54 protein-coding genes and 2 pseudogenes (2 of these 56 running past the window's edge) are annotated in these 55,477 nt (G+C 73.5%); 29 read left to right on the forward strand and 27 right to left on the reverse strand.

Annotation, left to right across the window (positions count from 1 at the left end; translation table 11 throughout):
* On the reverse strand, positions 1-853 hold the 5' portion of the coding sequence (selA, locus tag AQJ11_RS15205; protein ID WP_059263399.1) for an L-seryl-tRNA(Sec) selenium transferase. Its footprint begins 551 nt before the window's first position; the window shows 853 of its 1,404 coding nt (coding positions 1-853); its start codon is at positions 851-853; the stop codon falls past the left edge of the window.
* A gap of 132 nt (positions 854-985) precedes the next feature.
* Between selA and AQJ11_RS15210 the strand changes: the two genes are divergently transcribed.
* A complete protein-coding gene (locus AQJ11_RS15210; RefSeq protein ID WP_059263400.1) occupies positions 986-1,336 on the forward strand; it encodes a hypothetical protein in 351 nt (116 codons plus the stop codon).
* 52 nt (positions 1,337-1,388) lie between these two features.
* Here the strand turns inward: AQJ11_RS15210 and AQJ11_RS15215 are convergent, their stop codons facing one another.
* The 3 genes from AQJ11_RS15215 to AQJ11_RS15225 all read right to left on the reverse strand — a co-directional run bounded on the left by AQJ11_RS15215 (position 1,389) and on the right by AQJ11_RS15225 (position 3,801).
* Positions 1,389-2,402, reverse strand: coding sequence for an MASE1 domain-containing protein (locus AQJ11_RS15215; protein WP_059263401.1), 1,014 nt, complete (start codon positions 2,400-2,402; stop codon positions 1,389-1,391).
* Between the two features lie 94 nt (positions 2,403-2,496).
* Positions 2,497-3,327 (reverse strand): PP2C family protein-serine/threonine phosphatase, encoded by an 831-nt coding sequence (locus AQJ11_RS15220; protein ID WP_058079218.1) that lies wholly within the window; start codon positions 3,325-3,327, stop codon positions 2,497-2,499.
* A 153-nt stretch (positions 3,328-3,480) separates the two neighbouring features.
* Entirely contained in the window at positions 3,481-3,801 is a 321-nt protein-coding gene (locus AQJ11_RS15225) for a hypothetical protein (RefSeq protein ID WP_059263402.1), read from the reverse strand.
* 325 nt (positions 3,802-4,126) lie between these two features.
* Between AQJ11_RS15225 and AQJ11_RS15230 the strand changes: the two genes are divergently transcribed.
* The gene (locus AQJ11_RS15230) at positions 4,127-4,462 is read left to right on the forward strand and encodes a hypothetical protein (RefSeq protein ID WP_244218249.1); all 336 of its coding nucleotides are present in this window, start codon (positions 4,127-4,129) and stop codon (positions 4,460-4,462) included.
* Positions 4,463-4,494: 32 nt separating this feature from the next.
* Here AQJ11_RS15230 and AQJ11_RS15235 read toward each other — a convergent pair whose 3' ends face one another.
* Both AQJ11_RS15235 and AQJ11_RS15240 read right to left on the reverse strand, forming a co-directional pair.
* Positions 4,495-5,187 carry an alpha/beta fold hydrolase gene (locus tag AQJ11_RS15235; protein WP_079082318.1) on the reverse strand — a complete coding sequence of 231 codons (693 nt, stop codon included), beginning with the start codon at positions 5,185-5,187 and terminating at the stop codon, positions 4,495-4,497.
* A 216-nt stretch (positions 5,188-5,403) separates the two neighbouring features.
* Entirely contained in the window at positions 5,404-5,757 is a 354-nt protein-coding gene (locus tag AQJ11_RS15240; protein WP_041664948.1) for a helix-turn-helix transcriptional regulator, read from the reverse strand.
* Positions 5,758-5,888: 131 nt separating this feature from the next.
* On the opposite strand from AQJ11_RS15240, the gene AQJ11_RS15245 reads away from it, so the two are divergent.
* A complete protein-coding gene (locus AQJ11_RS15245; protein WP_059263404.1) occupies positions 5,889-6,422 on the forward strand; it encodes an STAS domain-containing protein in 534 nt (177 codons plus the stop codon).
* 290 nt (positions 6,423-6,712) lie between these two features.
* Here AQJ11_RS15245 and AQJ11_RS15250 read toward each other — a convergent pair whose 3' ends face one another.
* Positions 6,713-7,921 carry a hypothetical protein gene (locus tag AQJ11_RS15250; protein WP_244218250.1) on the reverse strand — a complete coding sequence of 403 codons (1,209 nt, stop codon included), beginning with the start codon at positions 7,919-7,921 and terminating at the stop codon, positions 6,713-6,715.
* 173 nt (positions 7,922-8,094) lie between these two features.
* Between AQJ11_RS15250 and AQJ11_RS15255 the strand changes: the two genes are divergently transcribed.
* Positions 8,095-9,540: a glyceraldehyde-3-phosphate dehydrogenase gene (locus AQJ11_RS15255; RefSeq protein WP_014670650.1), complete on the forward strand. Its 1,446-nt coding sequence runs from the start codon at positions 8,095-8,097 to the stop codon at positions 9,538-9,540.
* A gap of 213 nt (positions 9,541-9,753) precedes the next feature.
* Here the strand turns inward: AQJ11_RS15255 and AQJ11_RS15260 are convergent, their stop codons facing one another.
* Positions 9,754-10,707 carry a LysR family transcriptional regulator gene (locus AQJ11_RS15260; RefSeq protein WP_059263405.1) on the reverse strand — a complete coding sequence of 318 codons (954 nt, stop codon included), beginning with the start codon at positions 10,705-10,707 and terminating at the stop codon, positions 9,754-9,756.
* Between the two features lie 181 nt (positions 10,708-10,888).
* Here AQJ11_RS15260 and AQJ11_RS15265 point away from each other — a divergent pair, with 181 nt between their 5' ends.
* A complete protein-coding gene (locus AQJ11_RS15265; RefSeq protein WP_059263406.1) occupies positions 10,889-11,461 on the forward strand; it encodes a TetR/AcrR family transcriptional regulator in 573 nt (190 codons plus the stop codon).
* Positions 11,462-11,511: 50 nt separating this feature from the next.
* Positions 11,512-12,678, forward strand: a complete 1,167-nt coding sequence (locus AQJ11_RS15270) for a GDSL-type esterase/lipase family protein (protein WP_059263407.1) — start codon at positions 11,512-11,514, stop codon at positions 12,676-12,678.
* Positions 12,679-12,717: 39 nt separating this feature from the next.
* Here the strand turns inward: AQJ11_RS15270 and AQJ11_RS15275 are convergent, their stop codons facing one another.
* Positions 12,718-13,389, reverse strand: coding sequence for a class F sortase (locus AQJ11_RS15275; protein ID WP_014670654.1), 672 nt, complete (start codon positions 13,387-13,389; stop codon positions 12,718-12,720).
* A gap of 150 nt (positions 13,390-13,539) precedes the next feature.
* Positions 13,540-14,133 carry a hypothetical protein gene (locus AQJ11_RS15280; protein WP_059263408.1) on the reverse strand — a complete coding sequence of 198 codons (594 nt, stop codon included), beginning with the start codon at positions 14,131-14,133 and terminating at the stop codon, positions 13,540-13,542.
* 278 nt (positions 14,134-14,411) lie between these two features.
* On the opposite strand from AQJ11_RS15280, the gene AQJ11_RS15285 reads away from it, so the two are divergent.
* The 6 genes from AQJ11_RS15285 (at position 14,412) to AQJ11_RS15310 (ending at position 19,725) form a co-directional block, all read left to right on the forward strand.
* On the forward strand, positions 14,412-15,422 hold the full coding sequence (locus AQJ11_RS15285; protein ID WP_059263409.1) for a Vgb family protein: 1,011 nt from the start codon (positions 14,412-14,414) through the stop codon (positions 15,420-15,422).
* A 113-nt stretch (positions 15,423-15,535) separates the two neighbouring features.
* On the forward strand, positions 15,536-16,414 hold the full coding sequence (locus AQJ11_RS15290; protein ID WP_059263410.1) for an SCO6745 family protein: 879 nt from the start codon (positions 15,536-15,538) through the stop codon (positions 16,412-16,414).
* Positions 16,415-16,672: 258 nt separating this feature from the next.
* On the forward strand, positions 16,673-17,509 hold the full coding sequence (locus AQJ11_RS15295; protein WP_059263411.1) for a fructosamine kinase family protein: 837 nt from the start codon (positions 16,673-16,675) through the stop codon (positions 17,507-17,509).
* A gap of 100 nt (positions 17,510-17,609) precedes the next feature.
* Positions 17,610-17,801, forward strand: coding sequence for a putative ATP-grasp-modified RiPP (gene tgmA, locus AQJ11_RS15300; protein WP_014670659.1), 192 nt, complete (start codon positions 17,610-17,612; stop codon positions 17,799-17,801).
* 17 nt (positions 17,802-17,818) lie between these two features.
* Positions 17,819-18,802 carry an ATP-grasp ribosomal peptide maturase gene (gene tgmB / locus AQJ11_RS15305; RefSeq protein ID WP_059263412.1) on the forward strand — a complete coding sequence of 328 codons (984 nt, stop codon included), beginning with the start codon at positions 17,819-17,821 and terminating at the stop codon, positions 18,800-18,802.
* A gap of 35 nt (positions 18,803-18,837) precedes the next feature.
* A complete protein-coding gene (locus AQJ11_RS15310) occupies positions 18,838-19,725 on the forward strand; it encodes a Gfo/Idh/MocA family protein (protein WP_059263413.1) in 888 nt (295 codons plus the stop codon).
* Between the two features lie 69 nt (positions 19,726-19,794).
* Here the strand turns inward: AQJ11_RS15310 and AQJ11_RS15315 are convergent, their stop codons facing one another.
* Complete coding sequence (locus AQJ11_RS15315) at positions 19,795-20,703, reverse strand: GNAT family N-acetyltransferase (RefSeq protein WP_059263414.1); 909 nt, start codon at positions 20,701-20,703, stop codon at positions 19,795-19,797.
* A 262-nt stretch (positions 20,704-20,965) separates the two neighbouring features.
* Here AQJ11_RS15315 and AQJ11_RS15320 point away from each other — a divergent pair, with 262 nt between their 5' ends.
* Positions 20,966-22,072: a PP2C family protein-serine/threonine phosphatase gene (locus tag AQJ11_RS15320; RefSeq protein ID WP_059263415.1), complete on the forward strand. Its 1,107-nt coding sequence runs from the start codon at positions 20,966-20,968 to the stop codon at positions 22,070-22,072.
* A gap of 18 nt (positions 22,073-22,090) precedes the next feature.
* Here AQJ11_RS15320 and AQJ11_RS15325 read toward each other — a convergent pair whose 3' ends face one another.
* Both AQJ11_RS15325 and AQJ11_RS15330 read right to left on the reverse strand, forming a co-directional pair.
* Positions 22,091-22,531 (reverse strand): Lrp/AsnC family transcriptional regulator, encoded by a 441-nt coding sequence (locus AQJ11_RS15325; RefSeq protein WP_059263486.1) that lies wholly within the window; start codon positions 22,529-22,531, stop codon positions 22,091-22,093.
* Between the two features lie 27 nt (positions 22,532-22,558).
* Positions 22,559-23,908: a transaminase gene (locus AQJ11_RS15330; RefSeq protein ID WP_079082319.1), complete on the reverse strand. Its 1,350-nt coding sequence runs from the start codon at positions 23,906-23,908 to the stop codon at positions 22,559-22,561.
* Positions 23,909-24,249: 341 nt separating this feature from the next.
* Here AQJ11_RS15330 and AQJ11_RS15335 point away from each other — a divergent pair, with 341 nt between their 5' ends.
* On the forward strand, positions 24,250-24,723 hold the full coding sequence (locus AQJ11_RS15335) for a hypothetical protein (protein WP_014670666.1): 474 nt from the start codon (positions 24,250-24,252) through the stop codon (positions 24,721-24,723).
* A gap of 4 nt (positions 24,724-24,727) precedes the next feature.
* Here the strand turns inward: AQJ11_RS15335 and AQJ11_RS15340 are convergent, their stop codons facing one another.
* Complete coding sequence (locus tag AQJ11_RS15340) at positions 24,728-24,937, reverse strand: hypothetical protein (protein WP_229917704.1); 210 nt, start codon at positions 24,935-24,937, stop codon at positions 24,728-24,730.
* A gap of 247 nt (positions 24,938-25,184) precedes the next feature.
* Between AQJ11_RS15340 and AQJ11_RS15345 the strand changes: the two genes are divergently transcribed.
* On the forward strand, positions 25,185-26,414 hold the full coding sequence (locus AQJ11_RS15345; protein WP_059263417.1) for a serine hydrolase domain-containing protein: 1,230 nt from the start codon (positions 25,185-25,187) through the stop codon (positions 26,412-26,414).
* A gap of 285 nt (positions 26,415-26,699) precedes the next feature.
* Here the strand turns inward: AQJ11_RS15345 and AQJ11_RS15350 are convergent, their stop codons facing one another.
* Together AQJ11_RS15350 and AQJ11_RS15355 are read right to left on the reverse strand one after the other, a co-directional pair.
* Positions 26,700-28,310 (reverse strand): MFS transporter, encoded by a 1,611-nt coding sequence (locus AQJ11_RS15350; RefSeq protein WP_059263418.1) that lies wholly within the window; start codon positions 28,308-28,310, stop codon positions 26,700-26,702.
* Positions 28,311-28,427: 117 nt separating this feature from the next.
* Positions 28,428-28,901, reverse strand: a complete 474-nt coding sequence (locus tag AQJ11_RS15355; RefSeq protein WP_208616523.1) for a MarR family winged helix-turn-helix transcriptional regulator — start codon at positions 28,899-28,901, stop codon at positions 28,428-28,430.
* Between the two features lie 103 nt (positions 28,902-29,004).
* Here AQJ11_RS15355 and AQJ11_RS15360 point away from each other — a divergent pair, with 103 nt between their 5' ends.
* The 3 genes from AQJ11_RS15360 (at position 29,005) to AQJ11_RS15370 (ending at position 32,051) form a co-directional block, all read left to right on the forward strand.
* The gene (locus tag AQJ11_RS15360; RefSeq protein ID WP_059263420.1) at positions 29,005-29,625 is read left to right on the forward strand and encodes an L-threonylcarbamoyladenylate synthase; all 621 of its coding nucleotides are present in this window, start codon (positions 29,005-29,007) and stop codon (positions 29,623-29,625) included.
* 284 nt (positions 29,626-29,909) lie between these two features.
* Positions 29,910-30,665 (forward strand): dienelactone hydrolase family protein, encoded by a 756-nt coding sequence (locus AQJ11_RS15365; RefSeq protein WP_059263421.1) that lies wholly within the window; start codon positions 29,910-29,912, stop codon positions 30,663-30,665.
* A 171-nt stretch (positions 30,666-30,836) separates the two neighbouring features.
* A complete protein-coding gene (locus tag AQJ11_RS15370; protein WP_014670673.1) occupies positions 30,837-32,051 on the forward strand; it encodes a glycoside hydrolase family 64 protein in 1,215 nt (404 codons plus the stop codon).
* 59 nt (positions 32,052-32,110) lie between these two features.
* Here AQJ11_RS15370 and AQJ11_RS15375 read toward each other — a convergent pair whose 3' ends face one another.
* Positions 32,111-34,510, reverse strand: coding sequence for a M4 family metallopeptidase (locus tag AQJ11_RS15375; protein WP_059263422.1), 2,400 nt, complete (start codon positions 34,508-34,510; stop codon positions 32,111-32,113).
* A 291-nt stretch (positions 34,511-34,801) separates the two neighbouring features.
* Between AQJ11_RS15375 and AQJ11_RS15380 the strand changes: the two are divergent.
* Positions 34,802-35,413: pseudogene (locus AQJ11_RS15380) on the forward strand (SAM-dependent methyltransferase); the annotation flags it as partial.
* Positions 35,414-35,447: 34 nt separating this feature from the next.
* Here the strand turns inward: AQJ11_RS15380 and AQJ11_RS15385 are convergent.
* Positions 35,448-35,735 (reverse strand): DUF1905 domain-containing protein, encoded by a 288-nt coding sequence (locus AQJ11_RS15385; RefSeq protein ID WP_014670677.1) that lies wholly within the window; start codon positions 35,733-35,735, stop codon positions 35,448-35,450.
* Positions 35,736-35,873: 138 nt separating this feature from the next.
* Between AQJ11_RS15385 and AQJ11_RS15390 the strand changes: the two genes are divergently transcribed.
* Both AQJ11_RS15390 and AQJ11_RS15395 read left to right on the forward strand, forming a co-directional pair.
* A complete protein-coding gene (locus tag AQJ11_RS15390; protein WP_107120837.1) occupies positions 35,874-37,385 on the forward strand; it encodes a metallophosphoesterase family protein in 1,512 nt (503 codons plus the stop codon).
* Between the two features lie 88 nt (positions 37,386-37,473).
* Complete coding sequence (locus AQJ11_RS15395; protein WP_058079241.1) at positions 37,474-38,502, forward strand: LLM class flavin-dependent oxidoreductase; 1,029 nt, start codon at positions 37,474-37,476, stop codon at positions 38,500-38,502.
* 1 nt (position 38,503) lies between these two features.
* On the opposite strand, the gene AQJ11_RS15400 is transcribed toward AQJ11_RS15395, so the two are convergent.
* On the reverse strand, positions 38,504-39,478 hold the full coding sequence (locus AQJ11_RS15400) for a TauD/TfdA dioxygenase family protein (protein WP_059263425.1): 975 nt from the start codon (positions 39,476-39,478) through the stop codon (positions 38,504-38,506).
* Between the two features lie 27 nt (positions 39,479-39,505).
* Positions 39,506-41,086 carry a glycoside hydrolase family 32 protein gene (locus AQJ11_RS15405; RefSeq protein ID WP_059263426.1) on the reverse strand — a complete coding sequence of 527 codons (1,581 nt, stop codon included), beginning with the start codon at positions 41,084-41,086 and terminating at the stop codon, positions 39,506-39,508.
* Positions 41,087-41,240: 154 nt separating this feature from the next.
* Here AQJ11_RS15405 and AQJ11_RS15410 point away from each other — a divergent pair, with 154 nt between their 5' ends.
* From AQJ11_RS15410 to AQJ11_RS15425, 4 genes are read left to right on the forward strand one after another with little or no spacing between them, the layout of a single operon-like run.
* Complete coding sequence (locus AQJ11_RS15410) at positions 41,241-42,650, forward strand: extracellular solute-binding protein (RefSeq protein ID WP_059263427.1); 1,410 nt, start codon at positions 41,241-41,243, stop codon at positions 42,648-42,650.
* Positions 42,647-43,597 carry a carbohydrate ABC transporter permease gene (locus AQJ11_RS15415; protein ID WP_014670683.1) on the forward strand — a complete coding sequence of 317 codons (951 nt, stop codon included), beginning with the start codon at positions 42,647-42,649 and terminating at the stop codon, positions 43,595-43,597. Before AQJ11_RS15410 ends, AQJ11_RS15415 begins: the two co-directional genes overlap by 4 nt.
* A 14-nt stretch (positions 43,598-43,611) precedes the next feature.
* Positions 43,612-44,466 carry a carbohydrate ABC transporter permease gene (locus AQJ11_RS15420; RefSeq protein ID WP_058079245.1) on the forward strand — a complete coding sequence of 285 codons (855 nt, stop codon included), beginning with the start codon at positions 43,612-43,614 and terminating at the stop codon, positions 44,464-44,466.
* Positions 44,463-45,860: a glycoside hydrolase family 32 protein gene (locus AQJ11_RS15425; RefSeq protein WP_059263428.1), complete on the forward strand. Its 1,398-nt coding sequence runs from the start codon at positions 44,463-44,465 to the stop codon at positions 45,858-45,860. The genes AQJ11_RS15420 and AQJ11_RS15425 overlap by 4 nt, the downstream gene beginning before the upstream one ends.
* On the opposite strand, the gene AQJ11_RS15430 is transcribed toward AQJ11_RS15425, so the two are convergent.
* On the reverse strand, positions 45,823-46,887 hold the full coding sequence (locus AQJ11_RS15430) for a LacI family DNA-binding transcriptional regulator (protein ID WP_051009660.1): 1,065 nt from the start codon (positions 46,885-46,887) through the stop codon (positions 45,823-45,825). The genes AQJ11_RS15425 and AQJ11_RS15430 overlap by 38 nt on opposite strands.
* Before the next feature lie 103 nt (positions 46,888-46,990).
* Between AQJ11_RS15430 and AQJ11_RS15435 the strand changes: the two genes are divergently transcribed.
* Positions 46,991-47,821 (forward strand): aldo/keto reductase, encoded by an 831-nt coding sequence (locus AQJ11_RS15435; protein ID WP_059263429.1) that lies wholly within the window; start codon positions 46,991-46,993, stop codon positions 47,819-47,821.
* Between the two features lie 53 nt (positions 47,822-47,874).
* Here the strand turns inward: AQJ11_RS15435 and AQJ11_RS15440 are convergent, their stop codons facing one another.
* Positions 47,875-48,753, reverse strand: a complete 879-nt coding sequence (locus AQJ11_RS15440) for a helix-turn-helix domain-containing protein (RefSeq protein ID WP_058079249.1) — start codon at positions 48,751-48,753, stop codon at positions 47,875-47,877.
* A gap of 159 nt (positions 48,754-48,912) precedes the next feature.
* On the opposite strand from AQJ11_RS15440, the gene AQJ11_RS15445 reads away from it, so the two are divergent.
* From AQJ11_RS15445 to AQJ11_RS15455, 3 genes are all read left to right on the forward strand, one after another.
* The gene (locus AQJ11_RS15445) at positions 48,913-49,776 is read left to right on the forward strand and encodes an oxidoreductase (protein WP_059263430.1); all 864 of its coding nucleotides are present in this window, start codon (positions 48,913-48,915) and stop codon (positions 49,774-49,776) included.
* A gap of 66 nt (positions 49,777-49,842) precedes the next feature.
* Complete coding sequence (locus tag AQJ11_RS15450; RefSeq protein WP_059263431.1) at positions 49,843-50,454, forward strand: DNA polymerase ligase N-terminal domain-containing protein; 612 nt, start codon at positions 49,843-49,845, stop codon at positions 50,452-50,454.
* 143 nt (positions 50,455-50,597) lie between these two features.
* Positions 50,598-51,032, forward strand: a complete 435-nt coding sequence (locus AQJ11_RS15455; RefSeq protein ID WP_059263432.1) for a cupin domain-containing protein — start codon at positions 50,598-50,600, stop codon at positions 51,030-51,032.
* On the opposite strand, the gene AQJ11_RS15460 is transcribed toward AQJ11_RS15455, so the two are convergent.
* The 5 genes and pseudogenes from AQJ11_RS15460 to AQJ11_RS15480 all read right to left on the reverse strand — a co-directional run.
* Positions 51,033-53,363: an ATP-binding SpoIIE family protein phosphatase gene (locus AQJ11_RS15460; protein WP_059263433.1), complete on the reverse strand. Its 2,331-nt coding sequence runs from the start codon at positions 53,361-53,363 to the stop codon at positions 51,033-51,035.
* A 53-nt stretch (positions 53,364-53,416) separates the two neighbouring features.
* Positions 53,417-53,884: a peroxiredoxin gene (locus AQJ11_RS15465; RefSeq protein WP_059263434.1), complete on the reverse strand. Its 468-nt coding sequence runs from the start codon at positions 53,882-53,884 to the stop codon at positions 53,417-53,419.
* Positions 53,881-54,261 carry a DoxX family protein gene (locus AQJ11_RS15470; protein WP_014670694.1) on the reverse strand — a complete coding sequence of 127 codons (381 nt, stop codon included), beginning with the start codon at positions 54,259-54,261 and terminating at the stop codon, positions 53,881-53,883. Before AQJ11_RS15470 ends, AQJ11_RS15465 begins: the two co-directional genes overlap by 4 nt.
* Positions 54,262-54,488: 227 nt before the next feature.
* A pseudogene (locus AQJ11_RS52680) lies at positions 54,489-54,881 on the reverse strand (RraA family protein); the annotation flags it as partial.
* Between the two features lie 68 nt (positions 54,882-54,949).
* Positions 54,950-55,477, reverse strand: the 3' portion of a protein-coding gene (locus AQJ11_RS15480) for a LysR family transcriptional regulator (RefSeq protein ID WP_059263436.1). The gene runs 330 nt beyond the window's last position; the window shows 528 of its 858 coding nt (coding positions 331-858); the start codon falls outside the window, past its right edge; the stop codon is at positions 54,950-54,952.

Raw genomic sequence — 55,477 nt, forward strand, 5'->3', positions numbered from 1 at the left:
GCAGGGCCGGGTGGGGCGCGAGCAGCCCGGAGCCGATGTCGACGACGACCGGCACGCCCAGGCCGGTGAGGTCGGCGACCTCGGCGGACCGGGTGAAGCCGGTGATCCGGAAGTTGGCCGGGTGCACCTTCAGCACGAACCCGGTGTCCGGCCCGACGACGGCCGCGTAGTCGGCGGGGGCCGTGCGGTTGGTCGTACCGACCTCGCGGAGCCGTGCGCCGGTCGAGACGAGCAGGTCGGGCAGGCGGAAGCCGTCGCCGATCTCCACCATCTCCCCGCGGCTGACGACGATCTCCTTGCCGGCCGCGAGGGCGGTGGCGGCGAGGGCGAGCGCGGCGGCACCGTTGTTGACGACGTGCGCGGCGCCGGCGGCCGGCACCCCGGCGCGCAGGGCGGCGAGCGCGGAGCGTCCTCTGCGGGCCCGGACGCCGGTCGCCAGGTCGAGTTCGACGTCCGTGGGACCGGCCGCCTCCTGGACGGCCCGCCGGGCGGCGGCGGACAGCGGGGCCCGGCCGAGGTTGGTGTGCAGCAGCACCCCGGTGGCGTTGAGCACCGGGCGCAGGCCGCTCGCGGCGGCGGGCAGCAGGTCCAGGGCGGTCCGCGCGACGTGTTCCGGCGGGATGCCGCCCGCGCGGGCCCGCTCCTGCGCCTGCCGTACGGCGGCCTTCACCCGGTGCGCGCCGAGCCGTTCGACCGCCTCGGCGAGCCGGGGGTCGCGCAGGAGGGCGTCGGTGCGCGGGATGCGGCGGCGTGCGTCGTCGGCCGCGTCCCGCTGCCGGGGCGGGTCCGTGGTCACGGGCGCGCCGAGCGTGCCGTCCTCGGCTGCCCTTCCTCGTACCGGCCGCTGTTCCATGCCGCCCTGTCCTCCCGGTCCGGCCCTGTGCCCGTACGGACCCGGCCCATCGTCTCCCAGTGCCCCCGGCGGGCCGTCCGACACGCCGGGACGGACGTTGGCGGTGGCCACCGCCCGGGTACTCGGCGCCGCATGAACGACCACGAGCGCAAGCGACAGGACGAGAACGCGACGGCGGCCGAGCGGGCCGCGCGCCGGCAGCGCGAGGCGGACCGCGAGCGCGCCGGATCCGAGCCGTTCGACTACCCGTACCCGGAGCGCCGGGCGAATGTCCGGGCCCGGCGGCACATCAGCGAGGCACAGGCCGCCGCGGACACACCGCCGGGGATTCCCGGCGGCTACGGCACGACCGGCGGCGGTCAGCCCGGCGCCACCGGTGCCGCCCACCCGCCGTCCCGCGAGCACCGCGCCACGTCGGCGGGGACGCCGGCCGCGGAACCGGGCAGTGACGACGAGGGGCCGGTGAACCGCTCCGAGCGGTGACACGCCACGGCGACGAGCGGCCCGCGGAAGGCTCACCGGGGCCACGGGAGCCTCAGGGCGTCCCGGTGGGCCACGGCCGGTCGTCGATGTCGTCGGCCCCGGTCTGCGGCCGGGGCGGCGGCGCCTCGCCCGCGGTGAGGTGTTCCAGCACCTCCACCAGTTCCTGGCAGGCCTTCTCCACCGAGCTCCGGGTGTTGCGCTGCTCGATGATCACGGCGGACAGCAGTAGCGCGGTCAGGGCCATGGCCCCGTTGAACGCCTGGAGCTTCACCATGACCTCGATCCGGCTCATCCCGGCGAACGCGCCGACGCCGTCCGTGGCGGCGACGGTGGCCACCACGGAGGTCAGCAGCGCGCAGAGCACACCGCCGACGAGCTGGAACCGCAGGGCCGCCCAGATGATGAGCGGGTAGACGAGGAACAGCAGGCTGAGCGAGCTGTGCACGGCCAGCGGTACGAGGGCGCAGGCGACGACGGCCAGCGCGGTCGCCTCCTTCCAGCGGCGCAGGGGCAGCGGCCTGCGGACGCCGTGCAGCAACAGCAGCAGCGGGGTGACCAGCAGGACACCCATCGCATCGCCCACCCACCAGGCGAGCCAGACGGGCCAGAAGCTGTGCGGGGGCACGCTGCCCGTGAGGGCGAGGACGCCGACGCCGACGGACGCGCTGACCAGCATGGCGCCCAGCGCGCCCAGGAACACGAGGGCGAGGCCGTCGCGCAGCCGGCTGAGGTCGGTGCGGAAGCCGGCCCGGCGCAGCAGCAGCGCCGCGCACAGGGGTGCGGCGGTGTTCCCGAAGAGGATGCCGAGCACGTCGGGTCCGGGTGTGCTGAGGGAGAGGACGGCGAAGAAGGCGCCGAGCGTGATGCCGGGCCAGCAGCCCAGGCCGAGGATGAGCAGCGCGGCGAGGGCGACGCCGGTCGGCGGCCAGATGGGGGTGACGACGGCGCCCTCGACGGTCAGCTGGCGCAGCAGGCCGAGCCGGGCCGCCGCGTAGTAGCAGGCGGCGACGGCCAGCAGCTGGACCACCCGGCCGCCCGGCCGGCGCAGCTCCTCGAAACCCACCACAGCAGCCATCTCACACCGATGGCCGCCGGTCGGCGAGGCGAGGCGGTCCGCGGCCCGGCCCTATGGCTGACGGCGGCCGGGCGGAGAGCCCCTCTCAGGCCGGTGCGGCGGGGCCGTCCAGGCCCACCACCAGGACGGCGGCGTCGTCCTCGTGCCCGACGCTCTCGGCGCCCTTGATCACGGCCGCGGCGAGCGCGCGGGCCTCCAGACCGGCGACGGCGGCGATACCGGCGAGCCGTACCACCTGGTCGAGGCCGTCCTCGATGTCCAGCGACGGACCCTCCACGACACCGTCGGTGAGCAGGACGAAGACCCCGCCGGTGGTGAGCCGGTGCCGGGTGACCGGGAACTCGATGCCCTGTCCGATGCCGAGCGGCGGTCCGCCGGCGTCGTCGACGACGCCGGACTTCCCGTCCGCCGTGGCCCAGACGGAGGGGATGTGACCGGCCCGGGCGCTCTCCAGCACCCCGGTGGCCGGGTCCAGCCGCATGAAGGTGCAGGTGGCGAACAGATCGCCGCCCAGCGAGAGCAACAGGTCGTTGGTGCGGGCCAGCAGCTCCCCGGGATGGCCGGTGACCGAGGCGAGTGCCCGCAGTCCGGCCCTGACCTGGCCCATGAAGGCCGCGGCCTCGATGTTGTGGCCCTGTACGTCGCCGATGGACAGCCCGATCCGGCCGTCGGGCATGGTGAAGGCGTCGTACCAGTCGCCGCCCACGTTGAGACCGAGGTTGGCGGGCGCGTACCGCATCGCGAGATGGAGGCCGGGCGCGGCCGGCAGGTCCCGGGGGAGCATGCCGCGTTGCAGGGCGATGGCCAGCTCGACCTGGGTGCGTTGCAGCTCCGCGCGTCGGCGCGCCTGGGCGGTGAGCGAGCCGAGTCTGGCCAGCAGCTCGTCGCCTTCGTCCGTGGGGCGCTTGCGGGGCATCGATCACTTCCGGCGGGACGGGTGACCCTCGGGGGGCCGGTCGCCTGAATTCTCGGCAAACGTCTAGATTTTACCTAAATGGGATGATCGTGCCTCGGGGAGGGTCGGCCGGGCCGGGCTCCGGCGCGCCCGGTGTCCCGGCCGTGCTCGCGGTCAGCGGACCTCGGAGTCGATGCCGGTGATCACCGCGGGCCCGAGCGGTGCCGTCCGCTCGTCCAGTCCCGCCTGCTGGAGCGCGGAGTCCGCGAGCCTGCGGGCCTCCTCCTCGGCGTGCCGGCCGGTGTCCGCCTCCACGGTCAGGCGCAGGGTGAAGGTGTTGTCGTCGTTGACGCTGAGCGCGTCCAGGTCCTCGGCGCTGCCCATGTGCGTGCCGTGCGGATCGGCGGGCCGGAGCGCCCTGGCCAGCCGGGAGCGGGTGTCGGCCTCGATCCCGGTGGTGAAGGTGCCGGGGACGCTGATCACGTAGTTCGTCATGAGACGGGTCCTTTCCTCGGGCGTCCCCCGTCTACCCCGATTCGCGGGCTTCGCACCGCGGACAGCGGGGCGCCGTCCCGGTCCGGGCATCGTCCCCCGGACGGCGGACGTGCCCGTGTCGGCTCCGGGGCCCGGTGCGGCGGGGGTGGGAGATTACGGCTGCGGCCCCTCGGTTCGTCTCCCCCCCGCCCCGCCTCGCCCGACGAAGGACTCCCCCGTGCCGAAGGACTCATCCATGTCGAAGGGCTCCCCGATGCCGAAGGACTCACCCATGTCGAAGGGCTCACCCATGCCGAAGGACTCCCCTACGCCGAAGGGCTCACCCATGCCAAGGAAGGCCGCGCCCCTGCGCCTGCGGCGTCCGTTCGCCGCCGTACTCGGCGGTCTCGCCCTCGCTCTGACCACCACGGGTTCCGCGCTCGCCGCCGACGGGACGTTCGTCTGGATCGGGCCCCAGGGCAAGGCGTACGCCATCGACAACCCGCCGGACGGCAAGTGCCTCGCCATGGCCCAGGAGGCGCGCGGCGCCCGCAACAGGACGAAGAAGCCGCTCGTCGTCTACACGAAGAAGAGGTGCGCGGGGTCGGCGTTGCGGCTCGCCCCCGGCCGCTCGGCGCCCGCGAACGCCCGCTTCGCCAGCGTGGTCTTCAACCCGCGCTGACGCTCCCCACGGCGCCGGGGGCCTGAGCCCCCTCAGACCCAGCCGTCGAGCGCGCCCATGAAGCCGTCGAAGTCGTCACGGTAGACGCAGTGCCCGGCTCCCTCGACCGTCCGGACCTCGAAGCCCCGTCGGACCAACTCCTCGTCCAGACCGGGCCGTACGAGTTCACCGGCGCCGGCCAGCACCACCAGGGAGGGCACCACCGGGCGCGCCGGTGTGCGGCTGACCGCGTAGATGCCCGGCAGGACGCGGGCCGAGGCGGGGTCCCAGTCGGCGAGCGTGGCCAGTTCCACGTCCACGTCGGCTTCGTCCCAGCGCGGATTGAGGCTCTTGACCATCGCGCGGTTCGCGGACTTGAAGACGGCGAAGTACGCGGACGCCTCGACCAGTTTCCGGCGTATGTCCCAGGCGGGGTCGCAGTAGACGGCCCGCGCGGGCGCCAGCCGTTCGACGGCGCCGGCCAGGGCCATGGCCCCGAGCGAGTGACCGATGACCAGTTCCGGGCGTTCCGGGAGGGTTTCGACGAGGTCGTCCGCCCAGGTCTCGGGGCTGTACTCGCCCCGGCCGCTCGCTCCGTGCCCGCGCAGGTCCACGCCGATGACGCGGTAGCCCTTGCCGGCGAGGACCGGTGCGACCCGGTGCCAGGTGCGGTGGTCGGACATGATTCCGTGCACGAGGACGGCGATCCGGTCGCCGGTCCCCCACTCGTGCGTGTGCAGTCTCATCGGCAGCGCCTCCCCCGTCGTACTCCGCCTGATCATGTCATCACGGCCGACGCGGGATCCGCACCCGGCGGACGGCCGGCGTCCATCGTCCCGCGCGCGACGCGGAAATCCGGGCGGTACGCGCGCGTGTCGGCCGGCTTCGGGGACCGGTGATCCTCCACGAGGCCGGAACGCCACGCCCCCCAGACCGTCCTCAGACCGCCGTCAGACTGTCAATCACGGGGCTGTCATCACGCCGGTCGAATCGGGCTGCCCCGAACGTTGCGCCTCGTCCTGGACGAGCATCGACAGGAGCGAGGCCACCGTCAGGCCGATCCCCGCTTCGGCCGGATGCCGCAGGGTCCTGCTGGGATCGATCCGGTAGGTGTTGCCGCGCCCCTCCCGGGTGTGAGACAGGTAACCATCCTGCTCCAGGTCCACGATGATCTTCTGCACAGCGCGATCGGTGAGCCGGCAGCGCGCGGCGATGTCCCGGATGCGCGCATGTGGGTTGTCCGCGACGGCCGCGAGTACGCGGGCATGGTTCGTCAGGAAGGTCCACCCGCTGTGCGACTCAGGCACTCCATCCATGCCCCGGAGTCTACCGACTAGCCATTCACGCACTCAAATACACGTACCGAGATTCGTGTATTAGTTGACGTACATCCGGGTGAGGGTGCAGCGTTGAGTCAGACCCCTGCGCAGACATGCGGGAGAAAGCCATGTACCACCGCATCCACCAGGCCCAGCTCGCCGGCGGGCCCGGCCTGCCCTGCCCGGGAAGCCGGGAGAACCCGGACAGGCCCCTGCCGGCCGGCTTGGCGACTACCTCCTGCACACCGCGCGGGGGCCGGATCCGCGTCCAGGTACGGGGTGAGCTGGACCTCGACTCCGCGGACCGGCTCCGTCCCGGCCTGTACACAGCACTCGCCGCGTCGGAGCACGGCCTCGACCTGGACCTGGGCGGGCTCGAATTCTGCGACTGCGCCGGCCTGGGTGTGCTGATGGAGCTTCGGCAGCGAGCCGACAGCCAGGGCAAGACGGTCGTCATCCGCGTCGCCAGCCGCATGGTCGACCGGCTGCTCGGCCTCCTCGGAGCCAAGGAGCTGTTCACGCCGCCGGATCCGCCGCCCATCGAACTGCGTCACCCGGCCCCGGCCACCCCTTCCTCGCCGAAGGCAGGGACATCACCAGGCACCATGTCCTCCCGCACCCGCACGGACGGGACGGGTTGCCGCCAGGCCCCGCGCTGCTGAGACACGCCTCGGTCCGCCGGCGCCCCTTGCGGGTGCGGTACGGACCGAGCCCGGCAACGGCCCCGGCACCGACGGCCGGGTTCCGCGGCTGTTTTGCCGAACGGCCCCATTCCGTCAGGTCCAGCAACCGCGCGTGGGCCTGGTTCGACCAGTTCTCGGCATCGGTGGCGGCAACCACCTTCTGAGACGGCCGAATCCGCAAATCTCGTGTCTCCCCCATCCGAGGTCTCGCGCGCGGCCGTCCGCGTGCCATCGCGCTTCACCGCAAGCCGCACCAACGACGCGCACCGTCACAGCGGGGAGTGGGCCACCGCCGTCACATAGGCGCCGCACAGCAGGGAGACCAGGGTGAGGGCGCCGTAGACGACCATCGCCGCCGGCGGGCGCAGCCACCACGTGCGGGCGAGGGCGCGTGCCACCGGGACGAGCAGCGGGAAGGCCGGCAGCAGGAACCGCGGCTTGGAGGAGAAGGAGCCGGAGCCGCCGACCACGAGGAGGACCAGGAGGCCGGCGAAGACCACCAGGGCCGGCGGGGGGCGCTCCAGGCAGAGCAGGGCGAACAGCAGGACGCCCGACGCGACGACCAGGAGGGCCACCGGGTAGACGACGCCCCCGCCGTGCAGGAACAGGGACTTGAGGAAGCGCACCGAGCCGGCGCCGAAGTCGAAGCGGGAGTCCCAGGCGCGCTGGACGGTGAAGTAGCCGCCGAGGAGGTCTCCCGTACGGCTCCCCACCCACAGCACGTAGCCCAGCCAGCCCAGGGGGGCCAGCAGGGCTCCGGCCCACAGCCGCGCGGGAGCCCGGCCGCGCTGCCGCACCGCCTGGTGCCCGGCGGCCAGGATGACGGCCACCGCCACCGCGAATCCGCTGGGCCGCGCCAGGCCCGCCAGCGCGGCCAGGGTTCCGGCCCACAGCCAGCGGCCCCTGAGCACGCAGTACAGCGCCCACGCGGCGAGCGCGGCGAACAGCGACTCCGTGTAGGCGATGGTCAGTTCGACGGCGTGCGGCAGGGCGGCCCACAGGGCGACCAGTGCGGTGGCGACGCCCCGGCCGTACAGGTGGTGGCCGACGAGGTAGACGCCGTACGCGGCCACGCCCGCGGCCGTCCAGGCGATGAGCAGGGCGGACCGGCCCGGGGTGAGGGGCAGGACGGCGGTCAGTGCCCGGATGAGCGCCGGATAGAGGGGGAAGAACGCCCAGTCGGTCTGGACGGCGCCCTGCGGGGAGATCCAGAGGAGGTGGCCGTAGCCGTGGGTGGCGATGTGCAGGTACCAGCGGGAGTCCCAGCCGTGGGCCAGGTTCCTGACCAGCGGTTGTCCCCGGAGTTCGTTGGTGAGGATCACCGTGAGGATCCCGGCGAGCCGGACGGCCGCGAACAGGGCGAGCGCCGGCAGGGCGCCCTGCGGCCGGCCGGGCCCGGTCGGCCGGGGCAGCCGGGGACGCCTCAGCGGCCCGGAGGGGGCCGTCGGTTCGGGCCGGGGGACGGAGGAGGTGCTCACGGCGTCGACCTTGGGCACGCCGGTGGGCAGGTGCAACGCGCGACCCGGGTTTGCGCCGCCCCTCCCCCGGTTTTCACGCGTCCGGACGCGTCCCCGGCCCCGCTCGCCCCCTCAAAGGGGCCCAGAAGGGTGTGGTTATCATATGAGCGCTGCCTAGCTCGAAAGATGGATCTGTGACTGTCAACGACGACTCGTTCACCAACTGGAAGATCCGCGAGGAGATCGCGGAGTCGATGATCCCGCTCATCGGGAAGCTGCACCGCGAGCGGGACGTGACCGTCCTGCTGCACAGCCGCTCCCTGGTGAACAAGTCGGTGGTCAGCATCCTGAAGACGCACCGCTTCGCCCGGCAGATCGCCGGCGCCGAGCTGTCGGTCACCGAGACCATGCCGTTCCTCCAGGCCCTGACCGCCCTCGACCTCGGGCCGTCGCAGATCGACCTCGGCATGCTGGCCACCACCTACAAGGCCGACGACCGCGGCCTGAGCGTGGCGGAGTTCACCGCCGAGGCGGTCGCCGGCGCCACCGGGGCCGACAAGATCGAGCGCCGCGAGCCGCGTGACGTCGTGCTGTACGGCTTCGGCCGCATCGGCCGGCTCGTCGCCCGCCTGCTGATCGAGAAGGCCGGCTCCGGCAACGGCCTGAGGCTGCGCGCCATCGTGGTGCGCGGCGGCGGCGCCCAGGACATCGTCAAGCGCGCCTCGCTGCTGCGCCGCGACTCCATCCACGGCCAGTTCCAGGGCACGATCACCGTGGACGAGGACAGCAGCACGATCGTCGCCAACGGCAACGCCATCAAGGTGATCTACGCCGACGACCCGTCGCACGTGGACTACACCGAGTACGGCATCCGGGACGCCATCCTCATCGACAACACCGGCAAGTGGCGCGACCGCGAGGGCCTGTCGCAGCACCTGCGCCCCGGCATCGAGAAGGTCGTGCTGACCGCGCCGGGCAAGGGCGACGTCCCGAACATCGTGCACGGCGTCAACCACGACACCATCAAGCCGGACGAGCAGATCCTGTCCTGCGCCTCCTGCACCACCAACGCGATCGTGCCGCCGCTGAAGGCCATGGACGACGAGTACGGCGTGCTGCGCGGCCACGTCGAGACCGTCCACTCGTTCACCAACGACCAGAACCTGCTGGACAACTACCACAAGTCCGAGCGCCGGGGCCGCTCCGCGCCGCTCAACATGGTCATCACCGAGACCGGCGCCGCCTCCGCCGTCGCCAAGGCGCTGCCCGACCTCAAGGCGAAGATCAGCGGCAGCTCCATCCGCGTCCCGGTGCCGGACGTGTCGATCGCGATCCTCAACCTCCAGCTGGCCCGCGAGACCACCCGCGAGGAGGTCCACGACTACCTGCGCGAGGTGTCGCTGACCTCGCCGCTCAAGCGCCAGATCGACTTCATCACGGCGCCCGACGCGGTCTCCAGCGACTTCATCGGCTCGCGCCACGCCTCGATCGTGGACGCCGGCGCGCTGAAGGTGGACGGGGACAACGCGATCCTCTACCTCTGGTACGACAACGAGTTCGGCTACTCCTGCCAGGTCGTCCGGGTCGTCCAGCACGTGTCCGGCGTGGAGTACCCGACGTACCCGGCGCCGGCGGTCTGACCGCCCGGGTCGCGCGTACGCGTACGGCCGCCGACCGGGGTTCGCGGTCGGCGGCCGTTCCGCGGGGCGGGTGCGGTCAGGCCGGGGCGGGCCTGACCGCACCCGCCCGCGGCGGACGCCGTGAGCCACTGTGCGGTCGGCGAGACCGCCGGAAGTGCGTTCAGCACCTGGCGCCGGCCGCTCACGACACCGCGGCGCATCCGTGACCCGCCGCTACGCCCCGGCGACGCTCCAGGTGCGCGAGGCCCAGGTACGCAGGTGCGGGGCCTGGGCGACGAGGTCGCGGTACGCGTCCGTGGCGGACCGGAAGAGGGTCTCCACGGTGTCGTCGGTGACGGTCTCCGGCCGCCAGGCCAGCACATAGCGGCACCAGAGCGGGGAGCCCACCAGCGGTTTGACCGTGACGTGCGGGATCGGCCGCAGTGTCGGCTGCACCAGGGACACCCCGAGACCGTCGGCGATCATGCTCTGTAGCTGGGTCTGGTCGCCGAGCCACTCGTGGACGGTCACCGGTGTGAACCCGGCCGCGGCGCAGGCGTCGTAGAACACCCCCGGCCAGCCGGCGCCGTCGTCCGGGGTCACGAACCAGGCGTCCTCGGCGAGGTCGGCGAGCTGGACCTGGGCGCTCTGCCGGAGCCGGTGGCGGGCGGGCAGGGCGACGAAGGTGGGCTCGGTGACGATGCCGCGGTGCCGTACGGCGGTCGAGTGCCGTAGTTCCATGCCCGGGTAGTCGGCGGCGATGGCCGCGTCCACCGCGCCCTCCTCCAGCAGCTCGACGATCCGCGAGGACGCGTAGACGCTGGTGACCGAGAGGGAGAGTTCCGGCAGCCGCGCACGGACCCGGGAGACCGTGCCGGACAGCATGGGCGAGTTCGTCGCGGCCACGCGCAGGGTGCCTCGGGGGCGGGCGGCGGGCGGGCGGTGCCCGATCGCGGCGGCCCGCGCGAGGACGTCCCGGGCCTGTTCGACGACCTCGGCGCCGTACCGGGTCGGCCGGACCCCGCCGGGTCCGCGCTCGAAGAGGGGCTCGCCGAGGTGGCGTTCGATGCGCCGCAGCTGGGTGCTGACGGCCGGCTGCGAGTAGCCGAGCTGTGCGGCGGCACGGCCCACGCTGCCCGCGTCGGCGATTGCGCACAGCACCCGCAGGTGCCGCAACTCCAACTCCATCGCTCCACTCTCCGCCCGTTCCGGCCCCCGTACGCTCGCGCGCCGGAAGCGTTCCATTGTGCCCACAAGCCGAAGGTGCTCCGGAGTCCACGGGTAACCGAGTCGACCTAAGCAGGATGCCCGTTTGCCTAAAGGCTTTAGGAAACTGCACAATGGCTTTCGACAGACGGGAGAGACAGTGATGACGCGTGCGGGGCTGACCACCGAACGCCTGGTGCGGGCCGGCGCGGAGCTGGCCGACGAGGTCGGCTTCGACCACGTGACGGTGTCCGCGGTGGCCCGGCGGTTCGACGTCAAGGTCGCGAGCCTGTACTCGCACCTGCGGAACTCGCAGGACCTCAAGACCCGGATCGCCCTGCTCGCCCTCGCGGAGCTGGCCGACCGTGCCGCCGAGGCGCTGGCCGGCCGGTCCGGCAAGGACGCCCTGGGCGCCTTCGCGAACGTCTACCGCGACTACGCCCGCGCGCACCCCGGCCGCTACGCGGCGGCCCGCCACCCGCTGGACGCCGAGACGGCGGCCGGCAGCGCGGGAGTGCGGATCGCACAGCTCACCCGGGCGATCCTGCGCGGTTACGACCTGACCGAGCCGGACCAGACCCACGCGGTCCGCCTCCTCGGCAGCGTCTTCCACGGCTACGTCAGCCTGGAGACGGCCGGCGGCTTCAGCCACAGCGCTCCCGACTCGCAGGAGTCGTGGACCCGGATCCTGGACGCCCTCGACTCCCTGCTGCGCGACTGGCCGGCCCAGCCCTGAACCGCACGGCTCCCCCACGGCGATCCCCCCTCGAAACGCAGGCAGACACGATGCTCACCATCCCCCTCACCGCCGGCCTGATACGCGGTGCCCTCGAACTGGAGCGCACCGCGCACGGCCTGCTGCCGCACCGGCTGCCCGCCCGGGCCCGCGCCCAGTGCGCCGACCCGCAGCTGGCCCTGGCGGAGTCCCAGCCCTCCGGCGTACGGCTGGCCCTGCGCACCCGCGCCACCACCGTCGAGCTGGACACCCTGCCGACCAAGCGGGTCTACGTCGGCGCACCGCCGCGCCCGGACGGCGTGTACGACCTGCTCGTCGACGGACGCCCGGCCGGCAGCGCCTCCCTCGCCGAGGGCGACACCCTCACCATCGACCTGGGCACCGGCTCCGCCCGGCACCGGCCCGGCCCGGTGGGTACCGTGCGCTTCGCCGGCCTCCCGGACACCGTCAAGGACGTGGAGATCTGGCTGCCGCACAACGAGACGACCGAGCTGGTCGCGCTGCGCGCCGACGCCCCCGTCGAGCCCGTACCGGACCGGGGCCGCCGGGTGTGGCTGCACCACGGCAGCTCGATCAGCCACGGCTCGGACGCGGCGAGCCCCACCACCACCTGGCCGGCGCTCGCCGCGTCCCTGGGCGGGGTCGAGCTGATCAACCTGGGGCTGGGCGGCAGCGCGCTGCTCGACCCGTTCACCGCCCGGACGCTGCGTGACACGCCCGCCGACCTGATCAGCGTCAAACTGGGCATCAACCTGGTCAACACCGACCTGATGCGGCTGCGCGCCTTCGGCCCCGCCGTGCACGGATTCCTCGACACCGTCCGCGAGGGGCACCCCGACACCCCGCTGCTCGTCGTCTCGCCGGTCCTGTGCCCGCTGCACGAGGACACGCCCGGTCCCACCCTCATGGACCTGACCGCCCTGGGCGAGGGGCGCATGCGGTACCGGGCCGCCGGGGATCCGGCCGAGCGGGCGGCCGGGAAGCTCACCCTGGGGGTCGTCCGGGAGGAGCTGGCCCGGATCGTGCGCGAGCGGGCGGCCGAGGACCCGGCCCTGCACCACCTGGACGGCCGCGAGCTGTACGGGGAGGCCGACTTCGCCGAGCTGCCGCTGCCCGACGGCCTCCACCCGGACACCGCCGGACACCGCCGCATCGGCGAGCGGTTCGCGGCGCTGGCGTTCGCCGCGGACGGGCCCTTCGCTGAGCGCGCCGCCTGACCGGAGGGGAGCGGTGCCCCGGCTCGCGCCGGAACGCCCTCACACCAGGTGCGCGAAGACCACCAGGTTGTCGGTGTAGTCCCGCACCGTCCGGTCGTAGTCCCCGGCGCAGGTGATGAGCCGGACCTCGGGGCGCGAGGCGTCGGCGTACACCCGTTTGCTGGGGAAGTCGTCCTTGGCGAAGGTCTCGGCGCTGTCCACGACGAAGTCCGCCGTGCGCCCGTCGGCCCGCTGCACCGAGAACCGGTCGCCGGGCTCCAACTCGTCCAGGTTGGCGAAGACGGCCGGCGAGGTCACCGTGTCGACGTGTCCGGCGATGATCGCGGTGCCCCGCTCGCCGGGCGCGGCACCGTCGGCGTACCAGCCGACGAGATTGGTGTCGGCGGCGGGCGGCGGCTCCAACTGGCCCGTGTCGCCGAGCTCCAGGGAGGTGAAGGGGGCGTCCACGGAGATCTTCGGGATGCGCAGCCGGGTCGGTGCGGACCTCGGCAGCGCGTCGTCGGCCTGCCGGGAGTCGGTCGCCGGCGGGGCGCCGGTGCCCGAGGCCCGGTGCGCCTCCGGCTTGTCGTCCGGCTGCTGGTGACCGCCGAACATGCTGACGGCGAGGAAGACGGCCGCCACTCCCCACAGCGTCAGCCGCCCGCCGTAGCCGGCGCGCTGCTCGTCCGCTGCCGGTCCTGACGGGGTCGGGGAAGAGGGATCTGCTGCCATCGGACACCACCTCACTCGGGCACGGCAGCACGGGGATCAGGGCGGGGAAGACGGCGCCGGCACCGGCGTCCGGGGCGGGGCGCAGGGGGCGCGGGCCGCCGGCGCGGGGGCGCGCCGGCGGCGTCCGCAGCCCCTGGGACGTACGGCCCGTCAGGACGCCGGCTGGGCGGCCTTCTTGCGGCGCAGCGCGAAGGCGCCGGTGGCGCCTACGGCCAGGACGGCGAGGCCGCCCGCGGTGACACCGGGCGTGGCGAGCGCGCCGCCACCGGTGTGCATGCCACCGCGCGGCTTGTCGTGGTCGCCACCCCAGTCGCCCTTCTCGCCCTTCTCTCCCCGGTCGCCCTTGTCGCCCCGGTCGCCCTTCTCACCCCGGTCGCCCTTGTCGCCGTTGTCGCCCCCGCCCTCGTCCTTGTCGCGGTAGCTCTCGGGGTCGAACCGGCTGTCGCCGCTGGAACCCCAGTCCTCGCTGCGCACCGCGGCGAGCGCTCCGCCACCCGTGTGCATTCCGCCGCGCGGCCCGTCGTGTTCCCCACCGCCGCCGCGCTTGTTGCCGTAGTCCTTTTCCTGGTCGCCGTCGGATCCCTCGTCCTCGTCGGACTCGCTGTCCTGCTCCTTGCTGTACGAGGAGCCGCCCCGGCCGCCGCCGTCGTGCTCGGCCGCTGCGGCGAACGCGGCGCCGGGTGTGGCGAAGGATAGGGCGGCGGCGGCAGCCGCCGTTGCCAGGAGCATGCGGGCAGAGCGCATAGTGATGTCCTTCCGCCGTGACCGGGCAGCGGATACCTCATCAGCTGGATGGACCCGGCCCCGACATGAACCACCGTCAGTGAGGCCCCTGGCTCCCACCATCCGAGCCGCCCAGCCGGGTCACCACGCCACCCGTCTGCCCCAGCGCACCGGCTCCGGGACCCCTCGTCCGGGTCAATCGCCGACGCGGTCCACGCCTGCCGGGGTGAGCCCGTCGTACGGCAGCCGGGAACGCCCTCACCCCCTGCCTGCGCAGGGCCGCCCGAAGGAGGCACTCCATGCCGACGAACCCCCGGTGCGGGCGACGGGTCCGCTGGCCGGCCGCCGCAGCGGCCGGTGCTCTGCTCGCCGCGACCGCCGTCACCGCCGGCGCCGCTGCCGCCCGCGCGGGGGCGGACACCGTGACGGAGTATCCGGTGACCACGACGGCCGGTGCCGCACCCGTCGGCATCACCGCCGGTCCGGACGGCGCGCTGTGGTTCGCGGAGCACGGCGCCGGACGGATCGGGCGGATGGCGGTCGACGGCACGGTCACCGACATCCCCACCTCGGGCCCGGACACCGGCCCGGCCGAGATCGTCCAAGGGCCGGACCGGGCCCTGTGGTTCACCGAGACCACCGCCGGGCGGATCGGCCGCGTCACCCCCGCCGGGCTGCTCACCGAGTTCCCGCTGCCGGCGGCCGGCAGCGGCCCGGCCGGGATCGCCTCCGGCCCGGACGGGGCGCTGTGGTTCACCGAGGGGACCGGGAACCGGATCGGCCGCATCACGACCGCGGGGCGGATCACCGAGTACCAGGTGCCCACGCCGGACGCCTCCCCCCACTCCATCGCGGCGGGCGGCGACGGCGCGCTGTGGTTCACCGAGCTGAGCGGCGGCAAGGTCGGGCGGATCACCCCCGCCGGACAGCTCACCGAGTTCCCGCTGCCCGGCGGGGCCTCCGGCTTCCCGGGCGGCATCGTCGCCGGACCGGGCGGCATGTGGCTCACCGCGTCCGGCGGGCAAGCGGTGCTCCGCGTCGACCGCGCCGGGCACGTCACCCGGTTCCCGCTGCCCGGCCCGGACAGCCTGCCCGGCGGCATCACACGCGGGCCGGACGGGCAGGTCTGGTACGCCGACCAGGCCGGCCGCGTCGGCCGGATCACCGCGTCCGGCACCGTCACCGCCTTCCCGGTGCCGGACGGCGGCGAGAAGGTGCCGCTGCGGCTGACGGCCGGGCCCGGCGGAGCCGTGTGGTTCACCGAGCTGCTCGGCAACGCCATCGGCCGGATCCGGGTCCCCGCCCGGTGAGCCCTCCCGACCGCACTCCTCGCTCCCGGCCCGCCGCCCCCTTGTTATGACCGCTGTCATAACGCAGGCTGGTGCCGACAGCACGTCAAGGCCGACGGCGGTGGGAGGAAGCAGTGGCGGACGGGATGGCGCGGGCCCTGTGGGAGCGGTACGAGCCGGTGCACAGTCTCGTGTACTTCGCACCGGAGGCACGCCGGGCCGCGGAGGAGCTCGGGCTGCGCGGGTTCTGGATGGGCTACTTCGCGCTGCGCGCCGCGCCGCTCGGCGCCGTGGCCCCGGCCGTGGTGACGGGCTGCTTCTACGTCTTCCACCCGGTCCGGGTGACCCGGGCGCTGCCGGACGCCTGGTCGTACACCACCCCGGCAAAGGCGCTGACGGCCCGGCTGGAGGCGATGGACGCGGCGATGACCCGCCTGTTCGGGGCGGACACCGTCGGCTCCGGCGCGTTCGCGGAGGCCGCGGACCTGGCCTGGGAGGCCGCCGCGGGCGCGGACACCGCGGGCCGGGTGCTGGGCGCCGCCAACCAGGCGCTGGAACGGCCCGCCAAGCCGGCCGCCCGCCTGTGGCAGGCCCTGACGACCCTGCGCGAGCAGCGGGGCGACTCCCATGTGGCGGTGCTGGTCGGCCTGGGGCTCGGGCCGGTGGAGGCCATGGTGCTCAAGGCGGCGGCCGGCGAGTCCGACGGGGCCTTCCTGCGCGAGACCCGGAAGTGGCCGGAGGACGAGTGGGCGGCGGCGGTGGGCAGGCTGCGCGCGGACGGCCGGCTCACGGCGGACGGCACGCTGACGCCGGCGGGCGCGGCCCTGCGTGCGGAGGCCGAGACGCTCACCGACGCGGCGGTCGAGGGACCGTGGACCGCGCTGGGCGCCGAGCGGAGCGGGCGGCTGGCCACGCTGCTGGAGCCGCTGGCCCGCACGGTCGGGGACTCGGGCCTGCTGCCGGCCGGGAACCCGGTGGGGCTGACCCGGCTCACATACCCCATCGGCCGCTGAGGGGGCTCCGGGCGCCGGGCCGGGACGCGCCCCGGCAGCCGGGCAAGCGGGAACCGCACGGGTTCGGCGTCGGCGCCCGCGAGCCCCCGGCGCGGCGACGCGGCACCCCGCACACCGGCCGCACCGGATCAGCACGGCCGGCGACCGCCCGGGGTCCGCTGAGAACGGTCGTGTCAACGGTTGAAGCACCAGGTGAGCGGCCTGGATCGCGGGCCGTACGCTGGGGCCGTGGTCAACCGAGACGAGGATCCTGGACAGGTGGCGGCCCGGCTCACCGGGCGCCCGGTGAGCGGGGCCCGGCGGTCGTGGGGCTCGCCCGCCGAGGTGCTGCTGGACGGCGGGACCCCGGTGATGGTCAAGCGTGGCGACGGCCCCGGGGCGGTGCGCGCCGAGGTGGCGGGGCTGCGCTGGCTGGCCGCGGCGGACGCGGTCCGGGTGCCGGCGGTGCTCGGACACGACGAGCACTGGATGGTGACCGAGCGGGTGCCCACCGGCTCTCCGGATCCCGAGGCGGCGCTGCGTTTCGGCCAGTCCCTCGCCGCGCTGCACGCGGCCGGTGCGCCCCACTTCGGGGCACCGCCGCCCGACGGGCCCGAGGACGCCCGCATCGGCCTCGCCCCCATGCGCAACGCACCGGGTACCGACTGGCCCCGCTGGTACGCCGAGCACCGGGTGCTGCCGTATGTGCGCGGCGCGGTCGACCGCGGCACGCTCCGGCCGGGCGAGGCGGCGGTGTTCGAGCGGGTCTGCGCACGGCTGCCGGAGCTGGCGGGGCCGGCCGAGCCACCCGCCCGGCTGCACGGCGACCTGTGGAACGGCAATGTGCTGTGGGGCGCCGACGGCGAGGTCCGGCTGATCGACCCGGCCGCGCACGGCGGGCACCGGGAGACCGATCTGGCGATGCTCCAACTGTTCGGCTGTCCCCACCTGGACCGGGTGCTCGCCGGCTATCGGCGGGCGGCACCCCTGGCCGACGGCTGGCGGGACCGGGTCGGCCTGCACCAGCTCTTCCCGCTTATGGTGCACGCGGTGCTGTTCGGGCGGGGATACGCCGAACAGGCGCTGGCGGCGGCGCGCGGCGCGCTCGCGCGATGACTCCGGAACGAACCCCTCCGAAGGGATCTCACTCACCGTGAGGAAACCAATCACCCGTTCGACTCGTATAAGGACGTGAAAGCCGAATCAGGGAGAGACCATGCAACCGTTCACGCTCAACTACGCGCGGCCCGCGGTGCAGTTGGACGTCACCGCTCCGTATGCGTACGACTCCGGACTCCAGTTGAACGTCCTCCCGGACGGGCGGATCGCCGCCACCGACCACGCGACCCTCAGAGCACTCGGGACCACGACCTCGACCGCCGGTTCCAAGACGCACTTCGACGACTGAACCGCGGGCCTTTTCAGATGACCGTGCTCATCCTGACCAGTGAAGAGGACGTGACGGCGGACATGGTGGTCCTCCGGCTGGGCGAGGCGGGCGTGCCCGTCGTCCGGCTCGACCCCGCCGACCTCACCAACGGGGTGGCGCTGTCGGGCGAGTACGTGCGAGGCGCCTGCCGGGGACATCTGTCCGTCGGCGGGCGCCTGGTGAGCATGAACGGCCTGCGCTCCGTCTGGGTGCGCAGGCCGGGCGACCCGGCCGCCCGCGCCGCCCACCCGTCCGCCTGGCTGACCGAGGAGTCGTCGCAGGCGCTGTACGGCATGCTGCGCTGCACCGACGCCCGCTGGATGAACCACCCGGACGCCGCGCGCCGGGCCCGGCACAAGCCCTGGCAGCTGCGTCTGGCCCAGCGCAGCGGCCTCGCGGTGCCGGCCACGCTCATCACGACGTTCCCCCAGGCGGCGCGGGAGTTCGCGGAGCGCTTCCCGGACCTGGTGGTCAAGCCGGTCTCCGGGGCGCACCCGCAGGAGCCGCCCAGGGCGGTGCCGACCAGCCGGGTCGCGCCGGACGCCGACTTCACGGCGGTCGCCTTCGGCCCGACCCTGCTGCAACGGCGGATCGCCAAGCGGGCCGACATCCGGCTCACCGTCGTCGGCGAGGCGCTGCTGGCCGCGCGCAAGCCCGCCGACCCGGACGCCCATCCGGACGACGTGGACGTCCGCTTCGCCCCGTCGGTCTCCCCCTGGCTGCCCGCCGAGGTGCCGCCGCGGGTCGCCGAGGGCGTGCTGCGCTACATGGCGGGTGCGGAACTGGCGTACGGCGCCTTCGACTTCGCGGAGGGCGCCGACGGGATCTGGTGGTTCCTGGAGTGCAACCAGTCCGGCCAGTTCGGCTTCGTGGAGATGGACACCGGTCAGCCGATCGCCGCGACCATCGCCCAGTGGCTGGCCGAAGAAGGCGATGCCGGCCGCGGGTGTGCGGACGGCGACCGGAGCACGGCATCGTGAGGGTGCCGGGATCGGTTCGGAGAAAGGAACGCGACATGCGCATCGGACTGCTGGGAACGGGCCCGTGGGCCAAGGCGGCGTACGCCCCCGCCCTCGCCGGGCACACCGGCCTGGAGTTCGCCGGGGTGTGGGGGCGCCGGCCGGAGGCGGCCACGGAGCTCGCGGAGCAGTACGGCGTGGCCGCGTACGCCGACGTGGACGCGCTGCTGGCCGACGTGGACGCGGTGGCGGTGGCCCTGCCGCCGTCCGTGCAGGCCGAGTTGGCGGTGCGGGCGGCGCAGGCGGGCCGCCATCTGCTGCTGGACAAGCCGCTGGCGGTGACGGTCGCCGAGGGGCGGGCCGTCGTGCGGGCGGTGGAGAAGGCCGGGGTGGCGTCGGTGGTGTTCTTCACCGCGCGCTTCCAGAAGGAGCCGGAGGCCTGGATAGACGAACAGGCGGCCGTGGCGGGCTGGTTCACGGCGCGGGCACAGTGGCTGGGGGCGGTGTTCACGAGCGACAGCCCGTTCGCGGCCTCGCCCTGGCGGCGGGAGAAGGGCGCGCTGTGGGACGTCGGCCCGCACGCCCTGTCGGTGCTGCTGCCGGTCCTCGGCGACGTACGGCAGGTCGTGGCGGCGGCGCACGGCCCCGCGGACACGGTGCACCTGGTGCTCGACCACTCCACCGGCGCGTCGAGCACCCTCACGCTGAGCCTGACCGCCCCGCCGGCGGCGGCCGGGGCCGATGTGGAACTGCGCGGCGAGGCGGGCGTGACGCTCCTGCCGGGGAGTTCCGAGGGAGCGGTCCCCGCGCTCTCCCGGGCCGCCGACGCGCTGGTGCGGGCGGCCCGTACGGGCCGGCCGCACCCCTGCGACGCCGCGTTCGGCCTCCGGGTCACCGAGATCCTGGCCACGGCGGAGGCACGGCTGGCGGACGGCAGGGGATGACCGGCCGCGGCGCCGGGCAGGGGGCCGGTCCCGCTCCCCGGCGCCGCGGGTCACCGCGCCCTCAGCGCGTCACCCGGCCGTGGCCTCGTGGTCGGTCCAGTAGTTGACGCGTTCGCGTACGACGGGATAGCCGGCCCTGGTGAAGTGCGCGGCCATCGGGACGTTGCCCTGGTCGGTGGCGGCGGCGATGAACTCGGCGCCCTGTCCGACCAGGAAGTGGGTGCACTCGACGAGCAGGTCGTAGGCGTAGCCGTGGCCCCGGTGCTCCGGCACCACGCCGATGAAGGCCACGCACGGACCGCCGGGGTTGCGCGCCGGGATGTGGATGCCGACCGGGTCGCCCTGCGGGGTGCGCGCGATCTGCCACCATTCGCGCGGTGACGGGAACCAGCGCAGGATCTCCAGGTCCTCCCGGGCCGCCTGGTCCACGCCTCCCCGCTCGATGGCCCGGCGGGCGTGGGCGTCGAGCGTGCCGGCGTTGATGCGGCGCAGCAGGTCGAGGAACACGTCGTCGTCCGGTTCGGCGGTGAACAGGAGTCGTCCGGGCCGCTCGGGCAGTCCCCGGTCCGGGGTCCAGCGGTAGAGGAAGCGCTGCACCAGGGGCGTGTAGCCGGCCTGGCGGGCGGCACTCTCCCGGACGGCCACCGCGTCCCGTCGCAGCGGGTCGTCGCGCCAGCCGGTGGGCAGGTCGAGTTCGAGTTCGGGTGTTGTCCAGGGCGCCGTCCGCAGCAGCTCGGCACCCGCCTCCTCCTCGCCCTCGGCGACGTCGAACCAGTTGATCACGAGCGGCTCGGGGTCCTCGGGGCGGCCCCACCAGGCGGCGCGCGCCACGGTACGGCCGTCGCGCAGGGCGATGCGCTGCCAGTCGGGGCGGTAGTGGGTGCCGCGGTGCTTCTCGCTCAGCGCGAGCGGGTCGGGCATGGTGCGGAAAAGGTGGGCACTGCTCTCGTCGAGCGTGCGGATGACCACGTCGGTCAAGGAATCCTCCGGGATGCGTACGGTGTGCGCGCTCCCGGTCGGATCAGACGTGACACGCCCGCGGCACGGGGAGGGGGGAGCGCTGGATGGTGGTGGTCCACATGACACTCGCCTCCTTCGTCCGTCCGTCTCGGGCGTGATGATCACAGGCTAGGGGTTCGGCCGACCGGGGTCCACCCCTTTTCCGAGGGGCGTCCCCGCGCGGCATGCCGCGGGTTCCTCCGCGCGGCGCGGTCCGCCGGGAGCGGCGTAACTTGGGGATGTGGAGTCGGTGCGCGGCCGGTCGCCGCGCGGGGACCGGGAGGACCGGGGCTGGCTGCGGGGCGCGCCGCCGCCGTGGTGGATCCGCGTGCTGCCCGTGCTGCTGCTCGCGGCCGTCGGCTCGGCCACGCTGGTCACGTCGCACGCCCGCGATCTCGGCTTCCTGCTGGGCGCCATCCCGCCGCTGGCGGTCCTGTCCTACGGCCCGGTGACGACCGGTCTGCTCGGTGTGGGCGCGATCGTGGTGCTGAACGTCCCGGCCACCCATCTGAACCTCCCCGGCAGCACGGATGTGCTCACCATCGCGTTCGTGGCCGCGCTGAGCGTGTTCGTGTCCTATGTGCGCAGCCACCGGGACGCCCAGCTCGACACCGAGCGGGCGATCGGCGAGGCGGTGCAGCGGGCCGTGCTGCCGCCGCTGCCGGACCGGGTCGGGCGGGTCGGGTGCGCGTCCTTCTACCGGGCCGCGCAGGACGGGACGCTGGTGGGCGGCGACTTCTTCGACGTGCGGGAGGGGCCGTGCGGCGTGCGCGCGGTGATGGGTGACGTGCGGGGGCACGGGCTGGCCGCGGTCGCGACGGTGGTGTCGCTGCTGGGGGCGTTCCGGGAGGCCGCCCTGGACCAGCCGGACCTGGAGTCGGTGGCCGCCCGGCTGGACCGCCGGCTCGCGGCGGACACGGCGGACGCCCGGGACGGGGAGCTGTTCGCGACGGTCCTGCTGCTGGAGTTCGCGACGGACACGGCCGCGGTCCGGCTGGTGGCCTGCGGTCATCCGGTGCCGGTCCTGCTGCACGAGGGACGGGCCCGGGAGGTGACCGTCGCGCCCGGTCCGCCGCTGGGCATCGGGCTCCTGGGGGTCGATCCGCCGAAGGGGGCCACCGTGGCGCTCGGACCGGGCGACCGGCTGTTCCTGGCCTCCGACGGTGTGTGGGAGGCGCGGGACGGCACCGGCGCCTTCTATCCGCTGCCGCAGCGGCTGGCCGCCCTGTCCGGGACCCCGTCCGCCGAGCTGCCCGGCGCGGTGTGGGCGGACCTGGCCCGGCGGCGGTACGCGATCCGCGACGACGTCACCATGCTGGTGCTGACGCCTGGGCCGCCCGCCGGCTGACCCCGTCGTCCCCGCCGGTCAGCCCACGTCCCACAGGAAGCGGTGGGTGTGGATGCCGAAGTACGGGAAGGACCGGATCTCGCGGACGCCCTCGATGGGGCGCACCACGTCGTTGACGAAGTCGAGCAGCGCTTTCGGGCCGGGTGCGACCACCTCGGCGAAGAGGTCGAAACCGCCCGAGGTGAGCACCGAGTAGACGACCTCGGGGCGCTCGGCGAGGGTGTCGGCGACGCTCCGGGGGTCGCCGTCGACGCCGATGCCGAGCAGGGCCATGGCCTGTCCGCCCATGGCCATCGGGTCGGTGACGCCGACCACCTGGACCGTCTTGGAGTCCAGCAGCCGTTGCAGCCGCTGCCGGGCCGCCGAGGCGGACAGCCCGACCTTGGGGCCGAGGTCGGAGTAGGCGATACGGCCGTCGGTCTGGAGTTCGCGCAGGATGGCCCGGTCGATGTCGTCCATGTCCTTCATCCCGTCCGGCTCTCTTCCTCAGGCGGCCAGTTCGGCGAGCGCGGCGGCGAACACCTCGGTGTGGGTGTCGACGTCCCGCTCGGTGGTGTCCGGGCACATCAGCGCCATGTTGTGGAACGGGGTCAGCAGGATGCCCCGGTTGGCGAGGTAGAGGTGCAGGAAGTCCTCCAGCTCCGGGTCGGAGGCCGCCGCGGACTCGGTGCCGGTGCGGGGGGCCGGGGAGGTGAAGCGGTACTCGGTGCGGGCGCCGAGCCGGCTGACCGACCAGGGCAGCCGGTGCGCCTCGATCCCCGCCCGGACACCCGCCTCGAACCGCTCGGCCAGGGTCGCCATCCGGGCGAACGCCTCGTCGGTCAGCACGTGCTCCAGGGTGGCGCGGGTGGCCGCGACCGACAGCGCGTTGCCCGCGAGGGTGCCGCCGACGCCGCCCATGTCGACGAGATCCAGGTCGGTGCGGCCGAGCAGCCGGTCGGCGAGTTCGGCGGAGAGCCCGTAGGCGCCGGCCGGGATGCCGCCGCCGATCGCCTTGCCGATGGTGAGCAGGTCGGGTTCCAGGTCCCAGGCGGCCGTGCAGCCGCCGGGCCCGGCGGAGAAGGTGTGCGTCTCGTCGTTGATGAGCAGGGCGCCGTACCGCCGGGTCAGCTCGCGGACGCCGGTGAGGTAGCCGGGTTCGGGCAGCACGATGCCGATGTTGGTGAGGGCGGGCTCCATCAGTACGGCGGCGACGTCACCGTAGGCCAGTTCCCGCTCCAGCCCGGCGAGGTCGTTGAACTCGGCGACCCTGCTGGTCAGCGTCACGTCGCAGGGCGCGCCGACGTTGCCGGGGCGGGCGGTGCCGGTGCCGTCCGGGCCGGTGACGATCAGCGACTCGTCCACGCTGCCGTGGTAGCAGTAGCTGTTGACGAGGATCTTCGGCCGGCCGGTGACGGCCCGGGCGAGCCGGATCGCCCAGCGGTTGGCGTCGGTGGCGGTGAGGGAGAAGCTCCAGCGGGCCAGGCCGAAGCGCCGGGTCAGTTCGGCGCCGACCCACTCGGCGTCCTCGGTGGGCAGCATGGCGGTGGCCCCGCCCAGTTCGGCGTACCGGTGGTGCACCGCCTCGGTGACGGGGGCGGGTGAGTGGCCGGCCATCGCGCCGGTGTCGCCGAGGCAGAAGTCGATGTACGCGTGCCCGTCGATGTCGGTGACCCGGGCGCCGCGCGCTCCGGCCAGGTAGCGCGGAAAGGCACCGGCGGTCTTGTTCATCCAGGTCATCGGCACCCGGCCGAAGAGGTGGTCGGCGCGCGCGTACGCCGCCCGGGAGCGCGGGTTGCGGCGTTCGGCCTCGGCGCTCTCGCGGGCCAGAAGGGCGGGCAGACGCGTGCGGTCCATGGGACACCTCGACAGGGACGGGGAGGGAATGCCGCGAGCGTACGACGGAAACAATGCCGATCTCAAGGGCTGACACTCGATTCGATTGCCACCTTGCACGAATCGCGCGCGCCAGGTTCTCTCCCTACCCCGGACGGGTGACGCGTCCCCGTGCCTCGGCTGACGAACCGGCGCGCGGAATTCGAACGTCCCGCCTCAAACGCCAGGGCGCGCCACCCCTTCCGCCACATAGAAATATCTACAACCATGCATATGCCGGGTTGGCGTGCGAACGCACGAAGTGCCCGGTCGCGGTCGTTCCCTGCGCTCGGGCAGGCGAGCGAGGACATCCGGAGCAGTGCATGACGAACACGATGTGGACGCGGGGCGTGGAGTGGCTGGCGGCGGCGTCGGCCGACCCGCGCGCCTGCAAATGGGAATGGGACCACGGCGAGGGCGTCGCACTGCTGGAGGCAGGCCGCTTCTGGGACGTGCTGAGCGTCCCCGACCGGCTGGGACTGCTCACCCTGGACCTGCTGTGGCGGCCCGGCCTGCCGGTGCCGGGGCCGACGCTGGTGGACACGGCGGCGGGGCGGGTCGGGTTCTTCCTCCCCCCGGACCCGTCCGGCGGCTGGATCGGCGCCGGGCTGCGGTACGCGACCAAGGGCTCCTGGGTCACCGCACCGCCGCCCTACCGGCCCGCGCGCTCTCTGGAGTGGCTCGTGCCGCCCGACGGCACCGGCGCGCTGCACGCGCCCGGCGTCCTGGAGGAGGCGCTGCAACAGGCCAACGGCACGCTGGCGGTGCTCACGCCGCTGTGCGGGCAGTACCGGTAGCGGTTCAGAGGTGCCTGGCCTCGCGCCGGGCGCCGCGGGTGCGGCCGGAGAGGGCCGCCCACAGCGCGTCGGGCTCGGCGGGGACGGTCCGCCCCTGCGCCCGCCACTCCGCGACGAGCCCGGCGTAGATCGGCTCCCCGGTACGGTCCATCTGGCGCAGCCGGCGCATCCGGTCCATGCGCTCCATCCGGTCCATCCAGTCCAAGCGGTTCATGCCGGGGCAACGCCCGGGACCCGCCACCGGTACGCCTCCCGCCGCCCGCTCACCGGGTCGGGTGACTCCATCGCCCGAACGAGTCCTTCCACCCGTCGGACAAGCATGACGTCGGTCCGGGGCGTCCTGGGCCGGGGGCGCTTCGTCCGGCGCGCGCCGCGTGCCGGGCGCTCCTATGCTGAGGTGGTCCGGGCTCCGACGTCCGCCCCGCGCACGGTGTCGCCGTCCACGTGCTTGGAGTCAGCCCATGCCGCCCACGTCCGCACGCCTGCGCCGGGGAGCCGTGGTCGCCGTGCTGGCGGGAACGCTGTGCGCGCCGCTCACGGCAGGGCCCGTACCGGCCGCGTCCGTCGCCGTCCCGCCCGGCCCGTCGGCCTCGGAACCCGACGTCCGCGCCCTCTCCCCCGCCGTGACCCGCCAACTGGACACGACCGTACGGCGGGTGATGCGCGAGGCGCACGTGCCGGGCGTGACCGTCGGCATCTGGACGCCGGGCCGGGAGGGTTACGTCCGCTCGTTCGGCGTCGCCGACAAGGCGACCGGCCGGAGGATGACGCCGGACCTGTACACGCGCATCGGCAGCGAGACGAAGACGTTCACCGTGACAGCGCTGCTGCAACTCGTGGACCAGGGAAAGGTCGGCCTCGACGACACGATCGGCACGTACGTCGGCGGCGTGCCCGACGGCGACCGGATCACGCTGCGCCAGCTGGCCGGCATGCGCAGCGGGCTGTTCAACTACTCGGAGGACGACGACTTCATCAAGGCGCTGACCTCGGACCCCCGACGCCCCTTCACACCGCGGCAGTTGCTCGACTACGCCTTCAGGCATCCGGTGCTGTTCCCGCCGGGCGAGAAGTTCTTCTACAGCAACACGAATCTCATTCTGCTCGGCCTGGTCGTGGAGAAGGAGAGCGGTCAGCATCTCGGGGACTACATCCGGCGGCACATCCTCGGCCCGGCCGGCATGAGGCACACGCTCTTCCCGCGGGGCAGCGGGTTCCCCGCCCCGCACGCGCAGGGCTACACCGACCAGACGGCGAACGGGAAGGTCGCCGACGCGGCCGACTGGAACCCGTCCTGGGGCTGGGCCGCCGGGGCGATGATCTCCACACTGGACGACCTGCGCGTCTGGGCGCCCACGGTCGCCACCGGCGAACTGCCCGGCGGCGGACGCCTGATCAGCCCCGCCGCGCAGAAGCAGCGCCTGATCACCCCGGCGACCCCGATCCCGGGCACCGGATACGGGCTGGGCATCTTCGACGTACAGGGCTGGATCGGTCACAACGGCTCCCTGCCCGGCTACGAGTCGCTGACCGTCTACCTCCCGGCGACGCGCACGACCCTCGTCGTCCTCCTCAACACCGACATCAACCACCGCGGCCAGGAACCGAGCACACTGTTCGGCCGGGCGGTCACGCAGATCATCTCCCCGCGACACGTCTTCGACCTGCCGGCCGCACCGGCGGCCGGATAGGGCCGGGAGAGGCCCTGACCGGCCGGGCGGTGCGGCGGACATGGCTCCGCCGACGGCCTGGGGGGGGTGGCCGCCGGCGGAGACGCCGCGCCCGGGGCGGGGGGAAGGCCCTGGGCGACTCAGAGGTCGGATGCCCCGGAATCCGGGAAGTACGCAGCCGAACTCCGGCTGATTCCCAGGGCCGGTCCGGTCAGGCCCGGCACACCCCGACCCACCACCGGAACTCCCCCGGTGCCCGGCCGCCCGAGGCGCCCCCGTGCGCCCCCTTCGTCGCCGTACCGCCCCTCACTCCGCCCCGGCGGTCCCCCCGCGCCTCATCCCGGCCGCCGCCAGGGCCGCGCCCAGGACGCAGAGCGTGCCGGTGAGGACCGCGGCGGTGTGCAGGCCGTTCATGAAAGCCCGTGCGCTGCCCTCGGTCACGGCCGCCCGGAGGGGGTTCGGCATGGTGCCGGAGACGGGGGCCACCCCCATCGCCACCGCGTCCTTGGCCTCGGCCAGCTTTCCGGCCAGGGCCTGCGGCACGCCCGCGCCGGTCAGCTCGGTCCGCAGCGTGGCGCCGACGCGGGCGCTGATGACGGAGACCAGCACGGAGGTGCCGAGGGCACCGCCGATCTGGAGGGTGGTGGCCTGGAGTCCGCCGGCCACGCCGCCGTCCCGTACCGGCGCGTTGCCGACGATCGCGTCGGAGGAGGCGGAGAGCACCATGCCGACGCCGAGGCCGAGCGCGACGAACGGCGGCCACACGGTGGCGTACGAGGAGTCGCCGGACCAGCTGAGCATGGCGAAGCAGGCCGCCGCCTGGAGCAGCATGCCGAGCGGCATGCAGAGGCGGGCGCCGAAGCGCTCGGTCAGGGCGGCGCCGAGCGGGGAGGCGACGAGCGAGGCGAGGCTCAACGGGAGGGTGCGGACCCCGGCCTGTACCGGCGTCAGGCCGCGCACGTTCTGCAAGTAGAGCATGACGAAGAAGATCACGCCCAGCATGACGAAGAAGTTGAGGGCGGTGATGACCGTGCCGACCGTCAGGTCCCGGCTGCGGAAGAGCCGCATCGGCAGCAGCGGGTGCTGGATACGGGTCTCGTGGCGGCCGAAGACGACGAGGAGGAGCAGACCGGCGAGGATCGCGCCCCATGTGCCGGCCGACGCCCAGCCCCAGGTCTCGCCCTTGACGACACCGAAGACGACGCTCAGCAGGCCGAGGGCGAGCAGGACGACCCCGGTGACGTCGAAGCGGTGGTGTCCGGTCGGGTTCTTCGACTGCGGCAGCACGAACGCGCTGAAGGCGCAGGCGAGTACGCCGATGGGCAGGTTGATGTAGAACACCGACTCCCAGCTCACGTTCTCCACCAGCAGACCGCCGGCGATCGGGCCGAGGGCCGTGGAGACGGCCGAGACCATCGCCCAGATGCCCACCGCCATGCCGAACCTGCGCGGCGGGAACACCGCCCGCAGCAGGCCGAGGGTGTTGGGCATGAGCAGGCCGCCGAAGACTCCCTGGAGCGCGCGGAAGGCGACGACGCCCGTGATGGAGCCGGACAGGCCGATGGCGACGGAGGAGAGCGCGAACCCGGCGACGCCGGTGAGGTAGAAGGTGCGCCGGCCGAACCGGTCGCCGAGCTTGCCGCCGAGGATGAGGGTGGCGGCGAGGGCGAGCAGGTAGGCGTTGGTCACCCACTGCAACTGGGCGGTGGACGCGTGCAGTTCGCGGCCGATCTCGGGGTTGGCGATCGCGACGACGGAGCCGTCGAGCTGGACCATGAACAGGCCGAAGGCGACCGCGCAGAGGGTGAGCCAGGGGTTGGAGCGCCGCCGGGCGGCGGCGGTGTCCGGCGCCGTGGGCGGCGCGGAAGACGCCGGAGACGCGGGCACGGCGGAGTGATCCACGGAGGTGGACGGCATGGAGAAGCCTCGTCTGGTGCAGGGGTGTGGTGGTGACGGCGGAGAACACCCACGACGGCCCGCGCCCCGGGGGCGGCGACGGCACGCACAGGCACCGGCGCCGTAGGGGGCTACGGCTCAGTGGGCAGCGGAACGGAGCCCGCGCGTCAGTGAGTGCAGAGCGCCGAGGGCCGAGCCCAGGGCGTCCATCTCGCCCTCGGTCAGCGAGAGCAGTGCCTCCGTGAGATGGGAGACCTGGAGGGCGCGCACCTCACCGAGGCGGCGCCGGGCCACGGCCGTCGGATGCAGGCGGACGGCACGCTTGTCGGTGCTGTCCGGCCGGCGCTCCAGCAGCCCCTGCTCGGTGAGCTGGGAGACCAGCGCGCTGACGTTGTTGGGCTTCATCAGCAGGGCGTCGGCGGCCTCGCGGACCGTGGCGCCCTCGTGCTCGGCGACGTGGCGCAGCAGGTTGAGGTGGCCCTCGGGCGGCTTGGGGAGGGCGTAGTCGCGGGCGACCAGCCGGTCCAGGGCCCGGTGCAGCGCGGGCAGGGCGTCGGCGAGCGCCGGGGCGACGCGGTCGACGTCCCGCTGGGGAGCGCTGGATCCGGGCAGAGAGGACACGACCGCAACGATAGGTATGACTTCATACCCATGTCAAACAGGTATGAGGTCATAGGTATCCGCCGGGCGCCCCGGGACGGCATAAGCTCGGCAGATGGCGAAGTACTTCGACGTGCACCCCGAGAACCCGCAGCCGCGCAGCATCGGCCAGGTCGCCGACGCGGTCCGCTCGGGGGCGCTCATCGCATACCCGACCGACTCCTGCTACGCGCTCGGCTGCCGGCTGGGCAGCCGGGACGGCATCGACCGGATCCGCTCCATCCGCAGGCTGGACCACCGGCACCACTTCACCCTGATGTGCCGGGACTTCGCACAGCTCGGTCAGTTCGTCCGGGTGGACAACGACGTCTTCCGGGCCGTGAAGGCGTCCACGCCGGGCAGCTACACGTTCATCCTGCCGGCCACCCGCGAGGTGCCGCGGATGCTCCAGCACCCGAAGAAGAAGACCGTGGGCGTGCGCATCCCCGACCACGTGGTCACCCAGGCGCTGCTGGCGGAGCTGGGTGAGCCGCTGCTGTCCAGCACGCTGCTGCTGCCGGACGAGGAGGAGCCGCTGACCCAGGGCTGGGAGATCAAGGACCGGCTCGACCATGTGGTGGACGCCGTGGTCGACTCGGGTGACTGCGGTACCGAGCCGACGACGGTGGTCGACTTCTCGGGCGGCGAGGCGGAGATCGTCCGACGGGGCGCCGGGGACACCAGCCGCTTCGAGTGAGACCGGGGACACCGGTCGGAGCCGGGTGAGCGCCGGGCGTGCACGCAGCACCGCAGGCACCGCTCAAGCCACGTGAACACCAGCCGCCCACGCGAGCCCCGGGGACACCGTGCGGAGCCGTGCGACCTCCAGCCCCGACACCACACCAGCCGACACCGCCCCGCACGCGAGCACCCGGGGCACCGGGTGCGCCGGACCTGATCTTGCGTGGCAGCATGGCCGTAGCCGCGGCGCCGGGCGGGCACCCGCCGTCCGCGCCATCCCCGAGGGAGGGCCTTCTCACCATGACCGATGTCCAGGCGACCGCCGTCGACATCCCCACCGAGGACGGCGTCGCCGACGCCTACCTCGTCCATCCGGCCGACGGCCGCCCCCGTCCGGCCGTGCTCTTCTACCAGGACGCCTACGGTCTGCGGCCGTACCTGCGCTCGATGGCCGACCGGCTCGCCGGCGCCGGTTACACGGTGCTGGTGCCGAACGTGTTCTACCGCCTGGGCCGGGCGCCGGTCCTCCGGCTGCCCGAGTTCATCGACCCGGCCGCCGACCCGACCCTCTGGGAGCGGCTCGGTCCGATCGTGGCCGGGCTGACGCCGGACCAGGTCAGGCGAGACGCGGACGCCTACCTGCGGTGGCTGGCCGACAGCCCGGTGGCGGCCGACGGCCCGGCCGCGCTGACCGGCTACTGCATGGGCGCCCGGCTCGTGCTGTGGACCGCGGGCGCCCACCCGGACCGGGTCGCGGCGGGGGCCGGCTTCCACGGCGGGCGCCTCGCCACCGACGACCCGGACAGCCCGCACCTCCAGGCCCCGCACATCACCGCGGAGCTCTACTTCGGGCACGCCGACGAGGACCCGTCGCTGCCCCCGGAGCAGGTGGCGCGCTTCGAGGAGGCGTTGACCGCCGCCGGAGTGCGGCACACCTGCGAGGTGTACGCCGGTGCCCACCACGGCTACACCCAGGCGGACACCCCGGCCTACGACCAGGAGGCCGACGAGCGGCACTGGGCGGCGCTGCTCGGTCTGCTCAAGCGCACGTTCTGACGCTGTCCGCGCGCACGCTCCGACGCCGGGCCCGGCGTCGGAGCGGTGGCGGACGCCGGGCCGATCTTGTCCATGTCATTGACATGCACCCGTCTGAGCATGAGTCTGAGAGCGCTCTCAAAGAGGTACGGACCAAGTCCGTACGACCCCGACCCCACACGGAGGTGGAGAGTGCCTCACAGGCGCACCCGCCGCGCGCTTCCCCGGCGCGCGCTCCCCCTGGCCGCCGCCGCGGCGCTGCTCGGCGGACTGCTCGCCCTCGGCGCACCGGAGCGTGCCGACGCCGCCGTCCCCGACACCATCCCGCTGAAGATCACCAACAACTCGGGCCGTTCCGAGCCGCTGTACCTCTACGACCTCGGTACCCAGCTGTCCTCGGGACGGCAGGGCTGGGCCGACGCGAGCGGCGCCTTCCACGCCTGGCCGGCGGGCGGCAATCCGCCGACTCCCGCACCGGACGCGGCGATACCCGGCCCGGCCGCCGGGCAGTCCACGACCATCCGCATCCCCAAGTTCTCCGGCCGCATCTACTTCTCGTACGGCCAGAAGCTCGACTTCCGGCTCACCACCGGCGGCTTGGTGCAGCCGGCCGTCCAGAACCCCTCCGACCCCAACCGGAACATCCTCTTCAACTGGTCGGAGTACACGCTCAACGACTCCGGGCTGTGGCTCAACAGCACCCAGGTGGACATGTTCTCGGCGCCGTACGCGGTCGGGGTGCAGCGGGCCGACGGCAGCGTCAGCAGCACCGGGCACCTGAAGTCCGGCGGCTGGAACGGCTTCTTCAACGCGCTCCGCGCGCAGCCGGGGGGCTGGGCGGGGCTGATCCAGACCCGCTCCGACGGCACCGTGCTGCGCGCGCTGTCCCCGCTGTACGGCGTGGAGACCGGCGCGCTGCCGGCGAACGCGATGGACGACTACGTGAACCGGGTCTGGCAGAAGTACACGACCTCGACCCTGACCGTCACGCCGTTCGCGGACCAGCCGAACACCAAGTACTACGGCCGTGTCTCGGGCAACGTCATGAACTTCACCAACTCCTCCGGCGCGGTCGTCACCAGCTTCCAGAAGCCCGACGCGTCCAGCATCTTCGGTTGCCACAAGCTGCTCGACGCGCCCAACGACCAGGTCCGCGGCCCCATCTCCCGTACGCTGTGCGCCGGTTTCAACCGGTCGACCCTGCTGGTGAACCCCAGCCAGCCGGACACCACGACGGCGAACTTCTACCGGGACGCGGTGACCAACCACTACGCGCGCGCGATCCACGCGCAGATGGCCGACGGGAAGGCGTACGCGTTCGCCTTCGACGACGTCGGCAACCAGGAGTCCCTGGTGCACGACGGCAATCCGCAGCAGGCGTATCTGACGCTGGATCCGCTGAGCTGACACGCGAGCGGTCCCGCACCCGGACGGCCGGGTGCGGGACCGCTGTCAGCAGGGCCGGCTCAGCCGGTCGTCAGGGCCGTGTCGTCCACGACGAAGCTGGTCTGGAGGGAGGAGTCCTCCACGCCGTTGAACTTCAGCGTGACCGTGGAGCCCGCCAGCGAGGACAGGTCGAAGGTCTTCTGGGTGTAGCCGGAGGCCGCGTTCAGGTTCGAGTAGGTCGCGAGGGTCTTCGAACCGGCGGTCACCGTCAGCTTGTCGTAGGCGGTGCTGCCGGACTCCGCGGTGTCGACGTGCAGGTAGAAGGTCAGGGTCGCCTTGCAGCCCGCGGGGATCGTCACCGACTGGGAGACGCTGTCGGTGTGCGAGGAGCCGTACCCGTCCAGCCACGCCTTGTAGGAGCCGCTGTGGGCCGCCTCGCCGCTGTCGGTGGTGATGACGCCGCTCGTCGAGGTCCAGCCGGTGCTGCCCGACTCGAAGCCGGGGTTGCTCAGCAGCTGGGTGGAGGTGCAGCCGCCGCCGGTCGCGCTGACCGTCCAGCCGAAGGTGGCGGTGCCGGTCGCGCCGGTGGAGTCGGTCACCGTGACGGTGGTGCTGGAGGTGCCCGCCGTGGTGGGCGTCCCCGAGATCAGACCGGTCGAGCTGTTGATCGACAGGCCGGCGGGCAGACCGGAGGCGCTGTAGGTCAGCGCGCCGCTGTTGGTGCTGCTCGCCTGGATCTGGAGGTTCACGGCAGTGCCGACGGTGGCGGACTGGCTGCCCGGGTTGGTGACCGTCACCCCGCTGCTCGGCGGGTTGATGTGGCTGCCGACGTTGATGCCGGCGAACGCGTTGCCCACCCCGGCGTACTGCGTGGAGTTGGTGCCGTACAGCGCGGCTGCCGCGTTGAGGGCGGCGGTGCGGGCGCCGGCGTAGTTGGTGCTGGACGTCATGTACGTCGTCAGCGCCTTGTACCAGATCTTCAGCGCGGCGTCGCGGCCGATGCCGGTGACGGCGACGCCGTCGGAGGTCGGGCTGTTGTAGGTCACGCCGTTGATGACCTTGGTGCCGCTGCCCTCGGACAGCAGGTAGAACATGTGGTTCGCCGGGCCCGAGGAGTAGTGCACGTCCAGGTTGCCGACGCCGGAGTACCAGCTGTCCGCCGAACCGCCGTCCTTGCTCGGCTTGTCCATGTACCGCAGCGGCGAGCCGTCGCCGTTGATGTCGATCTTCTCGCCGATGAGGTAGTCGCCGACGTCCTTGGAGTTGTTCGCGTAGAACTCCACGCCGGTGCCGAAGATGTCGCTGGTCGCCTCGTTCAGGCCGCCCGACTCACCGCTGTACTCCAGGCCGGCGGTGTTGGAGGTGACGCCGTGGCTCATCTCGTGGCCGGCCACGTCCAGCGAGGTCAGGGCGTGGGTGTTGCCCGAGCCGTCGCCGTAGGTCATGCAGAAGCAGCTGTCGTCCCAGAAGGCGTTGACGTAGCCGCTGCTGTAGTGGACGCGGCTGTAGGCGGCGACGCCGTCGTTGCGGATGCCGCTGCGCCCGAAGGTGTTCTTGTAGAAGTCCCAGGTCTCCTGCGCGCCGTAGGCGGCGTCGGCGCCGGCGGTCTGGGTGTTGGAGCCGGTTCCGTCGCCCCAGACGTCGTCGGCGTCGGTCATCAGGGTGCCGGTGCCGGAGGTGCCCCGGTTGAGGTTGTACGTCTTGTGACCGCCGCGCGTGGTGTCGTACAGCTGGTACGTCGAGCCCGACAGCGTGGTGTTCAGGGTGACGGTGCCGCTGTACTGGGTGTTGCCGGTGCCGGTCTTGACCGCCTGGTACCGGTACAGCTCCTTGCCGGTGGTGGCGTCGGTGATGACGTGCAACTGGCTGGGCGTGCCGTCGTCCTGGAGTCCGCCGACCACGGTCTCCCAGGCGAGCTTCAGGGTGCCGCCACCGGCCCAGATCACCTTGCGGGCGCTGTCGGTGGTGGGCTTCTCGGCGCGCAGGGTCTTCGCGGCCTTCAGTGCCGTGGTCGCGGCGGCGGCCTTGCTGACGGTCGCGGTGGTGGAACGCACCTTGATCGTGCGCTTGTTGTTGAAGGTGGTGCTCACGGTCCCCTTGGCCAGCGAGGCGGGCGGGGTGTGCACGACGAGGTCGCCGCCGAGGACGGGTAGCCCGGCGTACGTGCGCTCGTACCGCGTGTGCAGGGTGCCGTCGTTGTCCTTGACGACGTCCCTGACGACCAGCTTCTCCTGGGCGCCGAGGCCGAGGGCGCGGGCGGTCGTGGTGGTCTGCTGCTGGGCGCTCTTGATCAGCGCCTGGTGCTGGGCCGGGCTGAGCTTGGCCTCCAGACCGCCGGCGCGCAGCGGGCTGGGGTGGACGGCGGCCGGTGCGGCGGTCGCCGGAACCGCCTGGAGGCCGACGGCGAGGAAGGCCGCGGTGGAGACCAGGGCGGCTCCGACCGTGGCCCGCTTGTGGGGAAGGGATCTGTGGGGTCTCACTCGTACTCCTCCTGCTGCGACCGCCGGTCGGCGGCCGGTGACAGACGGGCAGACGGGGCTGCTGCCCGGGGTGAGCTGAGCTGTGCGGGGCCGTGATCCAGAAACGGGTGGGGTGGATCGGCGTGCTGAGGGAGCTTGACAGCATTGACCGAGCCATGTCACCTCGTGGCGGGTCAATCGAGGGTTTTCCCTATCGGCCCGCGAGCGCGAACAGGGAGGTGGCACAGGGGCCTTGGGGCATGGGTCGGGGGCGGCGGAATCCATGCCCTGGCTGAAGCGAGGGGCACGATCCTGACCGATCCGGCCACGGCGCCCGCGTCGGCGGCGCACCCCCCGCACCCGGCCCGCGTCCGGAACCACTGGCTCGGCGGCACGGACACCTGCCCGGTCGACGCGCGGGCCGGCGACGCGTACGCCGCCGTCTTCCCCGGCATCGCCGCCATCGCCCGCGGCAGCCGCGCCGTCCTGCGCCGCACCATCACCCACCGGGTCCGCGAGGCGGGCGTCCGGCAGTTCCTGGACGTCGGCACCGGCCTGCCGACCGCCGGGAACACCCATGAGGTCGCCCAGCGGCTCGCACCCGAGTCACGGATTGTGTACGTCGGCGACGACCCGATGCTCCCGGCCCCCGCCCGGACGCTGCTGCGCTCCTCCCCGAGGGCTCGACCCGCCTGCGTCGACGCCGACGCCACCGACCCGGACCGCGTCCTCGCCGCCACCGCGAAGACGCTGGACCCGGCCCGGCCGACCGGGCTCGTCCCCGGCGACGTCCTGGGCCATGTCGCCGGCCACGACCAGGCCCGCTCCATCGTCGACCGGCTGATGGCCGCCCTGCCACCGGGCAGCCACCTCTGCGTCGACGCCGGGTCGTCGGGCATCGACCCGGCCTTCGAGCAGGCCCAGTGAGGTCTAGCCGTGCCCCCCGGCACCGGCGCTGTCACAGGCGCACGGTCAGCTCCACGGCCACCTCGTCGCCCACCGCGAGCCCTTCCGGCGTGCGCACCGCCTTCTTCAGCGGGAGCAGGTACGTGCCGTCCTTCGGGAAGAGCGAGGTGGCGAAGTCGGTTCCGCCGATCCTGGCCGTGACGGGGATCGCGCCCCAGCCGTAGGTGGCCTGGGCGGCCACCTCGCCGATGTCCGCGGATTCCTGGTCGGGCACGGCGACGAAGTAGTACGGCGACGGTCCCCGCCACTCGACGACCCGGCCGGCGAAGGAGAGTTCCATGCGATCCGTTTCCGTTCGAGAGGAGGGTGCGCGCCGTCGCGCAGAGCGTAGCGTGTCCCGAACCGGCCCAGGCGCCGGGCGTGTTGGGCAAGACCCCGGCATCCGGCCGCTGACCGGCACGTTGTTACCGTGCACCGCGTGTCTGACTCCTCACGCGATACCGCACAGGGCGCCGGCTGGGGCGCGGCCGAACCCGGCACCTACAAGCGGCTGATGCCCGACCACGTCGAGAAGCTGTCGTGGCTGGACCCCCGCGTCCTGTGGGCCGCCCGCAACGGCGTGCTGGCGTCCTGGTTCGGCGACCCGACCGGCCGTACCCGCAGCCGCTGGGTGGCCGCGCGGGCGATGGCGGGAGCGCCCGCGGACAAGGTGGTCCGGCGGGACGTACCGGAACGGTTCTCCTTCCTGGTCATCGGGGACACGGGCGAGGGGGGCGACTCGCAGTACGCCGTCGTGCCGGGGCTGCTGAAGGCGGGCCGGGACACCGACTTCGCGGTGATCGCCAGCGATGTCATCTATCCCGTCGGCAGCGCCGACGACTACGGCGACAAGTTCTTCCGGCCGTACCAGGACTACCCCGCGCCGATCTACGCGATCCCCGGCAACCACGACTGGTACGAGGACCTCGGCGCCTTCATGCGGGTCTTCTGCGCCGACACCCCGCCGCCCGGCCCGGAGCCCCGGCCCCGCCCCCTCACCCGCGCCTGGTGGCGCTCCCTGCTGTGGCACCGGGCGCGCCCCGCCGACGAGCAACGGCTGGCCGCGGCACGCGCGTTGCGCTCGGCACCGGGCCAACAGGCCGTACAGCCGGGCCCGTACTGGGCGATCGACGCGGGACCGGTGCGGATCGTCGGCATCGACACCGGTCTGCTGGGCACGGTCGACGCCGAACAGGGCGCCTGGCTGCGGGAGATATCGCGGGGGCCCCGGCCGAAGATCCTCGTCACCGGATCGCCGTTGTACGTCGACGGGGAGCACCACCCCTGCCCCATCGAGGGCGGCGGCACGGTGGACGAGATCGTCCGGGCTCCCGGGCACCGCTACGTGGCCGCGATCGGCGGTGACATCCACAACTACCAGCGGTATCCGGTCGACGTGGACGGCCGTACGATCCAGTACGTCGTCGCGGGCGGCGGCGGCGCGTTCATGCACGCCACGCACACCATCCCGCGCGTCTCGGTCGGTGGTGTCACCGAGGACGCGTTCCGCTGCTACCCGCTGCGCGGTGACTCGCTCGCCTTCTACAGCCGCCTGTACGGCCGCAGGCTCCGGCTGCGCCGCTTCTTCACCCTCACCGAGGCTCAGGCGACGGCCGTGGTCGCCGAACGGCTCGGCATCGAGCCGGCCCGCGCACCCGGCCCGGACGTCCGGGTCACCCGCCGTGCCCGCCTGGTCGCGAGCCTCCTCGGGGCCGGCCGCCGCCCCGGCCGGCCCGCCCGGTTCCGGCTGCCCGTCCGGAAGATCTACACCCAGCTGTTCTCACCGTCCTCCACCACCTACAGCCCGCCCTTCTTCAAGTGCTTCCTGCGGCTGGACGTCGGTCCGGACGCGGTCCGGCTGCGCTGCTTCGCCGCGACCGGCAACCGCCCGCAGGAGGTCGACCCGCCGGTCGAGGACGAGGTCGTCATCCCGCTGTCCCCGCCGGCGTGATCAAGGGGCCGGCCGAACTGATCACACGGTTGTCACACTCGCCTGCGAGAATCGGTGCGGAGCCGACGTACGACCGCTGGAGGAGCCCGTGCCGTCCACCCCTCGCCCGTTGCGCAAGCTGGGCTTCCTCACCATCGGCCTGTTCGACCCGGCCGACCCGGGCCGGGGCCACGAGTCCACCCTGGAGATCATCGAGCTGGGCGAGCGGCTCGGCTTCGACAGCGCCTGGGTCCGCCACCGGCACCTCCAGTACGGCATATCGTCCCCGGTCGCCGTGCTGGCCGCCGCCTCGCAGCGCACCCGCCGGATCGCGCTGGGCACCGCGGTGACACCGCTCGGCTGGGAGAACCCGCTGCGGCTCGCCGAGGACCTCGCGACGGTGGACGTGCTGTCCGGCGGCCGGCTGAACCCGGGCGTCAGCGTGGGCCCGCCCCTGCACTACGACCAGGTCAAGGACGCCCTCTACCCGGACACCGCCGACGCGGAGGACTTCTCCTACGAGCGCGTGCGGCGGCTGCTGGACCTGGTGCGCGGCAAGCCCGCCACCGACTTCAGCGGGGTGGAGGGGATCGAGGTCTTCAGCGATGTCGTCCAGCCGCACTCCCCCGGGCTCGGCCGGCGGATGTGGTACGGCGGCGGCAGCCTCGGCTCGGCGCGCTGGGCGGGCGAGCACGGCATGAACTTCCTGACGAGCAGCGTCGTCAAGGCGGAGAGCCCCGAGGCGCCGCTGGACTTCGCGGAGATCCAGCTCTCCCACATCCGCGCGTTCCGCGCCCACCACCCGGACGGGGAGGCGGCCCGCGTCTCCCAGGGTCTGGTGGTGATCCCCACCGACTCGGCGACACCGCGGCAGCGCGCCAAGTACGAGGCCTACGCCGCCGGGCGCCTGCCCCGCACGACCTCCCCGCAGGGCCCGGCGCGACTGCTGTTCGCGCCGGACCTGGTCGGCACCTCCGCGGAGCTGGCCGAACGGCTGCACGCGCACGCCGCGTTCCGCGAGGTCGACGAGGTGGCGTTCGCGCTGCCGTTCACGTTCGAGCACGAGGACTACGTGCAGATCCTCACCGACATGGCGACGCGGCTGGGTCCGGCGCTGGGGTGGCGGCCCGCCGGCTGAGTCACCAGCGGCCCGCTTCCGTGCCGGTGACCGGTTCGGAGGGCCGCCCGTCCACCCCGACCGGCACCTCGCCGTGGAGCATCACCCGGTGCATGACCCGCGGGGAGCCCACGTGCGCGTGGTCGCTGGGGGCCAGGTGCATGGTGGCCCGGTTGTCCCAGAAGGCGACGCTGCCGGGCTCCCAGCGGAAGCGGACCGTGTACTCGGGGCGCACGGCCTGCTCCACCAGCATCTGAAGCAGCGCCGCGCTCTCCGGCCGGGAGACGTCCGTGATCTGCTCGACGTAGTAGCCGTTCACGAACAGCACCCGCTCCCCGGTCTCCGGATGCACCCGGACCAGCGGGTGCACGGAGGCGACCTGGTGGTCCAGCAGATGGCGGACGTAGGCGTCGTCGCCGGGCCGGGGCTGGTAGCCGACGCCGAGCCGGTGCTCGGCGCGCAGGCCGTCGACGAAGGCGCGGACCGGGGCGGACAGTCCCGCGTAGGCGGCGGCCAGGTTGGCCCAGGTGGTGTCGCCGCCGTAGGGCGGGACGGCCTCGGCGCGCAGGATGGTCGCGGCCGGCGGATCGACGCGGGCCCCGTGGTCGCAGTGCCAGCCGCGCAGCAGGGTGTGCCGGCGCCGGCCCAGCCACTCGTCGTGGTCCATGCCGTACCGCCCGCCCAGTTCCAGCCGGTCGGCGGTGGTCTCGATCTCGGGGAAGCCGGGCGGCGAGTGCGGTCCGCGGCGCGGGAGCACGACGGGCTCGCCGAAGCGGCGCGCGAACGCGATGTGCCCGGCGTGGTCGAGCCGCTGGCCGCGGAAGAACACCACCTTCCAGCGCAGCACCGCGTCCCTGATGAGCGCGGTCACCGCGTCGTCCAGCGGCTCGGCGAGATCGACGCCGGTGATCTCGGCGCCGATGTGCCCGGCGACCGGCCGCACCTCCACGCCCGGGACGTGCCCCGTGCCGTCCGCGGTCGCCCTGTCCGTCGTCATGCGCCCTCCGGTGCTCGTCCGTATCCGCTACCGGGGAGATCGTGACACTCTCTGCCCCGGCACGGCGAACTCCCGTATCACCGTGTTCCGGAACACGGCCGTGCCGCCGACGCTGAACAGGGCCAGGCGGTCGTCGACCAGGTAGGGGAACACCTCGGCGGAGTGCACGTACCGGCCGTCGTCCACGAACATCTCGACGGACGTGCGGTCCACGAGGATCCGCAGCCGCACCCGGCCGGCGGACCGGTCGAACGGGGTGCGGCTCTCCTGCCGGGTACCGCCGGCGTCGGGGTTGACCGTGCCGCGCCGGTTGAGGAAGGCGTAGTCGCCGTACACCCCGGCGTCGATGTGTCGTACGCCGTCCGGGGAACGGCGCACCTGGACGCCGGCGCCCGTGAGTTCGGACCAGGTGATCTCGGTGGTCAGCTCGTACGAGATGCCGGTGTGGTCGAGCGTGCGGGTGCCGTCGACCGTCAGGTCGCCGAGGCGCACGGTCCGGGAGACGTAGGCGTCGAGCGCGGGGACCGGGCGGGAGGCGAGGTGGTAGCCGCCGGAGGCGGTCTTCCTCAGGGTGATCTCGCGGACGATCGAGTCGGTGCCGTTGAAGCCGTCCGCGTCGATGGTGGGTGCGGTGTGCGCGTAGGCCCAGTTGTTCAGCCAGCCGAGGGCGTGGCGGGTGGCCGGGTCCACCGTGCCGTCCGGGTTCCGCTTCTCGAAGGTGACGGCCGCGTACCAGTCCCAGCCGTGGTCGAGCCACTGCGGGTCGGCGGAGTCGGCGGTGAACGCCGCGCCGTCGAACGAACCGGTCCAGTAGGCGTAGGTGGCGGGCTGCCCGGAGCCGGTGCCGTCCGCGCTCACGCCCAGCACCCACTTCACGGCGCCGTCGTCGGCGGTGATGCGGAACAGGTCGGGGCATTCGAGGACGCCGAGGCCGTCCTTGACGAAAGCGCCCGCGTACGTCCAGGACCTGAGGTCCGCCGAATGGTAGAAGCCGACCTTGTTCCGTTCGGCGAGGGCCATCACCCAGCGGTCGCGGTCGTCGTCGCGGATCACCTTGGGGTCGCGGAAGTCGAGGACGCCCGGGTTGGCGAGAACGGGGTCGGTGCCGTGGTTCGTGAACGTGCGGCCGCCGTCCGTCGAGTAGTACAGGAACTGCTCCTGGTGGTCGGTGCCGCCGCCGGGTGACATCGTGACGACGGCGACGACCGCGCCCGCGCCGAAGCCGGCCGTGCCCGCGGTGTCGACCACCGCCGAGCCCGACCACACGTCGCCGTTGACGGTGGTGTCCTTGGGGACGGCGATGCCCCGGTCGGTGAAGGAGACGAGGTCGGTGCTGGTGGCCAGCCGCCACGCGGTGCCCTCCACACCGTCCAGGTAGTCGGCGTTGTAGAGGTAGTAGCAGTGGTACTCGCCGTCGATCCAGACCGGGCGCTGCGGGTCGTTCTTCCACTGGTCGGGCACGGTGAAGTGGTAGTCGGCGCGGTACCGCGCGCATCCGGCCGCCGGCCCGGGCCGCGGCCTCGCCCCGGCGGGCGCCGCGGGCAGCAGCGCCGCGCCGGCTCCGGCGGCCGTGGAGGCGAACAGGGCCCTTCTGCTCAGACCACGCATCTCTCGGTGTCCCCTTCCTGACGGGTCATCGGCTCAAGGGACTGTAGACCTAACTCGTTAAAGGTCAAGTGTTCCCGCGCCTTGACACGGATGTGACGCGCTTTTCATCATCGTGGGCATCACTCCTCGACTAACACGAGTTAGGCACGCTTGGATGACCGACTCGCTCTTCTCCCGCCGCGCCCTGCTGCGGTACGGCGCCTACGGCGCGGGAGCCGCCGCGCTCGCCGGCACCGCCGCGAGCTGGGACCGGCTCACCGGAGCCGACATCCCGGGCCGCGACGACGGCTCCCTGGTCGTCGCCACCCTGGGTTCCGCGTTCTCCCCGGCCGGGGTCCGCGCCCTGGTCGACGGCTTCCGCCGGCTGCACCCCGACATCAAGGTCCGCGTCAACGCGGTGCAGGCCGTGGACTGGTCGGACTTCTTCGCCAAGATCCTCACGCAGATCGCGGCGGGCACCGCGCCCGACCTGGTCTACGTGGCCACCGAGGGCGTGCAGTTGTTCGCCCGCCACCTGGGCGTGCCCCTGGACCGCTGGGTGCGGCGGGACGCGGCCGAACTGCGGGAGTACTTCGCCGACGTCCACCCCTCACTGGTGGAGTCGATGATGTACGAGGGCAGCCTGTACCAGCTCCCGATCGAGTTCAACGCCGCCGACATGTACCTCAACACCCAGGTGCTGCGGCGCGCCGGCGCGGAGTTCCCGGCCGGCGACTGGACGCGGGACGACTTCACCGCGCTGCTGCGCCGGATGAAGAAGGCGAGCGACTCCCACTTCACCCCGTACTTCTGGACCAACCGGCTGTGGGGCGGGGTGGTCCCCTGGCTGTTCGCGAACGGCACCAACCTGCTCGCCGAGTCCAAGGCGCCAGGCGGCTCCTGGCTGTGGGACGCCTTCTACCCGGCGGACCGGCGGCGGGGCCGCGGGGGCGGCTTCCGCTGGACGACCCCGCAGGTGACGGACGACCGGGTGGTGGAGGCGTACGACTACCTCGCCTCCCTGGTCCACGACGGGCTGTGCACCCGGCCCGAGGGCGGCAACGGCCAGAACCTCATCGGCGTGTTCTCCACCGGCCGGGTGGGGGTCACCCCGGCCGGCGGCTTCTGGGCGGGCGGTCTGCATCTGGCCGGGATGCGCGCCGACGGCTTCGACGTCCAGTACTTCCCGCGCCGGCACACCCAGCGCCACCAGTTCGGCGCGGCCGGCTACGCGCTGCTGCGCACCTCGAAGAAGCAGGACGCGGCCTGGGAGTTCATCAAGTACTCGGCCCGCCGCGACACCCTGAGCAAGCTGTTCACCACCAACCAGACCACCCCGGCCCGCCGTTCGATGCTGACCGCGGACCGCTACCGGGAGACCGGCCCGGCGCACTGGCGGGTCTTCTACGACACCCTCGACCGGTTCCCCGACACCGGGCCCATCCCGGCCCCGCCGCAGGTCGCCGAGGTGACCCAGGTGCTGCTGAAGCACACCGGGACGGCGCTGTCGAGCCCGGGTTCGGTCGAGCCGGCGCTGCGCCGGATGCAGGGCGATCTGGAGAAGGCCATGGAGCGTGACGTATGACGGACACCCGGATCTCCTCCGTGCGGCCGCGGGCCGCGAGCCCGGCCGCGCGGGCCGTGCGCCCGGGAGCGCGTGAGCGGGGGACGCGGCTGCTGGCGGCGGTGTTCCTGGCGCCGACCGTGGTCGGGATCGTGGTCTTCACGGTCGTACCGATCGTCGGTTCGGTCGTGCTGAGCCTCTTCCACTGGAACGTGATCGACTCGCCCGGTTTCGCCGGTACGGCCAACTACCGGGAGGTGTTCGGCGACACGACCGTTCTGGTGTCCTTCCGCAACACCCTCGTCTTCATGGTCTTCGCGGTCGCCGCGCAGCTCCTGATCGCGCTGGCGCTCGCGCTGACGCTGAACGGCCGGATGCCCACGTGGCTGCGGTCGGTGTTCCGCTCGGCGTTCTTCTTCCCGCTCGTGCTGTCCGCCGCGTCCATCTCGGTGGTGATGAAGTACCTGTTCAACCAGGACTTCGGAGTGGTCAACTGGCTGATCGGCCTGTTCGGGATCGCTCCCGTGCCCTGGCTGACCTCCGAGCACGGCGCGATGGCCACGGTGGTCATCGTGTACGTGTGGCAGCAGTTCGGGTTCTCCTTCCTGCTGTTCGTCGGCGGACTGAACAACATCCCCAAGGAGATCCACGAGGCCGCCGCGCTCGACGGCGCGACCGGCCCGCGCAAGCACCTCGCCATCACCCTGCCGCTGCTCTCCCCCACCCTGCTGGTGGCCTCGGTGGTCGGCATCATCAACGCGCTCCAGGTCTTCGAGCAGCCGTACGTCCTCACCGACGGCGGGCCCGGCGACTCCACCCGCACGGTCGTGATGGTCATCTACGAGAAGGCCTTCGAGCAACTGCGGTTCGGCGAGGCGTCCGCGGTGGGCGTGCTGCTGTTCGTGCTGATCATGGCGGTCACCGCCCTCCAGTTCCGGCTCAGCCGGCGTTTCGTCCACTACCAGTGAGCCGGGTGAGTCCCATGAGCCAAGCAATTCCGACCCTCAGCCGTGCCCGGTACGCGCTCGGACCGTGGGCGCGGATCGCCGGGCTGGCGGTGTGCGCGCTGCTGACCCTCGGGCCGGTCGTGTGGACCGTGTCCACCTCGCTGCGCACTCCGGCGGAGTCGTTCGACCTGCCGCCGCAGATCATTCCCGCGCATCCCAGCGCCGCCGCCTACCACGGTGTGTTCGAGCAGATCGACGTGTGGCTGCTCGCGCTGAACTCGACGCTCGTGACCGCGTTGATCGCGGTCGGCCAGATGATCACCGCGGGGCTCGCCGGCTACGCCTTCGCCCGGCTCGACTTCCGTTTCAAGAAGCCGCTGTTCGGTCTGGTCCTGGCGACCATGATGGTCCCCTTGCAGGTCACGATCGTCCCGGTGTTCCTGGTGCTCAAGTCGATGGGCCTGACCGACACCCTGCTCGGTCTGATCGTTCCGGCGTTCCCGACGGCGTTCGGCACCTTCCTGATGCGCCAGTACTTCCTCGGCATGCCGAAGGACCTGGGCGAGGCGGCGATGCTGGACGGCGCCGGGCCCTGGCGGATCTTCCGGTCGGTGTACGCCCCGCTGGCCCGGCCGGGCCTCGCGATCGTCGGTGTGCTCGCCTTCAACTACCACTGGAACGAGTTCTTCCGCCCGCTCATCCTGGAGACCTCCGGCCAGAACTACACCCTTCCGCTGGGGCTGGTCTCCCTCCAGGGCAACCTCGGCACCGGTTCCATCTCGGTGGTCCTCGCGGGTGTCGTCCTCTCCATGATCCCCGCCGTCGCCGTGTTCGTCGTCGGCCAGCGCCCTCTCCGCGAGGGCATCACCTCCGCAGGAGTCAACCGTTGAGCCCCGCCGCTCCCGCCCCGGACCCGGACGCCCCCCGCTTCCGGGTCCGCCCGCCCGCCCACTGGATCAACGACCCCAACGGCCCCTTCCGCTGGCGTGGCCGTCACCACCTCTTCTACCAGTACAACCCGGCCGCCCCGGTGCACGCCGACATCCACTGGGGCCACGCCTCCAGCCCCGACCTGGTCCGCTGGGAGCACCACCCGATCGCCCTCACCCCGACGCCCGGCGGCCCCGACGAGGCCGGCTGCTGGTCGGGCTGCGTGGTGGACGACGGCGGTGTGCCCACGGCGGTGTACACCGGCGTCGACCACGCCCACACCGGGCTCGGCACCATCTGCCTGGCCCGCGCCGCCGACCCGGCCGACGACCGGCTGCTGACCTGGCGGCCCCTGCCCGTCCCGGTGGTCCCGGGGCCGCCCCCCGGACTCGACGTGGTGATGTTCCGCGACCCGTTCGTCTTCCGGCACGCCGGCCGCCGCTGGGCCCTGGTCGGGGCCGGCCACGCCGACGGCACCCCGTCGGTGCTGCTGTACGACTGCGACGAGCTGACCGACTGGCGGTTCGCGGGTGTCCTGCTGGACGGCCACGACCCCGTCGCGGCCGGCGCGTTCGGCGACAAGGCGGTCGGCTGGGAGTGCCCGCAGCTCTTCGAGACGTCCGGCGGCGACCACGTCCTGGTGGTGTCCCTGTGGGACGGGAATCCCCGGACCACCGGCTGTCTGACGGGCCGGCTGACGCCGGGAGCGCAGCCCCGGTTCGTGCCCCGCACCGGCGGCCGGCTCGACCACGGCCGGGACTTCTACGCTCCCGCCGTCCTCCAGGAGCCGGGCCGGGCGCTGATGTGGGGCTGGTCGTGGGAGGCGCGGGACGAGGCGGCGGTGCTGGCGGCCGGCTGGGCGGGCACGCTCACCGCGCCGCGGGTCGTCGACGCCGGTCCCGACGGCACCCTGCGGGTCGCACCGGCCCCGGAGCTCGAACTCCTGCGTGCCGACGCGCCGTTCGCGACCGGGCCGGGCCGGGCGGTGCCGCTTCCGCCGGCGTACGACCTGACGGTGACGGCGTACGGCGCCACCACCGTCACGCTGCTGCGGTCGGCGGAGCGGGCGCTGACGCTCCGGCTGGACCCGGACGCCGGCACCGTCGTCCTGGACCGCTCCGGGTGGCCCCGCGAGGGCGTCGGGGGATCGGCTCCGGTGACGGTGGAAGTGCCGCCGGGGCCGGGACTCTCCGTGCGCGTACTGGCCGACGGTTCGCTGCTCGAACTGTTCGTGGCGGACCGGGCGACGGTGACCGAGCGGGTCTACCACCAGCCGGGCGACGTCGCCGAGCTGCTGGTCGAGGGGGACGCCGGGGTCAGCGCGTGGGAGCAGGTCCCACCGAGGCGCGGCTGACCACGGGACAGGCCAGCCGCCGCACGGTGGCGGGCGGGGTGCGGCCGGTGTCGATGGCGTCGAGCAGCAGCCGGGCCGCGGCCTCGCCCATCGCCCGGTGCGGCAGCGCGACGGTGGTGAGGGCCGGGGTGAGGAAGGCGGCCATGTGTTCCTGGTCGTCGTAGCCGACCACCGACAGCTCGCCGGGTACGGCGATCCCGAGCCGGGTCGCGGCGTGCAGGACGCCCGCCGCGACCCGGTCGTTGTAGCAGAAGATCCCGGTGGGCCGGTGGTGCGCGGGGGTGCCGTCGAGCAGCCGGGTGGCTCCCTCGTAGCCGCCGGTGATCTCGCCGCCGGTGCGCACGACCCACTCCTTGGGCACGGTGATGCCCTCGGCGCGCAGCGCGTCCCTGAAGCCGCGCAGCCGTTCCACCGAGGCGATGTCGTCCTGCCCGCCGACCAGGGCCACCCTGCGGTGCCCGGCCTCCAGGAGCAGGCGTGCGGCGGTCCGGCCGCCGGCCCGTTCGGCGGGGATGACGGCGGGCAGCGAGTCGTCCTCGGGCAGGCAGTTGGCGAGCACGGAGTGGGTGCGGTGCAGGCCCTCGGGGACCCGGACCCGGCGCAGGGACATCGCGGCGTAGATGATGCCGTCCACGCGCCGGTCGAGGAGTTCGGCGACGGCCGCGTCCTCCTTGGCCCGGTCGCCGCCGGAATCCACGGTGAGGACGAGGTGGTCACTGCCCCAGGCGGTCTCCATGGCCCCGCGCAACAGCCGGCCGGCGAACGGGGACGTGGCGATCTCGTCGGTGACCAGGCCGATCACGGCCGTACGGCGACGGCGCAGGCCGCGGGCGACCGGGTCGGGCCGGTAGCCGAGCTGTGCGGCGGCCTGCCGGATGCGTTCCTGGGTGGCGGGTGAGAGGTTGCCCTCGGCGCGGCCGTTGAAGACGAAGGAGACGGCGGTGTGGGAGACGCCGGCGAGCCGGGCGACGTCCCGCGAGGTGGGCCGTCCGCCGCCCACGCCGTTCCTGTCCGCGCCGCCGCCCATGCCGTCCGCTGCCCTCTTCCCGCCCGCCCGGTTGATCACCGCTCACCCTATCCGCGAGGCTGGGGGCAGACACAGGGGGAGACGACCGAGGGAAGGTGTCATCGTGAACGGTGTGCCGCTGTACACGCTCGACGACGGTACGACGATCCCCGCCATCGGCCTGGGCACCTGGCCCCTGGACGACACGCAGGCCGAGCGGGCCGTGCGCACGGCGCTGGAGGCGGGCTACCGGCTGGTCGACACCGCGGCGAACTACCGCAACGAGACGGGTGTCGGCCGGGGCGTGGCGGGCAGCGGGGTGCCCCGCGAGGAGGTGGTGGTGACGACCAAGCTGCCGGGCCGCCACCACGGGTATCAGGAGACCCTCGCGTCCTTCGAGGAGTCCCGGCGGCGGCTGGGCCTGGAGTACGTGGACCTGTATCTGATCCACTGGCCGAACCCGCGGGTGGGCAAGTACGTCGACGCGTGGAAGGCGATGATCCGGCTGCGTGAGGACGGTCTGGTCCGCTCCATCGGCGTCTCCAACTTCACGCCCGAGCACCTCACGCGGCTGGAGAAGGAGACCGGGGTGCTGCCGTCGGTGAACCAGATCGAGCTGCACCCGCTGTTCCCGCAGGAGGAGCTGCGCGCCTTCCACGCGGTGAAGGGGATCGTCACCGAGAGCTGGAGCCCGCTGGGCCGGGGCAGCGCTCTGCTGGACGACCCGGCGGTCGCCGAGGTCGCGCGGGCGCACGGGGTCACGCCCGCACAGGTGCTGCTGCGCTGGCACATCCAGCTCGGCGCGCTGCCGGTCCCGAAGTCGGCCGACCCCGCACGGCAGCGCGCCAACCTGGACGTCTTCGGTTTCGAGCTGGACGAGGACCAGATGGCGGCCGTCGCCCGCCGCTCCCCGCGCCGGCTCGGCGGGGACCCCGAGACGCACGAGGAGTTCTGAGCTCACGAGGAGTTCTCAGCTCACGGGGAGTTCCGGGTTACGGGGAGTCCCGGTCACGGCTCCTCGATGGGCTCTTCCTCGCGTTCCTCGCCGTGCGCGCTCGGCCGTCCGGGCGCGGCGAGGCTGCCGAGGATGTCCAGCAGTTCGGCGCTGCGGCTGCCGGGCTCGGCGTGGAAGACGACCAGGGTGAGTCCGTCGGCGCCGTCCACGGACAGCTTGTTGGAGTGCAGGTCGAGGTCGCCGACCTGGGGATGGCTGAGGTGGCTCACCCGGCCGCGCCGGGGACGCACCTCGTGGCGGGCCCACAGGGTGCGGAAGCGTTCGCTGCGCAGGGACAGCTCGCCGACCAGGTCGCGCAGCCGGGGGTCGTCCGGGTCGGTCCCGGCCTCGGACCGCAGGGCGGCCACGCCTTCCGCGGTCAGGTCCGTCCAGTCCCGGCGCAGGGCGCGCTCGGCGGGGTCGAGGAACACGGCCCGCAGCAGGTTGACGCCGGGCGCGTAGTTCGGGGTGAGCGCGGTGGCGAGGGCGTTGGCGGCCAGGCAGTCGGTGTAGCGGTTCTGGAGGTAGGCGGGGTTGCGCGGCCAGCCGTCGATGAGCTGGAGCAGGCTCGCCGGGACCTGCTGCGCCCGCCGCCCCGGGCGCACGCCGGGCGCGGGCCGCTCCTGGGCGAGCCCGACGAGGTGGGCGGTGGCGTCCACGTCCAGCCGTAGCACCCGGGCGATGGCCTCCAGCACCTGCACGGAGGGGTTGCGGTCGCGGCCCTGCTCCAGGCGGAGGTAGTAGTCGGAGCTGATGCCGGCCAGCATCGCGACCTCCTCGCGGCGCAGCCCCGGCACCCGGCGCAGGCCGCCACCGGGCAGCCCCACGTCCTCGGGCCGTACCAGCGCCCGGCGGGCGCGCAGAAACTCACCGAGCGCGTTCGATCCGTCCACGCCCCCACCGTACGGCCGGCCGGGCTGCGGTGACTGGCCCTGTCACTCCCAGGATCGCCGGGGCACTGCCGTACCGGGCGGATCGGGCGGACTGTGGAGAGCGAAACGAGCGAGGCCGCCGGGAACGTCCGGTGGCCGGAACATCCTGAGAGGTACGACATGTCTGCACAGCTCGGTGGCACCGTCACCCCGGCCGACGGCCTGACCCTGACCCGCGTCGGGTACGGCGCCATGCAGCTGGCCGGGCCGCACGTCTTCGGCCCGCCGCGGGACCGGGACCGGGCGGTGGCGGTGCTGCGCGCGGTGGTGGAGGCGGGCATCACCCACATCGACACGGCCGACTTCTACGGGCCCGTCGTCGTCAACCAGATCATCAAGGAGGCCCTGCACCCCTACCCGGCCGAGCTGCGCATCGTCACCAAGGTCGGGGCCCGGCGGGGAGCCGACGGCAGCTGGATCATGTCCCGGCACCCCGAGGACCTGAAGGCGCAGGTGTACGACAACCTGCGCAACCTCGGTGTGGACACGCTGGACGTGGTCAATCTGCGGCTCGGCGACATGGACACCCCGAACGAGGACTCGGTCGCCGACCAGTTCGGCGCCCTGGCCGAGCTGCGCGAGCGCGGGCTGATCCGGCACCTGGGGCTGAGCGCCGCGTCCGCCGCGCAGCTGGACGAGGCCCGGACGATCGCGCCCGTGGTGAGCGTGCAGAACCTCTACAACCTGGCGAACCGGCAGGACGACGCGCTGCTGGAGCGCACGGCGGCGGAGAACATCGCCTTCGTGCCGTACTTCCCGCTCGGCGGGTTCTCCCCGCTCCAGTCGGACACGCTGGCGAAGGTGGCCGCCCGACTGGAGGCGTCGCCGCAGCAGGTGGCGCTGGCCTGGCTGCTGCGGCGCTCGCCGAACATCGTCCTCATCCCCGGCACCTCCTCCCCCGAGCACCTGCGGGAGAACATCGCCGCGGCGGACCTGGTGCTGCCGGACGACGCGATGGCCGAGCTGGACGGCATCGCGGGCTGACCGGACCGGGGCGGGGTACCCGGGGGCGCGTGAGGCGGTCGTGGGCGTCGTGGGAAGGAGCCGGAGGTGGCGGCGGAGGACCGGCTGCGGACGTACCGCGGCAAGCGCGACTTCGAGCGGACCCGTGAGCCGTCGGGGCGGGCGCGGCGGACGCGGGGTGCGCGGCCCCGGTTCGTGGTGCAGATCCACGACGCGCGGCGGATGCACTTCGACTTCCGGCTCCAGCTCGACGACGTCCTCAGGTCCTGGTCGGTGCCCAAGGGCCCGTCCACCGACCCCGGGGACAAGCGGCTGGCGGTGCCGACCGAGGACCACCCGCTGGAGTACGAGGAGTTCGAGGGGGTCATCCCGAAGGGCGAGTACGGCGGCGGCACCGTGATCGTGTGGGACCGCGGGACGTACGAGCCGCTCAGCCACGACCGCCGGGGGCGCCCGGTGGACTTCGCGGAGTCCCTGGAGCGCGGACACGCCACCTTCCGGCTGCACGGCGCGAAGCTGCACGGCGAGTACGCCCTCACCCGCTTCCGCGGCGGCACGGACGGGGAGGAGGCCTGGCTGCTGGTCCGCAAGGGGCCGGCGCGGCCGGACGGGCACGGCACCCCCGACCCCCGGCGGGCCCGCTCGGTGCGCAGCGGGCGCACCCTGGCCCAGGTCGCCGCCGCTGCCGGCCGGGAGTGACACCGGCTCGGCGGCGCCGTCAGGGGTGACTCCGCCGGAGGCGCGCGCGGGCGGCGGGATGCGGATCGCTCGGTTCCGGCCCCGGCCCGCCTTCCCGGCCCCTATGTTCGGGCGGTGTCCGCCCGCGCCCCTGGAGGCCCCGCATGCGCACCGCTCTCCGTACCGCCGTCGCCGGCGTGGTGACCGCCGCCGCCCTCGCGCTCTGCGGCCCGGCCGGGGCGACCCCGGCCGGGCCCGGTGTGACGGCCCGGATCCTCGCGCAGACCACCGTCGACGGCACCGACTACACCCTGCGGGAGATCACGGTCCCGCCCGGCCAGGGCACCGGCTGGCACTACCACGACGGCCCGCTGTACGGCGTCGTCGAGCAGGGCACCCTCAGCCACTTCGACGCCACGTGCGGCTCGGACGGCGTGTACCGGACGGGCGCGACGATCCGGGAGCCGTCCGGCAGCGATCACGTCCACATCGGCCGCAACCTGGGGGACACGCCGCTGGTCCTCGATGTGCTGTACGTGCTGCCGCACGGCTCCCCGTTCTCGCGGGACGCGCCGAACCCCGGCTGCGCGTTCCAGTGATCAGTCGCCGGGCAGCGGCTGTTCGGCCCAGATGGTCTTGCCGGCGCCGGTCTGCCGGCTGCCCCAGCGCTGGGTGAGCTGGGCGACGAGCAGCAGTCCCCGGCCGCCCTCGTCGTAGGCGTGCGCCCGGCGCAGGTGCGGGGAGGTGGAACTGGCGTCGGAGACCTCGCAGATGAGAGCGCGGTCGCGGATCAGCCGGAGCTGGATGGGCGGTTCGCCGTAGCGGATGGCGTTGGTGACGAGTTCGCTGACGACGAGTTCCGTGACGAAGGCGCTCTCCGCCAGCCCCCAGGCCGTCAGTTGCCCGCTGGCCGCCTGCCGCAGGACGGCGACCTGGGCGGGGTCGGGGGGCACGTCCCAGGTGGCGACCCGGTCGGCGCCCAGGGCCCGGGTGCGCACGAGGAGCAGGGCGACGTCGTCGCCGGGCTGGTCGGGCAGGACGGCCTTCAGGACGTCGTCGGCGAGGGCTTCGAGGGAGGCGGCGGGTGCGGTGAGGGCGCGCCGTAGTTCCTCGGTGGCGCCGTCCAGGTCGCGGTCGCGGTCCTCGATCAGGCCGTCGGTGTAGAGGGCGACGACCGAGCCCTCGGGCAGTTCCCGTTCCGTCGCCTCGAACGGCAGTCCGCCGACGCCGAGTGGTGGCCCGGCGGTGACGGGGAGGAACTCCGCGTCACCGCCGGGCAGGACGACGGCCGGGGCGGGGTGGCCGGCGGCGGCCAGGGCGAGCCGGCGGGAGACCGGGTCGTAGACGGCGTACAGGCAGGTCGCGCCGAGTTCGGCGACCTCTTCCCCGCTGTCGTCGGCGGCGAGGTGGGTGACCAGGTCGTCGAGGTGGGTGAGGAGTTCGTCGGGTGGCAGGTCGACGTCGGCGAGGGTGCGGACGGCCGTGCGCAGCCGGCCCATGGTGGCGGAGGACTGGATGCCGTGGCCGACCACGTCGCCCACGACCAGGCCGACCCGGCCGCCGGAGAGCGGGATGACGTCGAACCAGTCGCCGCCGATGCCGGCCAGGGATCCGCTCGGCAGGTAGCGGTGGGCGACGTCGACCGCGGCCTGCTCGGGCAGGCCGCGTGGGAGCAGGCTGTGCTGGAGGGTGAGGGCGGTGGCGCGTTCGCGGGTGAAGCGGCGGGCGTTGTCGATGCAGACGGCGGCGCGGCTGGCGAGTTCCTCCGCGAAGACGGCGTCGTCGGGGCCGTAGTCGTCGGGGTGGCCCATGCGGACGCAGACCGCGACGCCCAGCGTGGTGCCGCGGGCCCGGAGCGGCACCGCGATCATGGAGTGGGCGCCCTGCCGGAAGGGGCGGCCCCCGGGCGAGCGTGCGTTGCGTTCCGCCAGCCACTGGACGAACTCGGGCTCGCCGGCCTGGCTGAGCACCGCGCGGCTCTCGTGCAGCGCGCGGGCGGGCGGGGAGGTCGGCTGGTAGACGTCGGTCTCGCCGAGGTACAGGGCCGCCGCGGGGTGGCCGGGGCGGTTGGAGCCGTGGGCGACGCGGCGCAGGACGACCCCGCCGTCCGGCAGCGTCGGCGGTTCCTCGGCGCCGAGCACCCAGTCGAGCAGGTCGACGCTGGCGAAGTCCGCGTACTGCGGGACCAGCACGGCGATCATCTCCTCGGCGGTGCCGATCACGTCCAGGGTGGTGCCGACGCGGGTCGCGGCCTCGTTCAGCAGGGCGAGCCGGCGCCGGGCCCAGTACTGCTCGCTGCTGTCGAACGCGGCGAGCGCGACCGCGGCCGTTTCGCCGGAGGCGTCGCGCACCGGCCACATCTCGATGCTCCAGGCCTGCTCCTGGTCGAGGGCGGGGGCACTGGTGTAGCTCTCGTAGCGGACCGGCCGGCCGGTGTCGGCGACCTCGCGAAGCTGGGCCAGGAAGCCACGGCTGTGCTCGGTGTCCGCGACGGTGTCCGGGAAGAACCGGCCGAGCAGCGCTTCCTCGGGGACGCCCATCGCATGGCAGGCGGCGGCGTTGACGCGCAGGTAGCGCTGGCGAAGGTCGAAGACCGACATGGACATGGACGCCTGCTCGAAGGCCCGGGCGGCCAGGGTGGTGCCCGGGGGCAGGGCCGTGACGACGTAGCCGGCGGGCTGTCCGGCGGCGCCGGTGAGCGGGCAGACGGTCAGGGGCAGCACGAGGCGGTGGCCGTCGTGGTGGCGCAGGGCGACCGGGCCGGCCAGCGCGGTGAGGATGTCACCGGGGACGTCCTCGGCCAGCAGGTCCGTCGCGGGCCGGCCCACGACCTCGTCGGCCGGGTGGCCGGTGAGCAGCCGCGCTCCCTCGGTCCACCCGGTCACCGTGCCGTGCGCGTCGATGACCGCCACGGCGGCGACATCTTTCATACGCCCCAGAATGATCCGATTGTCCCGGCGCATCAAGCGGCGGGGTGTCCGCTTCAGCCCCGATGGGCGCGGAGGGCGGCGAGGGCCCGGTCGGCGTGGGTGTTCATGCGCAGTTCGCTGCGGACGACCTCCAGGACGGTACGGTCCTCGGCGATCACGAAGGTCACCCGCTTGGTCGGGGCCAGGGAGAAGCCGCGCTTGACGCCGAACCGCTCGCGGACCGTGCCGTCGGCGTCGGAGAGCAGGGGCATCCCGAGACGGTGCCGGCCGGCGAACTCCTGCTGCTTGTCGACAGGGTCCCCGCTGATCCCGACGGGCCGGGCGCCGACGGCGGCGAACTCGGCCGCGAGGTCGCGGAAGTGGCAGGCCTCGGCGGTGCAGCCGTGGGTGAGGGCTGCGGGGTAGAAGAAGAGGACGACCGGCCCGTCGGCCAGCAGTTCGGTGAGCCGGCGGGTGGTGCCGGTCTCGTCGGGCAGGGCGAAGTCCTCGACCTTGGCCCCGATCTCGACGCGCTCGGTCATGACCGCGCCTCCCCGCCCCGGGCGACCGCCCGCGCCCACAGCACCAGCGGCACCTGGAGGGGCAGCCGGGTGAGGGCCGCCGCCCTGAGCGGCGCGGGCCGGTGGCGCCAGTCCACGGCCATCTGGACGTTGGCCGGGAACACGCCGACGAAGAAGCCGGCCGCCGCCTTCGCGGCGAGCGCACGGGTGCGGGGCGCCGCGATCCCGGCCGCGAGGGCCAGCTCGACGACCCCGCTCCCGTACGTCCAGGCCCTGGGCGAGCCCGGCAGCGCACGGGGCACGGTCGCGTCGAACTGCCGCGGAACGGCGAAGTGGGCCACTCCGGCGGTCGCCAGCAGACCGGCGAGCAGCAGGGGTGAGCGTGGGGACCGGGGCACGGTACCTCCTCTGGTGTCCTGCCGCCGGATATTACTCGACGGTAGGCGCGGAGGCGGCCGTTCCAGGCAGACCGACACGGAGTGCGCACCCGGCCGACGACGGGAGCGGGGGCTGCCGTTCGGCACCGGGCCCCGGCCGGTGGCACGGTGACTCCCCGCAGCGGTGAGTACCCGCTGCCGGGGCACGCCCGGAAGGACAGCGGGTCAAGGCGTGCCGTGCGGGCGCGGTGGTACGCCCCCAGCCCCTCGGCGCGCTCGACCAGGTCCCGCCACACCTTCGTGTCGATGACCAGCCCGCGCACCCCGCGCCGCTTGAGCGCGGTGGCGAACAGCTCGCCGAACACGCCGTCGGTGGAGGGCGAGGTGGTGGTGACGACCAGGAGGTCACCGCCGCGGCACTGTTCGACAGCCGCGTGGATCATGAGGTTGTCGCCGGGCCAGGACGGCACGGTGACTGCGGTGCCGGCGACCCGGACGCCCTGCTGGACCGGACGCAGACGGCTGGGGAGCAGTCCGGTGCGGCCCATCGCCTCGTGCACGGTGGCGACGCCGTACCCGGCGAGGGCGTCGACGTCCTCGGCTGCCGCCCTGGGCGGGTTGGTGACGATCACGCCGCTCATGCCGGCTCCTTCCTGACCTGCGCGCGGGGGCGCATGTTGGCTGCGAGAATTCGGCCCCGGCCCCCGGCTCAGCCGGCCCGGTAGAGCTCGGTGAGCAGTTCCAGCACCGCCTGGAGGGCCGGGTGCGGATCGTCGCGCCACCAGGCCAGCCGGACGGCGACGGGTTCGGCGTCGCGCACCGGGCGGTAGACGATCCCGGGCCTCGGGTACTGGTTCGCGGTGGACTCGGCGGTCACCCCGATCCCGCGTCCGGCGGCGATGACGGTGAGCCAGTCGTCGACGTCGTGGGTCTCCTCGGTGGCCGGCCGGGAGTCCGGCGGCCACAGGTCGGGGGTGGCCGTGCCGGTACGGCGGTCCACCAGCAGGAGCCGGTCGGCGAGGTCGGCCAGCCGCACGGAGCGGCGCCGGGCGAGCGGATCGTCGGCGGCGAGCGCGCACAGCCGCCGCTCCAGCCCGACGAGGGCGGTGCCGAAGCGCCGGTCCTCCAGCGGTCTGCGCACGACGGCGAGGTCGCAGGCGCCCTCGGCGAGCCCGGCGGAGGGCGAGTTGACACGGATCAGGTGCAGGTCGGTGTCGCGGTGGGCCGCGCTCCAGCG

Source organism: Streptomyces corchorusii (genome assembly GCF_001514055.1).
GTDB classification, from domain to species: domain Bacteria; phylum Actinomycetota; class Actinomycetes; order Streptomycetales; family Streptomycetaceae; genus Streptomyces; species Streptomyces olivaceoviridis.

Coding starts and splice junctions, on each gene's coding strand:
- AQJ11_RS15210 (WP_059263400.1), top strand. CDS start 986: ATGAACGACCACGAGCGCAAGCGACAGGACGAGAACGCGACGGCGGCC.
- AQJ11_RS15220 (WP_058079218.1), bottom strand. CDS start 3,327: ATGCCCCGCAAGCGCCCCACGGACGAAGGCGACGAGCTGCTGGCCAGA.
- AQJ11_RS15225 (WP_059263402.1), bottom strand. CDS start 3,801: ATGACGAACTACGTGATCAGCGTCCCCGGCACCTTCACCACCGGGATC.
- AQJ11_RS15230 (WP_244218249.1), top strand. CDS start 4,127: ATGCCAAGGAAGGCCGCGCCCCTGCGCCTGCGGCGTCCGTTCGCCGCC.
- AQJ11_RS15235 (WP_079082318.1), bottom strand. CDS start 5,187: ATGAGACTGCACACGCACGAGTGGGGGACCGGCGACCGGATCGCCGTC.
- AQJ11_RS15240 (WP_041664948.1), bottom strand. CDS start 5,757: ATGGATGGAGTGCCTGAGTCGCACAGCGGGTGGACCTTCCTGACGAAC.
- AQJ11_RS15245 (WP_059263404.1), top strand. CDS start 5,889: ATGTACCACCGCATCCACCAGGCCCAGCTCGCCGGCGGGCCCGGCCTG.
- AQJ11_RS15260 (WP_059263405.1), bottom strand. CDS start 10,707: ATGGAGTTGGAGTTGCGGCACCTGCGGGTGCTGTGCGCAATCGCCGAC.
- AQJ11_RS15265 (WP_059263406.1), top strand. CDS start 10,889: ATGACGCGTGCGGGGCTGACCACCGAACGCCTGGTGCGGGCCGGCGCG.
- AQJ11_RS15270 (WP_059263407.1), top strand. CDS start 11,512: ATGCTCACCATCCCCCTCACCGCCGGCCTGATACGCGGTGCCCTCGAA.
- AQJ11_RS15275 (WP_014670654.1), bottom strand. CDS start 13,389: ATGGCAGCAGATCCCTCTTCCCCGACCCCGTCAGGACCGGCAGCGGAC.
- AQJ11_RS15280 (WP_059263408.1), bottom strand. CDS start 14,133: ATGCGCTCTGCCCGCATGCTCCTGGCAACGGCGGCTGCCGCCGCCGCC.
- AQJ11_RS15285 (WP_059263409.1), top strand. CDS start 14,412: ATGCCGACGAACCCCCGGTGCGGGCGACGGGTCCGCTGGCCGGCCGCC.
- tgmA (WP_014670659.1), top strand. CDS start 17,610: ATGCAACCGTTCACGCTCAACTACGCGCGGCCCGCGGTGCAGTTGGAC.
- tgmB (WP_059263412.1), top strand. CDS start 17,819: ATGACCGTGCTCATCCTGACCAGTGAAGAGGACGTGACGGCGGACATG.
- AQJ11_RS15310 (WP_059263413.1), top strand. CDS start 18,838: ATGCGCATCGGACTGCTGGGAACGGGCCCGTGGGCCAAGGCGGCGTAC.
- AQJ11_RS15325 (WP_059263486.1), bottom strand. CDS start 22,531: ATGGACGACATCGACCGGGCCATCCTGCGCGAACTCCAGACCGACGGC.
- AQJ11_RS15330 (WP_079082319.1), bottom strand. CDS start 23,908: ATGGACCGCACGCGTCTGCCCGCCCTTCTGGCCCGCGAGAGCGCCGAG.
- AQJ11_RS15335 (WP_014670666.1), top strand. CDS start 24,250: ATGACGAACACGATGTGGACGCGGGGCGTGGAGTGGCTGGCGGCGGCG.
- AQJ11_RS15340 (WP_229917704.1), bottom strand. CDS start 24,937: ATGAACCGCTTGGACTGGATGGACCGGATGGAGCGCATGGACCGGATG.
- AQJ11_RS15345 (WP_059263417.1), top strand. CDS start 25,185: ATGCCGCCCACGTCCGCACGCCTGCGCCGGGGAGCCGTGGTCGCCGTG.
- AQJ11_RS15350 (WP_059263418.1), bottom strand. CDS start 28,310: ATGCCGTCCACCTCCGTGGATCACTCCGCCGTGCCCGCGTCTCCGGCG.
- AQJ11_RS15360 (WP_059263420.1), top strand. CDS start 29,005: ATGGCGAAGTACTTCGACGTGCACCCCGAGAACCCGCAGCCGCGCAGC.
- AQJ11_RS15365 (WP_059263421.1), top strand. CDS start 29,910: ATGACCGATGTCCAGGCGACCGCCGTCGACATCCCCACCGAGGACGGC.
- AQJ11_RS15385 (WP_014670677.1), bottom strand. CDS start 35,735: ATGGAACTCTCCTTCGCCGGCCGGGTCGTCGAGTGGCGGGGACCGTCG.
- AQJ11_RS15400 (WP_059263425.1), bottom strand. CDS start 39,478: ATGACGACGGACAGGGCGACCGCGGACGGCACGGGGCACGTCCCGGGC.
- AQJ11_RS15405 (WP_059263426.1), bottom strand. CDS start 41,086: ATGCGTGGTCTGAGCAGAAGGGCCCTGTTCGCCTCCACGGCCGCCGGA.
- AQJ11_RS15410 (WP_059263427.1), top strand. CDS start 41,241: ATGACCGACTCGCTCTTCTCCCGCCGCGCCCTGCTGCGGTACGGCGCC.
- AQJ11_RS15415 (WP_014670683.1), top strand. CDS start 42,647: ATGACGGACACCCGGATCTCCTCCGTGCGGCCGCGGGCCGCGAGCCCG.
- AQJ11_RS15420 (WP_058079245.1), top strand. CDS start 43,612: ATGAGCCAAGCAATTCCGACCCTCAGCCGTGCCCGGTACGCGCTCGGA.
- AQJ11_RS15430 (WP_051009660.1), bottom strand. CDS start 46,887: ATGGGCGGCGGCGCGGACAGGAACGGCGTGGGCGGCGGACGGCCCACC.
- AQJ11_RS15445 (WP_059263430.1), top strand. CDS start 48,913: ATGTCTGCACAGCTCGGTGGCACCGTCACCCCGGCCGACGGCCTGACC.
- AQJ11_RS15455 (WP_059263432.1), top strand. CDS start 50,598: ATGCGCACCGCTCTCCGTACCGCCGTCGCCGGCGTGGTGACCGCCGCC.
- AQJ11_RS15460 (WP_059263433.1), bottom strand. CDS start 53,363: ATGAAAGATGTCGCCGCCGTGGCGGTCATCGACGCGCACGGCACGGTG.
- AQJ11_RS15465 (WP_059263434.1), bottom strand. CDS start 53,884: ATGACCGAGCGCGTCGAGATCGGGGCCAAGGTCGAGGACTTCGCCCTG.